This is a genomic window from Bacillus sp. SRL543, assembly GCF_984799205.1.
In genome coordinates this window covers 375,001-432,671 of the sequence record NZ_OZ481794.1, presented here as the reverse complement: position 1 = coordinate 432,671, position 57,671 = coordinate 375,001, and the positions used below count along the sequence as shown (strand labels likewise).

The following is a 57,671-nucleotide window of genomic DNA, read 5'->3' as shown; positions in this document are numbered from 1 at the left end:
CTTTTTTGCCTGTCATCGCCCTGTAAGTACCAAACATAGAAATATCTTTTCCTGATGCCCCTTCTATAGTGATCGGGGAATTGCCTGTCTGTACAACAATTCTCTTGATGCTTCCATCCAGTTTCTCAGTGAACTCAGGCAAATCAATAGTCCGCTCTTCGCGGTTAACCACTTCGTCCAGTTTATCCAGTATCCCGGTCGAGCTGACTGCCGCGAACCCGATGCCGGCTGTGCCGAGAATGCCGACAAAGAGGATACTGAGGAAATCGTATTTCAGATAAGGCTTTTCTTGTTTGGAAAAAAGTAAAAACAGCAGTATTTCGGCTCCTAAGATCACAAGGATGATCGGCCACCACGACATCATGGCATAGCCGAAGTCCATATCAAGCAGCCTCGAAAGCAGCAGGAAAACCCCAAGGAAAAGCAGTGCCGCCCCCATGGAAAATGTACCAACACGCCATGTTCTCATCCCATTATTCCGCCCTTCGTTTCTCTCTTCAGTCCCCATCTATCATTCAACCGCCTTTTCTTTTACAGATTTGCTGCCAAGAAGGAGGCGCAGACCTCCGCCGATCAGCAGGATGCATACAATCCCCGTCTGGAAGTAGCGGTCAAACCAGTAGCGGATATCTATATCAATCATGTCGTACAGCATCGGGGAGATGGCGGGAAGGACAATGCTTGTTGTCAAATAGTAAAGCCCCACAAGAACGAGCCCTATCCCTACCCATTTCTGGTGATTGATGAAATAAGAAATGATCGGCGTATCATCCAGCGGCTCCTTCCCGTACCTGGAAGATTTCTGCAGTCCGTCGAAGAAGCTGTAGAACCAAATGATCGGAATCAGGAACAGGAAGATTCCCAGTCTGAGCACATCCAGTATATAAATGGAAAACAGGAAGGCAGCCATCAGCTGGACGCCTCTCCGCTGCAGCCCCAGGTAGAGATGGCCTGCTCCCGGAAAGATGGAAAGGAAGGTGGCAATAGACTTACTTTTCTTGCCCTCATCACGTTTTGATTCAAAATCCTCCATGATCGTACGGTCCACCAGCTCTTCTCCCCGATGCTTCCGGTTCAGCTGCTGTATTGCGTCAAAGAAGCCGTATACCCAAATCACCGGCAGAATTGCCCAGAATACCAGGAACTCATTGCGGTGGGTCAGCACCGACACAAACAGCACCATCACACCCAGCCCAAGAAAAGCGGTAAGGAGCGTAAGACCCCGGTTCATGAGGCCAAGCTGGAAATGCCCAAGGCCAGGTACAAAGGACAGGATGATGGTAAAAAAGCGCTCCGACTCCTGGCTGGCTGCCGGCTTAGCTGATCCTGAAGCCCCGCTGCCATCCGTGTAGGCTGTGCTGCCCTGCTGGTAGAGCTTTGATGCGGTGATTGCCGTATCAATAAAATTCACGAAATATAACAGCAGCCCGAACAGCGCAAAAATGATTGCCCCGTCCCCAAAATAGAACATGCTGATCAGTGCAAAGGTAAAGATCGGCAGCCCGAACACGGCCGCTGTATAAAATAAACCTCTAAGGGTCTTTCCCAGATAAAGAAGGCCTCCTCCAGGGAAAAAAGCTAAAAGAAAAGCGATAATCGGATTTTTCTTCATTATTTATTTGCCTCCTTGTTCTTCTTCTCGATCGTATCCATCCAGGCAAAGGTTTTATCCACAAGCCCTTCTGTCACAGATGTCTTCTTTTCCTGAAAATCCGGATCCTGGACAGCTCCCGCGTACTGGGTGATCGACTGGAAAACACCGGTCGTCATCAGCAGGATGGTCATGGCCGCTGCAAGGGAATAGTGGAATAGCGGCGACTGATAGAATGGCCTGCGCTTCTTTTCTTCGGAACTCTGCGGCTGGGCAGTTTTTTTTGCTTCTTCCGATATTTGCGCCATCACCAGATCGGTAAAGGATGAGCCGTTTTCCATTGGCGGCAGCTCCGTTTCGGCCACAGCCTCCAGATAAACCTCTAGGCACTCATCACAGCTGTACAGATGATTTTCATACATCTCCCTGTCCGCTTCTGCCAGTTCATCATTTGCATACCGCTTCCACTCTTCATACCTAAAGTGCTTCATGAGAAATCATCCTCCTTCCAGTGCTTCCTCATCCAAAGACGCGCCCTGTAGAGCTTAGTCTCCACAGTCTTCACCTGGACGTTCTGTTCATCCGCTATTTGCTGATAGCTTTTTTCAGCTATATAAAAGTCATAAATTACATCGCGGTAATTATCAGGCAGCTGGTGAAGCTTTTCCCTCACCCGCTTCCGCCTTTCCTTACTCATAATTTCGGTCTCCACAGCCTCTTTATGGGTGCCATGGAGCTCATATCCGGCATATTCAAGGGAATCCTCCCTGCGCCGGTCCCTCTTTCTTTTTACATCAATAGCATGATTGACTGCAATTCTGGTGATCCAGGTTTTAAAGCCCTGGTCCTCGTATTGGGGGAGAGAGGAATAGATTTTAATAAACACTTCCTGTGCGGCATCTTCCGCTTCCTTCTGGTCCCTTAATACTGCAACGATTGTCCGGAACAAATCATTGCGGTATTTTTCAACCAGGAGCCTGAAGGCATGCTCATTGCCGCTCTTTGCTTGCTGGATAAGAACTTGGTCGCTAATCTCTCTCTCCCCCTTTCTGGCAGCTTCCACCGTAATAGACGATACCAGGATAAAAGAACCCTACAGATATTCAAAAAAAATTTTTTCAGACCTTTTTCATTCTATCATGCCCCATCCCGCCCCCCCTCTGAAATCAAAAAAACCCGGCTTCTCAGGCCGGGAATTTCTTTAATACATTTTCAGTTGTACACACTTCAGCAAACTCTCCGTGAAGAATGGCAAGTTCAGTTTGATGAATCTGCCAGGCAGAAAAGATGGTCCCGTCAGGTCCTGTCTGTTCAAAGGCTGCGCAGGCATCCTCCGGCAGCCAAACCTTAAAGCCAAGATTTCCAGCCATCCGGACAGTGGTAGAAACACAATGGGGGGTGGTCAGCCCGGCAATAATCAGTTCAGTGCTTTGCAGATCTTTAAGCACCGCTTCAAGGGGCGTGCCGATAAATGCACTGTTTACGCTTTTCTGGAGGATCCTTTCCCCAGCTGCAGGCTTCACTTCTTCCTTGAATTGATGTCCCGTGCTTCCTTTGAAGAACAGGGACTCCCTGTTTTGGGATGTATGCTGGATATGGATCACCGGAAGACCGCGGTTTCGCCAATGCTCCAAAAGCCTTGCAGCCTCTTTTTCAGCACCTGGATGATTCCTCTCCCCCCAGGAAGGATCATCGAAGGCCCTCTGGATATCAATCAATAGCAGGACAGCCATCAGGCATCCTCCTTCCTGATAGAGCAAAAGTCATATAAATCAAGGCTGACAATCATTTTATGATAGCCATCAAAAAGATTGATGAGAGCCAGCAGCTTCATGATTTCCTTTTCTTCATAGAGAATTTTCAGCCACTCTAAATCAGAGTCTTTTAAGAGCCGCGGATTTGACCTGTAGGTTTCCAGAAAAGCAAACAGCTGCCGGTCCCAATCAGTGAACGCTGAGAAATCATTCTGCTCCACTGCGCATGCAATGGCCTCATTCTGCTCCAATGCCCCGGTATAGGAAAGGCTCATGCATGTGGCACAACCATTTTTATTAGCCAGATAAAGGCGCACCGACTCCTTCACATCCTGCCTGATACCCTCCTCATTCCACAGCTGCTCATACAGGGCATCATATAGGGAGGCCACTTCAGGCACATACGCCAGCGCTTTTTGAAAATTGGTCTCCCCCTGTTTTTCCTTCAATTTAATTCTTGGCATTTCCAACTCCTCCTTCTCCTTTTATAATAGAAGGAATCGAAAGAAAGTTGAATTGAATTTGAAACCAGTTTAGACAGTTTAGCTTTTCAAATGAAACGCATTTAAGATAGGGAGGTTTACAAATGATGATAGACGATTTAGACAGGCGCATACTGCAGGAGCTGGAGAGAAATGGGCGGCAGTCGATGAGGGAGCTGGCGAAGAGGGTAAACCTTTCAGCCCCTTCAGTCACAGAGCGTGTCAGGCGCCTGGAAAGCGAGGGAGTCATCAAAGGGTATACCATCTCCATTGACTATAAGAAGCTCGGATATGTGATTGAATGTTTCGTAGAAGTCACATTGCGGCAAGGAGATTATCAGAGGTTCAGGGAAAAAATCGCTGCAGTCCCTAACGCGGAATTCTGCTCCCGGATAGCCGGCCAGGCCTGCTATCTTGTTAAGCTGCGGTTGAAAAAGCTGGGGGATATCGAAGAGTTCATCAATGAAATCACGCCCTACGCAGGTACAGTCACCCATATAGCTCTGTCGGAAGTGCCCGTTAACGGCTCTTTTCTGGAATAGGCGCATATTCTGCGGACAGCATCAAATCCTATAAAAATAGGAGGTGCTTTTGATGGAAAACCAAAAGAAGGACAAAAAGATCGGAGAAAAAAGTGAATCGATGAATGCGATGGACCAGGGGCTCAATATTATCTCGCAGGCATTTAATCGCGCAACGGGCGTTGATGAGGGGAATGACGGGAGAGAGGATAAGTAGGATTACAAATATCTGCAGGTTTTTTTATAATAAAGCAAATAAAATAGAGCCAGAAGAAATTCCTGGCTCTTATCTTCATCCCTGGCTATTCCCGCCGGAATCCCCGGATTTCCCTTGATTTTTCGTACCTTTACTTTTATACGGCTTGGCGCTTTTTGCTTTATTGGCACCCGCCTGCCAACGGTTCCAGCCTTTCTTTCCAGTTCCGCTGCCAATACCGCTTTTTCCTTTTTTTGCTTTGGTCATCTACAATCAGCTCCCATGTTTCTGTGCTGAGATCTCCTGCTCATTATCCGTCTGAATCACAGCAGGCTTGCACATAAACACTAGCATACCATATCAGGAGCCTGCTAAGCGAACTACTTCAGCATCTCGTTCGCCATTTCAGTCAGCTCTTTTTTATGCTGATCTTCCGGAATCGCTTTGTTATTGTACATAATGGTGTACTGAACTTTATCCTGCAGAAAGGACAAGGTATTTCCCTGATACATACCCTCTGCCCCTCCTTCAAGGTCTACTGGTTCGGAATTGGGCTGCTCGAAGGTTTCAACCGGGTAATCAGCAAAAACCATCAGCACGTAACCCTCTTCTTTGCTTTTTGGAAAGGCTCTGAATTCCGCCTTGATCTGTTTTCCGGTATGGTTCATATCCATAATGGCCGGCGGCTGGAACCCCTCCCCGTCAAATGGCAGCTTTTCCGGCAGCTTCATTTCAAACGGAAGTGCATCGAGTCCCTCTTCAACAGTCTGCGCTTCATATGTAACAGGGATTTTTTTGGATTGTTCTTTATTCACGTCGGCCATTTCTACTTTTTCCAGATTATCTGTATCCAATTTTCCGCTCTGCATATTCTGGCAGCCTGCAAGAAGGCTTGCGGCAAGCCCGATCGTCAGAATTTTTTTCATCAATAGTCACTGCTTTCGTGTAAGGATGCTTTTATTATATCATATAAAATTACATATTTTGTAAGGGGATTCAGAAAGCTGCACGGCTTCCCCGGCTTAGGAATTTTTACAACTGGAGTACCACGACGTTATACTATAACTAAAATTCCATTAACAAAGGATGCAGCTATGAAAACTTATATCGTGATTGGTGCAGGCATATTAGGCGCATCAGCTGCCTACCACCTGGCCAAATCGGGCAGCCGGGTGATCTTGGCGGACCGGAATGAAGAAGGCCAGGCTACTGCAGCGGCCGCAGGCATTGTCTGCCCATGGGTATCGCAGAGGCGGAATAAGGATTGGTACCGGCTGGCCAAAGCGGGGGCACGCTATTATCCCGAGCTGGTGAAGGAGCTCGAGGAACGCGGTGAGTCGGATACAGGCTACAGCAGGGTCGGTGCCCTTATCCTGCACAAAGAAACCAATAAGCTCGACAAAGCGGAAGAGCGGACCTTGAAGCGGAGGGAAGAAGCACCGGAAATCGGGGAAGTCACACGTCTTACCCGGGAACAGACAGCTGAGGCTTTCCCTCCTGCTGATAAAGAATTTGAAGCAGTACAGGTCAGCGGTGCCGCCAGGGTAGACGGACGGGCACTGAGGGATTCTCTTATCCGTGCGGCAGAAAAGGAAGGGGCAGTCTTTCTCGAGAAGGATGCTTCACTGATCTATGAAGGAAACCGGGTGACAGGCATCCTTGCCGGTGAAGAACAATGGGAGGCAGATGCTGTAATCGTCTGTGCCGGCGCATGGGCAGCGGAAATATTCAGGCCGCTCGGCATTGAAATGGATGTCAGCTATCAGAAGGCCCAGATTGCCCACCTAAAGCTTCAGGATGAAGCAACTGGCAGCTGGCCTGTCCTTATGCCCCCCGGTGACCAGTATCTGCTTGCCTTCACCGGCGGAAGGATTGTCGCAGGGGCAACCCATGAAAATGATGTTTCCGGTTTTGATACAAGAATTACAGCCGGAGGCATGCATGAGGTCCTTGCAAAAGCCCTTTCTACAGCTCCCGGCCTGGCCGATGCCAGTCTGATAGAAGCCAGGGTCGGTTTCCGCCCCTTCACTCCCGGCTTCCTTCCAGTCATCGGATCAGTTCCCGGCTGGGAGGGCCTTCTAACTGCCAACGGGCTTGGTGCCTCCGGCCTGACGATGGGGCCGCTTCTTGGACAGCAGCTTGCGAAGCTTGCATTGGGGCATGATACGGATATTGATCTGAGCCCTTATCAAGTTGAAGGAGCTTTAAAGGATCAAAAAAGCGAGTGACAGGAAAAGAGCCCGGCTAATTAGCCGCCGGGCTCTTTCTTTTATGGTTTCTCAGGATTTCCTATCCGATTGAGCGGGAAATAACGGAATTTGGCTTCCCCTACGACAGATTCATCCGAAATGAAGCCAAAGCTTCTGCTGTCATTGCTGTTCAAACGATTGTCGCCCATCACAAAATATTGATGCTCCGGCACGACTAGCGGGCCGAAATTTTCTGTCAGATGTTCAATGCCGAACTCTGCCGCTTCTTTGCGGTTTTCAGCAAGATACGGTTCGTCCACTTTTTTTCCATTAACAAAAAGCTGGTCATCCTTCACAGAAATTTCATCCCCAGGCAGACCGATCACCCTTTTTATATAATCATCCTCGGAATCAGGCGAATGAAATACAACTACATCCAAACGCTCAATTTTGCTGAGCTTGGTCACGATCACTTTATTCTGGTCCTGGAAGGTCGGCATCATGGATTCGCCCTGTACAGTCACCGGCGCAAATATAAACTGCCGGCAAATAAACGCAATGGCGAGCGCCAGGGCAATCGACTTTGCCCACGAAATCCATTCAGACTTTTTGCTGTTCCCTGCCATTGTCATTCTCCTCTCAATCACTATATGAATCTATTATAAGCGAAAAGAGGGGCTTATGCACATTTCGGCTTGAAAAAGCAATGCAAGGAAGAAGCCCTGCTGCATGCCTTCGAGCATCAATAAATCACATTAAATTCTCCTGCTTTTGGATCCATCCCCTCTTCAGCGGTTTCCATCCTGCAGAATTGCTATAGTGCAGAAATGGGCGACCTCATGTGAGGAATTGTTCCCAAAGTGTGCCGCAAGCTCTTCTTTCAGGCCCTGCAGCAATCTATCACCTTCCTCTCTAGAAAGATCCTCCAAACTGGAAAGAGAAGCGACTCTGTCCAGCCATTCATCATTCGTGAAATGGACACCGTATGGAAGCGCATACAAATCCTTCAGCCCGAACCCTGCTTCTTCCCACTCCCGGAACCACTGAACTGGAAATCCATTGATTTCTTGCCCCGAATCTGCTTTAGGTTTCAGCTCGATTCCTTCTCTCTTCAAAAAATCAAAAGTGATTCCCACAAGCCTTTGGTCTTTCTTGAACCCTGTATCTGCCACAATCAGATGTCCCTTCGGCTTAAGAATACGGCTGATTTCCCTGAGGGCTTCTTCCCTGTCAAACCAGTGCCAGGCACGGAGGACCGTTGCCATATCATATTCTGCCCCATCCAGGCCTGTACTTTCTGCAGTCCCTTTTCTGTAGGGGATTTCCAGATACTTATCCCGGCTGATCACAGCAGCTTCCTGAAGGAGCTTTTCTGAAGGATCGACTCCGACTGCGTCTGCCTTGCGGAAAACCAGCCTCCTTGTCAGCGCTCCTGTCCCGCAGCCCAGATCAGCCACTTTTTTGCCGGTAAAATTTATATTTCTTAGATGAAGGCTATCAAACAGACTATTTGGAACATCGTTCCGGGAACGTGCATATTCATTTGCCCTGTTTCCAAAATCAACAATACCCATTCTGCCACATCCTTTTTCAAAATATTAGGAATTTAAATCTGGGTATGCTCATTATATGGTAGAATGAAAGCAATTACAATTTATCTACAATTTATTTTTGCACCAGCAGAAAGGAGGATTTATGAATTTTGCTATCCTTGCAGCCGCCTATTTAATCGGCTCGATTCCAACCGCCCTTCTGATCGGCAGGTGGCTGTTCCAAATCGATATACGCGAGCATGGAAGCAATAATCCAGGGGCGACCAATACCGTCCGTGTGCTCGGAAAGCGGGCCGGGATTGCCGTTCTCCTCATTGATGCCGGCAAGGGGGCACTTGCAGCAGGTCTGCCCATCTTCCTTCATGCTGATCTGAATCCGCTCTGCACCGGTCTGATTGCAGTTATTGGCCACTGTTTCCCCATTTTCGCAGGCTTCCGGGGAGGCAAAGCCATTGCAACAACAGCAGGAGTGCTGCTGGTTGCCAATGCCTGGATGTTCCTGGCCGCCTATGCAGCTTTTGTCGGAGTAATCTATATAACAAAATATGTATTTTTCGGTTCTATATCTGTCGGAATCGCCCTTTTCATTTTCTCTTTATTTCAGCCAGGATGGACTCATGAACTTATATTTTTCTTTTTTACAATCTTTCTGATCATCCTGCACCGTTCCAACATCTCAAACTTCCGCCAAAATAAAGAGCCGAAAATCAATGACAAGAATTTAAAGAATGACAGAATACCTGCAAAAAAAGGGCCGAAGCAGGCTTGAGAGCTGTGATGGCTCTCTTTTTTTTGGTGTATAAACAAGCCGGGTCCGCCTTCTGAATGGCAGATCCTTTGAATGAAAAAAATACCTGTTCTTTTCCCAATCTGTCATATCCATTCCATTTCGGGTAGAATGGTAGAGGTTCACCCATATCCTGTGGGCATCATCTCAATTTTTTTGCAGAAGGAGTTACCTAAATGAAGGAAAAATTAAAAGCATACCGCTTTCCCATTATCCTGTTTGCTTCAATTATCATTGGAAGCATCATCGGGTTTGTTTTCGGGGAAAAAGCGGAAGTTATCAAACCGCTTGGGGACTTATTCTTAAATCTCTTATTCATGCTAGTAGTACCGCTCGTCTTTTTCACAATCTCATCGGCTATTGCCAATATGAACAGCATGAAGCGGCTCGGAAAAATCATGGGCAGCATGATGGTTGTATTCATTGCTACAGGCATTATTGCCTCCATTGTAATGCTGGTTGCGGTAACAGCCTTCCCGCCGGCCCAGGGGACTGACATCCCTCTGACACAGCCGGAAAATACAGAAGAGCTGAGCCTGCCCGATCAGTTGGTCAAAACCTTTACTGTGCCTGACTTTATCGAGCTCTTCTCCCGCAAGAATATGCTCGCTTTAATAGTCTTTTCGGTCCTGGTTGGGGTGGCTTCAGGGCTTACTGGTGAAAAAGGACGCCCTTTCACAAAGTTTCTGGTCAGCGGTTCAGAAGTCTTTATGAGGCTGATCAATCTTGTCATGTATTATGCACCCATCGGGCTTGGTGCTTACTTCGCGTCATTGATAGGCGTATTCGGACCCGAACTGCTTGGCGATTATGCCCGGGCTGTCATCGTCTATTACCCTGCTGCCATTCTTTATTTCCTGATCGGCTTTACGCTTTATGCCTTTATTGCCGGGGGACGCAGAGGAGTGGCCCGCTTTTGGAAAAATATCTTTTCCCCTGCTGCCACCGCTCTTGCCACTGGAAGCAGCGTTGGCTCATTGCCTGTTAACCTGCAGGCTGCCAAACGAATCGGCGTGCCTAAAGATATTAGGGAAACCGTTCTTCCGCTCGGCGCAACCATTCATATGGATGGCTCCTGCCTGGCGGCCATATTGAAGATATCTTTTGTATTCGGCATTTTCAATATGGATTTCACCGGCCTGGACACCTTTTTAACGGCGATCGGCATCTCGCTGCTTGCAGGGACAGTCATGAGCGGTGTGCCAGGAGGAGGCTTTATTGGCGAAATGATGATCATCACACTTTACGGCCTGCCAATTGAGGCGCTTCCGATCATTTCAGCAATCGGCGTAGTGGTCGATCCGCCTGCCACTGCAGTCAATGTCACCGGAGATACTGTTTCCAGCATGCTTGTCACCAAACAGCTGGAGGGGAAAGACTGGATGGATAAACACTTTGAAAAAGAAGAGGAAGCTATCATTTAACACCATGCCCCCTGAATGAAGGGGGCATTTCTCAGGTTATAATGAACCAAAAAGTTATACAGGAGGTACTCAATGAATTCTATCTTGATTGCAAGCACTGCCGTCCTGACGGAAGGCCGTGTGCTCATGATAAAGGAACATAAAAATGAAGCAGGACCCACTTGGAACTTTCCCTCCGGCCATGTGGAGCCCGGGGAAGATATAATTGCGGCCGCCCGGCGTGAAACAAAAGAAGAAACAGGGCTGGATGTTAAGGTCCTGGAATCTGCAGGATTGTTCCAATTCATCAGCAGGACGGGACATCCTATCATCCTTTTTCAATTTCTTGCTGAATTTGCCGGCGGCTCTATCAAATTAGAAAATGGGATTACAGAATATAAATGGATGACAGCTCAGGAGATTCTCAGCATGGACGATAACGGGCTGCGGGAGCCCGGTGTAATCAAGCAAATAACCCGCTCTATACTGACACAAAGTTCAATCCCTCTCTCTTTCTTTCATACTATCTCTTGAGTTTTACTTTTTTTGGAACTTTTTCTTTCTTCAATCGTAAAAATAGAAACACGGGGGGCAAGCCGGCCAACTTTGAAACACACATCCTTCCATACGCCGCTTCCTCTAATAATGGAAAGGAGATAAATTCATGAAACGTTTTGCCATCATCCTTGCTGCTTCCTTCACCATCCAGGCCCTGCTGCTTTTCTCCATCTGGCACTTTTTCTTTTCAGGTTATGGCCTGATTGATTTCTCATTCTTATTTTCCGCTCTGTGGTTTGCGTTCATCTTTTTTTTTCCAGCACGGGCGATGCTTGGACCAACAGAGTCATCGCCAGTTCATTCATGAACCACCGGGACACCGGGCACAGGGAAGCCAGGGAAATGTTCCACATCAGAGTCAATCCCCTGCTCGCATCCTCTCTGCTTATGCTCGCTGCTTCCCTTGGAATTTCGTTTTTGTTCTCTTGAAAAGAATACAAATAAAGCTGCCGCTGAGATGCGGAAGCTTTATTTGTAATTGAGAAGCCAGCCGGGCTGCCTGCTATACTTTTAATATGCGTGGCTGCTGGCTTCTCCATATTCTTTGCTGCCTTTATTGAAGTTTTGCTATAATGCTTGCTGCCACATCATGCCAGACTTGTTCATCTCCCTGGTAAGCTGCTTTCATCTTTTTAAACATGATGCCTTGTTTTTCTTTGAAATCTTCACTGTCGGCTGGCGGAAGCTGAGCCCTCTCATTATCCACAAAGGCCTGCACGGTTTCTGCCCGCGGCCCCCATACGGCCTTTTCCTGTCCGTCTCCATCAATAAAGATGAAAATAGGGATCGAACGGGCCGTCCCGTTTGTTAAATACTGATCCATCAGCTCAAGGTTTTCATCGCGCAGAATGAATTTTGCCTCCATCCCTGTCTCTTTTGCTATATGCATAAGGATCGGAATATTAAGCATCGCATCCCCGCACCAGTCCTCTGTCAGGACAATCACTTTCAATTCTTTTTCCTTCACAGTCACCAGCTTGTCCTTTTCCTCTTCTGTGAGAGAAAACTTGCTTTCTATGCTTTCCATCTCCTGCTTATTAACACTCATGCCTTCCACATATTCAGAGAAGGTCAGCCCCTTAGCAAACCAGTCCTTCAATTCCATACAAGCACTTCCTTTTCTTTCAATATCGATTATGGGCCATCCCATCTCTTATTTATTCTCGATGACTGCAGTACATTCCTTTTTTTGCCGGACTTTGACGCATTTCATCCTTTCCTGGGAAATAACGCAGAAGATTGTCTAAACAAACAGCAAAATTCCCCATAATAAATTGAAGCCGATGGATTTCCCAACGGCTTCAATCTCTATCGCTTTGTTATTTCCTGCATCAGCAGCTTGTTGATCATCTGCGGATTGGCCTGTCCCTTGGACGCCTTCATGATCTGCCCGACCAGGAATCCGACCGCCTTTTGCTTTCCTGCCTTGAAGTCTTCAATCGATTGCGGATTGGCATCAAGAGCATCTGTTACAAATTGCAGCAGCGCCCCTTCATCAGAGATTTGGACAAGGCCCTTCTCTTTGACGATGGCTTCGGCAGTGCCGCCGTTTTCAACGAGCTCCTTGAACACCTTTTTGGCGATTTTGCTGGAAATCGTCCCGTTTTCGATCAGCTTGATCATCCCGGCCAGATTTTCCGGTGTCAGCTTCACATCGGCCAGTTCTTTCTGCTCAGCATTCAAGTAGGCAGACACTTCACCCATCAGCCAGTTTGATGCCTGCTTAGCATCCGCACCCGCTTCCACCGCTGCCTCGAAGAAATCGGCTGTCTCCTTCGTTACCGTCAGGACGGCAGCATCATAAGCAGGGAGGCCAAGCTCTTCTACATAACGCTTCTGCCTCGCGTCCGGCAGCTCCGGAATCTCAGCAGCAATCCGGTCCTTCCATTCCTGATCAATATAAATATCCGTCAAATCAGGCTCCGGGAAATAGCGGTAATCATCAGAACCCTCCTTTACGCGCATAAGCAGGGTCGTATTAGTAGATTCATCATAGCGGCGGGTTTCCTGCTGGATTTCACCCCCCGCGAGAAGCACTTCCTCCTGCCGTTTCTCTTCATATTCAATGCCTTTTCTGACAAAGTTGAAAGAGTTCAGGTTCTTCAGCTCCGTCTTGGTGCCGAATTCCTCCTGGCCAACTGGCCTGATGGAGATATTCGCATCGCATCTGAGCGATCCTTCTTCCATTTTACAATCAGAAACACCCGTATATTGGATGATGCTTTTCAGTTTCTCCAGGTAAGCGTACGCCTCATTGGCTGTCCTGATATCCGGCTCAGAAACGATTTCGATCAGCGGGGTTCCCTGGCGGTTGTAATCGCAGAGGGAATAGCCTTTTTCATGATTCAGCTTGCCGGCATCCTCCTCCAGGTGAATCCTGGTGATTCCGATTTTTTTCTTATAACCATCCACTTCGATTTCGATCCAGCCGTGTTCGCCGATCGGCTTATCAAATTGTGAGATCTGATAGGCCTTTGGGTTATCAGGGTAAAAATAGTTTTTGCGGTCGAATTTGGTTACGTCGGCAATCTGGCAATTCAGCGCCATGCTCGCTTTCATTCCATAATCGACCACTTTGCGGTTGAGCACCGGCAGCACGCCGGGATAGCCAAGTTCAACAACACTTGTGTTTGTATTCGGTTCCGCCCCGAAATGGTTCGGGCTCGCGGAAAAAATTTTCGAATCTGTTTTTAATTCAACGTGGACCTCAAGTCCAATCACCGTTTCATAGTTCATGTCTGTTCCCCCCTTACAGTCCCGGTTTTTGCTTGTGGAAGTCAGTGGCCTGCTCAAAGGCATGGGCTGTTCTGTAGATCGTGCTTTCGTCGAAATACTTGCCGATGATCTGCAGCCCGAGCGGCATTCCATTCGACAATCCGCACGGCACAGAAATGGCCGGCACTCCCGCCAGGTTGACTGGTATTGTAAGAATATCATTCGCATACATAGTCAGAGGATCGTCCAGATTTTCCCCGATTTTAAAAGCAGGAGTCGGTGCTGTCGGTCCGATGATGACATCATAAGATTGGAATACCTCTTCAAAATCCTTTTTGATCAGCGTACGGACCTTTTGCGCTTTTTTATAATAGGCATCATAATAGCCGGAGCTCAAGGCAAAGGTTCCGAGCATGATCCTTCGCTTGACTTCATCGCCGAAGCCCTGGGCGCGCGACTTTTTGTAGAGTTCCATGAGTGTTTCGGCATCCGGGGCGCGGTAGCCGTACCTGACACCGTCAAAGCGGGCAAGGTTGGCGGACGCTTCTGATGATGAAAGCAAATAATAAGCAGCCAGAGCATACTTGGAATGCGGCAGGGATACTTCCTCCCAAACAGCCCCAAGCTTCTCCAGAACCTTGAGTGCATCAAGGACAGACTGCCGGACTTCCTCATCCACACCTTCAGCAAGGTACTCTTTGGGCACAGCGATTCGTAGGCCCTTCACATCTCCAGTCAAGGCGCTGGCATAATGATCGACAGGAACATCTGCTGAGGTAGAATCATTCTGATCCAGCCCCGAAATCGCCTGAAGCAGATAAGCATTGTCTTCAACATTCCTTGTTACGGGGCCGATTTGATCAAGTGACGAAGCGAACGCAACAAGCCCGAACCGGGAAACACGCCCATATGTCGGCTTTAACCCAACCACACCGCAGTAGGAAGCGGGCTGCCTGATTGATCCACCTGTGTCCGATCCCAGGGAAAACGGCACTTCTCCTGCAGCGACTGCTGCTGCCGAACCGCCTGAAGAACCGCCAGGCACTTTATCCAGATTCCATGGATTGCGCACATTCCCGAAAGCTGAGTTCTCATTTGAAGAGCCCATCGCAAATTCATCCATATTCAGTTTCCCTATTGTGATAGTCTCAGCATTATGTAAATGATCCATAACCGTGGCATTATAGATCGGGTCGAAATTCTCCAGGATCTTGCTGGCACTGGTGGTTCTCAGCCCCTTTGTGACAATATTGTCTTTAATCCCGATCGGCATGCCAAAAAGGAGGCCCTTTGACTCTTCTGTGCCCAGCTTTTCATCTAATTTCATTGCCTGCCTGCGTGCTTCTTCTTCGTTCAAAGTCAGGAATGCCCCTACCTGGCTGTCCACTTCCCCAATCCTTTTAAAGGACTGCTCAACCAGATCAGATACGGAAATTTCTTTTTTATGTAAAAGTTCGTGGAGCTCTGAAACTTTATGATCAAACAAACTCATTAGTCTTTCCCCCTATTCCAGTATGGATGGCACCTTGATCTGTCCATCCTGGTGGTCCGGCGCGTTTTTCAGCACTTCCTCCTGCGGAAGCCCTTTTTTCGCTGCATCTTCCCTGAATACATTCTTGATATCCAGTACATGGGATGTGGGCTCAACCTTTTCTGTATCCAGCTCGTTAAGCTGCTCCGCAAAGGTAATCATTTTATCCAGCTCTTTTTGCATCCGCCCTGCTTCCTCATCTGTCATTTCCAGACGTGCCAGGTGGGCTACATGCCTGACCTGCTCTTCTGATATCCTAGACACTTCATTCACCTCCAAATAAATTAAAAACATGCTGATAAGTATAGATAGAATCATATCAGACTCCAGCGCTTTAAAGCAATTGCCGGAAGCAATAGTATCCCGCGTTTTCTCCTATTGAATTATGCCGGCATGGTATAGCGGAAAGGCGCCTGGGAGATTCCAGACGCCTTTTCCATTTTTCAGTGTTCTTCTTTCATTCATGGTCCTGGTCTTATACGGAATGATCCTTTCCGATTGACCGGGGCACCCTGCTGCTTGCGTATCGTCCGGCTAGCCACAGGAACAACAGGACAGGCACTGTAAGCAGGCCTGTCGCAAACAGTCCGGCCGAGATGGAAAAGGAAAAAGCGATCCAGCCGACAAGCGGCCCTCCTGCAATCTGTCCGATTGCATCAAGCTGGCCGAACAGAGAAAGCATGGTGGACCTCCCCTTTGACTCCAGCTTCTGATTAAGCCAGATGCTGTAAAGCGGGCTGTTAAGGCCTCTCAGTGTAAAACTGATCCAATAAGAGGCAAGGGCAAGCCAAAGTTCCCCGCTAAGCGCAAATATTAGTGTGCTGGCCGCAAGAGCTCCGTTTACGAAGAGCAGCAGGCGGACATATCTCTGCTCCCCTTCTCCATTCAGCCTCCTGCTGACCCACTCGACCACACCGATATTCAAAAGCAGCGCTACTCCATTGATTAAACCGAACCAGAGAACTGCAGAGCTTTCGGCAAGCTGGATATCTTCAAGGAAATGAGCAGCCCATAACCGGTCAAAGCCTTCGCTTGCGAGCCCCCACATAAGGGCAATGCCAGCCATGCCGGCAAGAACCGGATGGCCCTTCACTGTCCTGTATCCTTTGTGGACGGCCCCGGCAAGCTGGCGAAGCTGGGAGGATTCTTCAAGCTCCAGCTTTTCAAACCGGTGTTCAGGCATCCTGAACCAGAGCCAGACAGCCAATATAATGAAAGAACCGCCGGCAATCAGAATCGCTGCCTGAACAGAAAAGAGCATGGATATCATCACACTTGCCATGATGCCTGCAATTTTTCCAAAGGAGGCAATCTGCGAGCCTTTCAAAAAAAGCTTATCCAAACCCTTTCCTTCCATTTCGTCTGCAATCCAGGCTTCTTCAGCGCCGCTGAGAAACGTGTAGCCTAGGCCCCAGACAGCATAAGCTGCTGCGATTCCCCAGAATGCAGGAACCGCCCCCTCCAGAAGATGTGCCAGGCCAAGGAGCGCCGTTCCAATGATGACGGATTTTTTTCTGCTGACAAGATCAGCTATGACTCCGGTCGGCACCTCAAACAGTACAATAGACAGTTCCATGATTGTGCCGATCAGGACGAGCTGGAGCGGATTAAGCCCGGCCTCCACTACAAAATAAATCGCATTTACGGTAAATATGACTTGAAATAAAAACGCCCGGATTCCTGTTAGCCTATAATATACTTTTTTTGCATCCATTGTCCTTCCTCCGCTTCTTCTTTCTTAATGGAAACTAAGAAAGTCTGAAACGGAGATCTCGTGACAAGCTCCCCGTCCCAGACTAGGAAACAAGCACCTCGATTGTCATAATGAATTCCTCCTTGTATGGCGGAATATGCCGCCTGATAAAGCTATTATAAGCCCTGAATCCAGAAAATTACATCGGTTTTTATATAATTCGTTCTATTCTATCTTTTTGGTTATAATGGATTTGAATAGATTAAAGGAGAGGTTTAGATGAAGCTTTTTCGATTAGGCTCTGGCGGAAAAGAGGTTTCAAAATTCGGCAGCATGAACAGTTATTACACACTTTTATCAATGGAGAAGCCGGCCACGATTGGCTGCATGCACCTGAAGGAAGACAGCGTCCTTGGGATGCATCCTGCTGTTTGCCCGCAGCTTTTCCTGATTGTCTCCGGCGAGGGCTGGGTAAGGGACGCAGAAGGCGAACGAATAGCTGTGGAGCCTGGAACAGCCGTTTTCTGGGAAGAAGGGGAAAACCATGAATCAGGATCCTCCCTCGGCATTACCGCCATCATTATAGAAGGCCATGGCCTTGAGCCTTCTTCCCAGCTTCAGCCCCTTTGAATAAGACAGCCTGCTCTGTTAGTTAGAGCGGGCTGTTCCTTCAAGCAAAGGCTCGTACATCATGATGGCATGGTTCTCTGTTACATATTCATCGTCATACAGCTTCCCCTGCCGGTTATAGGCCCGGCGGAATATTTCATTATGGCGTACATATCCGCCCCAGTATGCAGGGGTGATGGTATGGCTCCGTTCATACACCTCATACGTATATAGAGGCTCTGAAACCGACCTCCACTCTCCGCACAAATCGGCATCCGTCAGATAAAGGATCAGCTGATAAGGCTCTTCTGTATGATTGGTTATCTGCAGGTCCAGATAATTATATGCACAGGTGGCACCGCTCCCAAACGGCTGGGTGCGGTTTGAGTCCGGGAACACATCATAGCTGTGGCGGTGCCTTTCCGTCACTGTAAGCGGGGTGTGCAGGGCCATCCAGTAAATCAAATTGGAAAGCTGGCAGAGACCGCCCCCTGTTCCCATCTTAAAGCTTCCATAGTGAAGAATCATGCCGGGCTGGTATCCTTTTCTTGCAGCCGGCCTGCCTATAAGCTTCCAGTAGCTGAATGTTTCCCCAGGATAAATAACGATAGCGTTCAGCCTCTCAACGGCAATTTCCAGGTTTTTAATTTTATTATATTGATAGGCCATGTCTACGTCCTTCAGCTTTCTTAGAAGGGGGGTCTGATGCCTGAACACCGGATATGGCAAAGCAGCTTCTTCTTTTCTGCTGCTGTATGTACGGGCGTCCGCCAGCCAGCGGCCATATCTTTTCCAGGTGTAATACCACGTGCCGGCTCTGATTCTTAATTCTGACCTTTTTTTAGGGCGCAAATCGGCAATATTCATTTTTCCTGCACCTCGCTTAGTAAAATAAATAGGGGGAAATGGCTTGGTTCGTCAAAAGGAAATGCATCCTTGAGTCTATTTCATGGAATGGAGACATTCAGACTCTATTTTTTGTTAAAAGTAAGTAAAAGTACAGGAGCCTCTGTTTATTGGAGTGGAAGGCACGTAGACTCCTGCGGGAAAGCAGCGGCAATGCTGAGACCCCGCAGCGCGCAGCGTGAGGAGGCTCAGCGTCGCCCCTCGGAAAGCGAAGTGCCTAGAACGGAAATGAACAGACCCCATATGAATGCTATCCCAAGGAGGATATAAAGTGATCAGAACAGCTTCAAAAGCAATCATTATAAAAATTGGCTGCCTGCTTGCCATCAAGATGCATGACAGCGGGGGGCAGACTGCCCTTTATTTCCTGCCCCCATCAGGGAGCTGATCATCAGGCATGCAGACGGAGAGGGAGAGCTGCCTGTGTATATGGGGGATATCAACTGACTGAAGATATATATATGGAAAATATTACTTAATTTTAACACAAAATGCTGAGGACCATTGCCCTCAGCATTCCCTATTCCTAAATTACTTTTGAAAAAGCTTCTGGAAAAATCCAGCCACTCCCTTTTTTGTCTTTTTCTCAGGAGCTTTCTTTGCAGCCTTGTCATCGCTAATATAAATTTCTTCCTTATCTATCGCATGATCATAAGCAAGGACAAGTCCGATTTCCGTATTATGTTCCTTATTCGTGACAATCGTATATTCCACTCCATAGTGTGACGCAAGCTTTATATACTTCGACAAATAAGAGTAATTCATGTTCCCGTTTAAGTATAGATGGGCCGATGGATTTTCCTTCAGCGCAGCTTCAGCCTCCCGGATCGTCCCTTCCCTTCTTACCTGGGGCTGGGTGAGTGCAACCACAATCCGCTCCCTGATCGTTCCGAGGAATTTTCTCCGTTCATCCGGCTTTGTCTGCTTCTGCCCATACATCCCCTGCTTCACATAATCATCCACATTCTGTGGCATTTCCGCACCTCCTCTAGTAACAGGCTACTATTATGTATGTAAATTTGTCTAAGAATGTGATGTTCCTCTTTTTACTATTCCTTTTCCCCCATAAAAAAAACCCTCCTTTGGCCAAGGAGGGAGAGCAGAACGTTATTGGGACACTGTAAACTGATCTTCTTCAGTCGACCCCTTTAAGGCTGTCGTGGAAGACGTCCCTCCTGAAACAACCATGGAAACCTGGTCAAAATAACCGGTGCCCACCTCGCGCTGATGGCGGGTCGCCGTATAGCCGAATTCCTCGCTCGCAAATTCCCTTTGCTGCAGCTCGGAATAAGCGGCCATTCCTCTGTCCCTATAGCCCCGTGCCAGTTCAAACATGCTGTGGTTCAGCGCATGGAATCCTGCCAGCGTGACAAACTGGAACTTATACCCCATCCTGCCGAGCTCTTTCTGGAATTTTGCAATGGTTTCATCGTCCAGCTTTTTCTTCCAGTTGAATGAAGGCGAGCAGTTGTAGGCAAGCAATTTTCCAGGGAACTTTTCATGGATGGCCTCCGCAAATCTTCTCGCCTCATCCAAATCCGGTTCAGAAGTTTCACACCAGATCAAATCCGCGTAAGGTGCATAGGCAAGCCCGCGGGAAATAGCCTGATCAAGTCCTGCCCTGGCCCTGAAAAAACCTTCAGGCGTTCTCTCTCCCATAATGAACGGGTGATCATAAGGATCGACATCACTGGTGATCAAATCAGCTGCATTGGCATCTGTACGCGCTACCAGCACAGTCGGGACATCCATCACATCTGCCGCCAGTCTGGCAGCAATCAGATTTTTCACCGCTGTTTGAGTCGGCAGCAGCACCTTCCCGCCAAGATGGCCGCATTTCTTTTCTGAAGAAAGCTGATCTTCAAAATGGACACCAGCGGCACCTGCCTCAATCATTCCCTTCATCAGCTCAAACACATTCAGCTGCCCCCCGAACCCGGCTTCTGCGTCGGCAACAATCGGGGCAAACCAGTCAATGGAATGGTCGCCTTCGCTGTGAGTGATCTGATCAGCCCGCTGCAGCGCCTGATTGATCCGTTTGACTACCTGTGGAACACTGTTGGCAGGATAAAGGCTTTGGTCAGGGTACATATGGCCGGAAAGATTCGCATCTGCCGCAACCTGCCAGCCGCTCAAATAAATCGCCTTCAGCCCGGCTTTCACCTGCTGGACAGCCTGGTTTCCTGTTAGTGCCCCAAGCGCATTCACAAAATCTTCCTCATGGATCAGCTTCCACAACTTATCGGCGCCCCTTCTTGCCAATGTATGTTCAATCCGGACCGAACCTTGCAGCTTTAAAACATCCTCAGCAGAATATGGGCGTTCAATCCCCTTCCACCGATCCTCCATTTCCCACTTCTCCTGAATCGCTGCAGCTGTGTTAGTAACCATTCCATTTCCTCCTTTATGTTATAATACAGATTATTATTTACATTTTGTATTATATAACAGAAACTGACAGAAAGAAAAGTGTTTTAATCAAATTTTCTGAAATTAGTTACAGAAAAAAAGCTGATGAGAAATCTCACCAGCTTTTTCACATTTATTCTCGATCGCTTTCCACTGCTTCTTCAAATTCTTCCCTGATCACCTTGTCCGGCTGCCTGCCGATAAGGCTGAAGATCACGATTGCCAGAAGGGCAAGGACGAAGCCTGGTACGATTTCATACAGCTCAAACGGAATGATTTCTTTATCTGTAAGCTGCTTCCAGACGACCACCGTAATGGCGCCGGTAAGTATACCTGCAAGCGCCCCATTGCGGGTCATCCGTTTCCAGTATAAAGACAAAAGTACAACCGGGCCGAATGCGGCGCCGAATCCGCCCCATGCATAACTCACCAGGTCAAGAATCGAAGCTCCCCCGTTTTTCGGATTGCCTGTATACGCTAAAAGGATTGCAATCAGCGCAATGACGATAACACCGATGCGCCCAACCCAGACAAGTTCTTTATCACTCGCATTTTTGCGGATGATGCCTTTATAAAAGTCTTCCGCCAATGCGCTCGATGATACAAGCAGCTGGGAATCGATCGTACTCATGATTGCTGACAATATTGCAGCCAGCAGGATGCCTGATACCCATGGGTTAAACAGGATATCCGCAAAGAAAATAAATACCTTTTCGCTATTATCCACATCTCCCTGGATCAGCGGGTTATCCGCAAATGACGGTATTCCTACAAGGCCGACCAAAATGGCGCCGATAATAGAAATGGTCATCCAGGACATCCCATAAAAACGGGCTTTAGGAATTTCTTTTGTAGACCTGATGGCCATAAATCGGGTAATGATATGCGGCTGGCCGAAATAGCCGAGCCCCCAGGCCATAAGAGACACGATTCCCAGGCCTGACATCGTATCAATCGGATCCAGATAAGACGGATCGATAGACCGGACTGTATCAATCGTTTCTCCCCATCCGCCAAGCTTTGCGAAAGCTACAATCGGAACGATTACAAGAGCCAGGAACATCAGAAGCCCCTGGAAAAAGTCAGTCCAGCTGACAGCCAAAAAGCCGCCAAGGAAGGTATACGATATAATGACGACCGCCCCTATCAGCAGGGCCGAATTATACGTCATCCCAAAAGTTTCCTGAAAAAGCAGGGCTCCCCCTACCAAACCGGATGAAGCATAAAAAGTGAAGAATATTAAAATGACGAGAGCGGATATAACACGAAGAAGCCGTGATCCGTCCTTAAAGCGGTTTTCGAAAAAGTCGGGGACTGTGATGGAGTCATTCGCAACTTCCGTATAGGCGCGCAGCCTGGAAGCAACAAATTTCCAGTTCAGATAGGCACCAATAATCAAGCCGATGCACATCCAGATGGAATCAAGTCCTGTCGCATAAGCAAGGCCCGGCAATCCCAGCAGCAGCCAGGAGCTCATATCAGAAGCGCCGGCGCTAAGGGCCGTCACTCCAGGACCAAGGCTTCTCCCTCCGAGGACATAGTCAGACAGATTGCTTGTCAGTTTATATGAAATAAGTCCAATTGCAAGCATTCCGATTAAATACACAATAAAAGTAATTAACGTAGCAGTTTCCATTGTTTTAAAGCATTCTCCTTTCTGGATTAAATATAATTTTAATTAAGAGCACTCTTTTCTATGCAATTTTTCTGCAACCTTATGCAATCCCGGTTTCAAGAAAAAAACCAATCAGAAAACAGCCCTCACTCCCGCCGTTCAACAGCCGTAAATAAGCGTAACACAGATACATAGTCAGAACAGGGATAATATTCAGTTTTTATAGTTGTCATTTATATTTATTCATGAATATTGCATATATAATTAAGAAAACGGTTCTATGCGAGTATCTATTCATATAAATTTATAAAATTAAGTCGCAGTTTTCTCTGAAATATAAAAGCAGGCCATAATAGCCTGCTTTATGATAGATATATATTTTTTAATTAAAAGATGATTTTCTGGCCTTCTCAAACTCTTCCTCGATTTCCTTATCCGGTGAAGAAGATGCCAGACTGAAAATAATAATCGCTGCAGTACATACCAGAAAGCCAGGAACAATTTCATATAAGTCAAAGATGCCGCCCTTTAATTTTTCCCAAATGACAACCGTTGCAGCCCCGGAGATAAGCCCTGCAAGCGCACCATTCCTTGTCATCCGCTTCCAGAATAGCGACAGGATGATCACCGGACCGAATGCAGCGCCAAATCCGCCCCAAGCATAGCTCACAAGATCAAGGACAGAGCTTTCCGGGTTCATGGCAAGAATGATGGCAATCAGGGCAATCACGATGACTGAGATCCTGCCGACCCATACAAGCTCCTTTTCCCCGGCTCCCTTCCTGAAGACTGCCTTATAGAAGTCCTCCGCCACCGCACTTGAGGACACAAGAAGCTGGGAGTCGATTGTACTCATAATCGCCGAAAGGATTGCAGCAAGCAGAATCCCGGAAATCCAAGGATTAAACAGCAGGGAGCTGAAATCCATAAATACCGTTTCTGAATCCTTTAACGGAGCATCTGCAAAATAAGCAATGCCGGCGAACCCGGTAAAAATGGCGCCAAACAGCCCCGCAATCATCCATACCATTCCGATCAGCCTTGCCATCGGCACATCCCTGGTTGATCTCAATGCCATAAAACGGGTGATGATATGCGGCTGCCCAAAATAACCGAGGCCCCAGGCCATGGAAGATATGATCCCGATTGCCGTGGTCCCTGCAAACACATCAAGGCCGTCCGGCTTGATGCTTCCCACCTTATCAACTGCCTCGCTCCAGCCGCCGACCTCGCTGATTGCCGCAATCGGAACAATCAACAGGGCGATGAACATCAATATCCCTTGAACAAAGTCAGTCCAGCTAACCGCGAGGAAGCCGCCAAGGAAGGTATAGGAAATGATGACGATGGCACCGATCCACAAGGCCGCTTCATACTGCAGCCCAAAAGAATTTTCAAACAGCTTGCCGCCTGCCACCATTCCTGATGAAGCATAAAAGGTAAAAAATAATAAAATAACAAATGCAGAAATAACCCTCAGCACTTTCGAATCGTCCCTGAAGCGGTTTTCAAGGTAATCAGGAATCGTAATGGAATTCCTGGAAACCTCTGTATAAGCCCTCAGCCTCCGTGCAACAAACTGCCAGTTCAGATAAGCGCCAGCCGCCAGGCCGATGCAGATCCAGACAGCAGAAAAACCGGAAACATATGCAGCGCCCGGCAGTCCCAGAAGAAGCCAGCCGCTCATATCAGATGCCCCGGCGCTCAATGCTGCCACTCCAGGACCCAGGCTCCTTCCGCCTAATACATAATCGGACAGATTACTGGTCATCCGGTAAAAAAACAGGCCAATTGCCAGCATCCCGGCCAGATAGACGATAAATGTAACGAGTGTAGCCGTAGACATCATCCTTCCATTCTCCTCTCAGTAAAATACGTGATGATAGAAAGCAAAACCAATGCCGGCATTGGCACAAACAGCCAGAAAATCGTCATCCCGCTCAATCCCATCTCCCGCCACCTCCATTTTTTTAGTAAAAACCTATTAATCAAACGTTTGATTAAATTCTGTTCTTCCCTCCTATCATGCGGCTTTAAGTGGGTAAAACTAATAAGATTATACACAATAAATTTAATAGTATAAATATTTCGATAAAAATATGACTATCCTACTAGAAGTGCGCAGCACAAAAGCTCAAGCGCCTTGATCACCTTAAGGAACGCAGACTAAGAACGCCACGTCCTGTGGCAACGTCTGCATGACCAGCTTCCTGGGGGCCTCAAGACGAACCTCCCGGAAAGGCGTACTTTGCCTTTTTGGGAAGTTCGTCTTGTGACCTCGGCGCAGCTGCTGGACGTTAATCAAGAATTGATAATAATCCACAAGAATTACAATTTATAAATTCCTTAACAAGCACAAAAAGCCCGCATCCCATAATGGGATGCGGGCCTGTCCGGCAGTACGGATTTAGTACATTTCAGAAGTTGTCTTCGCCTGCATATGCAGAAGGATATAATCAGGTCCTCCAGCTTTTGAATCTGTACCTGACATATTGAATCCGCCGAATGGCTGGTATCCAACGATTGCTCCTGTACAGCCGCGGTTGAAATACAGATTCCCGACATGGAAATCTTCGCGCGCTTTCTGGATGTTTTCACGGTTCGTAGTGATGACCGCACCTGTTAAGCCGTACTCTGTATTATTGGCAATCTCCAATGCATGGTCAAAGTCTTTAGCCTTTGTGAAGCCTACAACCGGCCCAAAGATTTCTTCCTGCATCAAACGTGCATCAGGAGCAAGGTCTGCGAACACAGTCGGTTTAATGAAGTAGCCTGTAGAGCTGTCCCCTTCTCCGCCTGTCATCAGCTTGCCTTCTTCTTTGCCGATTTCAACATAGCTCATGATCTTATCAAATGCATTCTGGTCGATAACAGGACCCATGAAATTGCTGTTATCTTCAGGATTGCCCTGTGTCAGATCATTGGTCAGCTCAACCACACGGTTAAGCACCTGATCATACACATCCTCTACCACCACTGCACGTGAGCAGGCAGAGCATTTCTGTCCGGAGAAACCGAATGCGGAAGCAACGATTGACTGTGCAGCAAGCTCAAGGTCTGCCTCTTTGTCAACGACAATCGTATCCTTCCCGCCCATTTCTGCAATAACACGCTTAAGCCAGATCTGGCCATCATTCAATTTAGAAGCACGCTCATTGATGCGCAGACCCACATCACGGGATCCAGTGAATGAAATGAAGCGGGTGTCCTTATGGTCAACCAGATAGTCGCCTACCTCTGCTCCGCTTCCAGGTACAAAGTTCAGAACGCCCTTCGGAAGGCCGGCCTGTTCCATGACCTCAACAAACTTCGCTGCTACCACAGGAGTAGTTGAAGCCGGCTTGAGCAATACAGTGTTTCCGGCAACAATGGCAGCTACAGTCGTACCAGCCATGATTGCAAGCGGGAAATTCCAAGGAGAAATAACGATGCCAACGCCCAATGGAATATAATCATAGCGGTTATATTCATTCGGACGGCTGTTCACTGGCATGCCGTCTTTCACTTTCAGAGCCTGGCGTGCATAGTACTCAAGGAAGTCGATTGCTTCCGCAGTATCTGCATCAGCCTCATTCCAAGGCTTGCCCGCTTCCTTCGTCAGCAAAGCAGAGAACTCATGCTTGCGGCGGCGGATAATCGCAGCTGCCTTGAAAAGCACATCAGCGCGCGTTTCAGGCTTCACCTTTCTCCACGTCTTGAAAGCCTCGACAGCCGCCTGCATTGCCTGCTCGGCATGCTCCTGCGTCGCCTTTGATACACGGCCGATCACTTCTTCTTTATTAGAAGGATTATAGGAAACTATTTTATCTTCAGTCGAAACGCGCTCTCCGCCAATCAGCAGATCATAATCCTGGCCAAGATAGCCCTCGACAGTCTTTAAGCCCTGCAGATAGCCATCGCGTTCTTTATCAACAGAAAAGTTAGTAAAAGGTTCATGCTTGTAAGGTTGTACCATTTATAACGCCTCCTATGTACTAAAACGTTTACATCCAGGTTCCATTTTAACATGACTTTCTATTTATCTCCAACATTCTGAGAAATGTTTATTTTTCCAAAAGTGCTGCAGGTTGTTATTTTAATATATAAATCCTTCCCTTTGTTTTTCCATCTGGCTGTACATGAGATAGCAGGCGTCCTGCCAGCTGCAATGACGATATCTGCAAAAAATATCTCGCCTCGCTGTTTGTGATTGTCTCTCCTATTAATAAACGATAATCTGCCAGAGCAGGCAAGTGGCAATCTGCAGCCTTGAAATGGCATTGCGGACACGACCATGTCCCATGTGACCTTCCCATCGGGAGAGCATGGCAGGATTGGCAGAATACACCCGCAATGAGCTCATTTTTCCGAATATCATATTGTTCAAGGATATCTGCATTCAGAGGGGTATCTTTCTTCAGAATCAGGCGGCTGAGCTTTTTCCACTGTTTATCATCCATGCAGCTCTTTATATGGTCCAATTCAAGCTTCTTAATTTTAGCTGGAAGTGCTTCGCTATGAAGAATGATTCGGGAGATCGATTCATTTTTAGGGGGTGTTTTCAATAGGGTGTATGGGCTGCTTATTACGATGAGGGACTCAATTGGGATGGGAGGATAGTTATGCGTTTTAAGCCAGCTGGCCATGAGGGTTTTATGGCGCTGAATTTGGATAAGCGGGTCAGGAAACGCCTCTTCCTTCTCATTTTGCGTCCGGATCAGCTGCTGGAAAACGGGATCGAAATACAAGGTGCCCGCCATATTCTTCACTTCAAGCGTTATCAGGAACTCTTTGGACAAAAGAAGGAAATCCATTTGAAAAAAATGCTCCCCTTCCTGCAGGCGGATATTGTGAAAAATTAAATACCTGTCTTTTGGAAGAAAACCGAGCTGGTACCCTACCGCAAGCTCACCCTTATAACCGGCAAGCCCCTTCGCCATTTTTTCCTGGATAAGCTGGTATTTGGGGTGGTTCTGCGGCAGCCTCCGGTTAAGGGCCTGCAGCTTTTGCAGTGTTAAAGGCATTTCTATTTTTTTTATAATCATAGAAAGCTCCTTTCTTGTTTTCTAGTGTTTATATACTTGGTCCGGGTATGGAAATCCTGTTTTTGTGGGGAAATTTTGTTTGTCCCTTTCGAGAGGGTGGGTGGTGGCCGGGACGCGGGAGCAGTATATTAGTCATTTTGGGCAGTCATTGGGCGGCTGGCGGGGGTCGTTTGGTAAAATGGGGGCTGTTTTGTAACACACATGAGTATTTTTTGTTAAAATTGCCCACTTTTCTGGCGAACATCACATAAAGGGACCTTCGCTGACCTGCAAAGCTCTCTATTTTAGCTTAAAAGCTCATTTCGAAAGATGGAGCGGAGGGGCTATTTCAGCATTATGCGGCTTTTCTACCGATTGGCGGCTGTTTTCTAGCGATTCGCGTAATAATTTCATTAATTCAGCTTGTTTTTTAATTCATTCACGCTTTTTTCTACCAACTCCCTCACAACGTCCATCTGAGCGGGCTGAATCCTCCAAAATAAGGCACTTCTCCCCATAAAAGGCTCTCTCCACAGCTCACATAATACACTTCAAAAAGAGATCGGACGCATTTTCCATCAATCTGCAGCTTTTTCTACCGATTGGCGCCTGTTTTCTACCGAACCGCCCAACCATTTTACCAATACACCCAACTTTTCTATCATCTTACGCTTTTTTCTACCAACTCCCTCCCAACGCTCAACTGAGCGGGCTGAATCCTCCAAAATAAGGCACTTCCCCCCATGAAAGGCTATCTCCACAGCTCACATAGTACACTTCGAAAAGAGATCGGACGCATTTTCCATCAATCTGCAGCTTTTTCTACCGACTGGCGCCTGTTTTCTACCGAACCGCGCAATCATTTTACCAATCCACCCAGCTTTTCTACCAATTCACGCTTTTTTCTACCAACTGACTCCCTCCCACACCTGCACCTTCACACAAAAAAAACAAGCAGCCCCCCAAAGCGGCTGCTTGTCTCTTCTACTGCTGATAAATATGCACAAACGGTTCCTGGTCCCCGGCTTTCCGGACGATGAGTGCTTCCGGGCCGTTGACGGAGGTGACGCTGACCTGGACGGATATATAGTCAGGGAAATGCTTCATGACGAGTCCGGTCACATATTGGGTAAAGCCGATGCCTTCTGCTTTCCCGTAGAATTGAATCGGGATTTCGATGTTCAGCTCCTGGAGCTGTTCCTGGGCATAGAAGGCTTTCCCGATGACTCCGTTGAAGTTCGGGAAGTATTTTTCGACGTCCTGCTTGAAGTTAAGGAATGAGGTGACGTCTTCCCTGTGATCTTCGGTGGCTTCAGGTGAAGGGAATAGCACGTATTCTTCATCTACACCTTCCCAGCCGCCGAGCTTGCCGCTTCCTTTGTCGGCCTGGGCATAGGCAAAGAAGCTGCCAGGCACGACTGATTTATTGCTTTCCTGCTCGAACAGGGCGATCGTGATCGGTACATTTTTCAGCTCGTCCATGCTGCGGAGCCTGCTTAATACCTGATCGGCAATCTGCTTCCCTTCTTTTTCAAGGGTGGCATGGTCGATTTTTTTCTCGAATACGTCTCCGTACTCCACCGTCCTGTAATAGTGGACAGAGTTCAGTGCAAGACCGATGACGACTCCTCCGAGATAGGCTTTGCCATCCTCGTTTTTCAGGAGATAGTTATGCTCAAGGATATGGGCCAGGTAAATCGGGTTTCTTTCCTCGCGCGACTTGATATCCCCTTTTCCGTCATCCACCGGATTCAGGCCAAGATTGTCTTCTTCATCGAGATTCTTTTCCTTCAGCTGTGCGGCCGTATACTTGCGGCTCAGCCATTTGCTGACTGTATCTCTTTTCAGATACTGTCCTTCCTGGAAAAAGTATTTATCCGGATCAAAGGAGTTCTGGGCCACCCTCATGAGGCCGGTCTCAAATTCATTCAGGTCATATCTGGTATTGATATTATTGACGACCAATCCGCGTGCTTCCCCGGGCTTAAAAGGCAGGATCGTACGGTAGTACTGATCCGAGATCTTATAGTTTGGAATAATCGCATTTTCCTTTGAGTCATCCTGCTCCTGCACCACTTCCTCCTGCTTCTGGAAGTTAGGGGCGCAGCCTGTCAGCAAAAGGACAAGGGACAAGGCGATTATTGATGTTCTTCTCACTGCTTTTACACCTCTTAATTATTTAATTCTTCAACCAGCTGCTCCTCATTCCAAATATCAATTCCCAGGTCCTGGGCTTTCGCCAGCTTGGAGCCGGCATCCTCTCCTGCAATCAGGAGGTCTGTTTTCTTGCTGACGCTTCCTGACACATTTCCGCCCAGTGCTTCGATCTTTTCTTTTGCTTCATTTCGGCTCAATATGGAAAGTTTGCCTGTCAACACGATTGTCTTTCCTGCAAAGAACGAGTCAGAGTCCTCTGCCGCAACTGGCTTCGGCCCTTTGTATTCCAAATTGACGCCGGATTCCTTCAGTTCGCGGATAAGCTCCTTCGCTTCTTCCTGCTCAAAGAATGCGACAATCGCTCCAGCCATTTTGCCGCCGATTTCATTGATCGCCGTCAGGTCCTCTTCCGATGCTATCATCAGGTTATCCATGGTGCTGAAATGCTGTGCGAGCGTTTTGGCTGCCTTTGCGCCGACATGCCTGATTCCCAATCCAAACAGCAGCTTTTCAAGGGAGTTCTGCTTGGATGCCTCTATGGCCTGCAGCAGATTATTGACCGATTTTTCGCCCATGCGCTCCATTCCGATCAAAGCTTCATGAGTGAGCTTATAAAGGTCAGCCACATCCTTGATCAGCTCTTTGGCGAACAGCTGGCTGACCACCTTTTCGCCAAGTCCGTCAATATTCATTGCATTCCGGGAGACAAAATGGATCAGCCCCTCGCGGATCTGGGCCGGGCATTTCGGATTGATGCAGCGCAGGGCCACTTCACCCTCAAGGCGGACCAGCTCGCTTCCGCATTCCGGACAGTGTGTCGGCATCAGGAATTCGCGTTCTTCGCCTGTCCTCTGTTCGGCCAGCACATTGACAACCTCGGGGATGATGTCCCCGGCTTTCTTGACGACGACCTTGTCACCGATCTTGATGTCTTTTTCGCGGATCAGGTCTTCATTATGAAGTGATGCACGCTGAACAGTTGTCCCGGCGACACGGACCGGCTCCAGCAGGGCTGTAGGCGTGACAACGCCGGTACGGCCGACGCTCAGCTCGATATCCCTTAAAGTGGTGACCACTTCTTCAGCAGGGAATTTATAAGCAATCGCCCAGCGCGGGCTTTTCGCTGTGGCACCCAGCTCCTCCTGAAGGGCAAGCGAATCGACCTTAATGACGATTCCGTCTATATCGTAATCCAGGTTAGGGCGCTTCTCGCTCCAGCTGCTGACATATTCGATGACTTCTTCTATATTGGCACATCTTCTGCGCTCTTTGTTCGTCTTGAATCCGAGCGTTTCCAAATAATCCAGCCCGGCACTGTGTGATTCCACACCTGTTTCGCCGGTGTTTGATATCCCGTATAGGAAGATATCAAGGTTCCTGGAAGCAGCAATGCGGGGATCAAGCTGGCGGAGGGAGCCTGCAGCCGCATTGCGCGGATTCGCAAACGGCTCCTCGCCCCGCTCTTCTTTTCCTTTATTCAATGCTTCAAAAGATCGCCCCGGCATGAATGCTTCCCCGCGCACCTCAATTGATACAGGCTCTGAAAGGCGGAGGGGGATGGAGCGGATTGTCCGCAGGTTTACGGTGATATCTTCCCCAATCGTACCGTCTCCCCTTGTCGCCCCCTGGATGAACAGGCCATCCTCATATTTCAGGGCGACGGCCAGGCCATCAATTTTCAGCTCGCACACATAAGAAAGATTTTCTCCTGCCGTCTGCCGCACCCGGCGGTCAAAGCTGCGCAGGTCTTCTTCGTTGAAGGCATTGCCAAGGCTCAGCATAGGTGTTTGATGCTCGACCTTTTCAAACATATCGAGTATTTCGCCGCCGACCCGCTGGGAAGGTGAATCAGCGGTTTTCAGCTGCGGATGTTCATTTTCAAGCTCAATCAGCTCTTTCAGGAGCCGGTCATACTCAGCGTCCGGCACTGACGGCTGATCAAGGACATAATATTCATAGCCATATTGATTCAGCAGATTATGCAGTTCTTTCACTTTCGCTTCGGCATTTTGAAGGTCCATATTTTCCAGCCCTTTCATTAGAAAAGCGCAAGCGCCTTATACTGGGGGCCTCAAGCGAGACCTCGAGGAGGCAGGCGCAGCTGCTAGACAGTTTTCGGGGTTATATTTTCATATCAACTAATAAAATCCGGCAGCTGCCAGCCTTCAGAAAGGCCCGGCAGCTCCGGGTAATTATGCTTTCTTTTCTGTTCAGCCTTTTGTAATCGGCGCGAATTTTGCCAGCAGGCGTTTGATGCCGGTCGGGCTCGGGAAGGCGATATCCAGCTCTGTCCCTTCTCCTTGGCCTTTTACGCTGACAACCGTTCCGGTGCCCCATTTTCCATGGACGGCTTTGTCTCCGACCTGCCAGCCGAGCGCGTCGCCGCCGGTCGAAGCGGCAGCCGGCTTGACCACAGCCTTGCGCATAGCCTGCCGCGGAGCAGAGGATGATAGTGACCGCCCTCCTGCCGCGCTGCCAAATGGAGAAGGTGATGCTTTCTCTGGCTCAATCCCCTCAATAAGGTCTGCTGGGATTTCCTGGATGAACCGGGATGGAGGATTCATATTCGTCCGGCCGAATAATGTCCGCATTTGCGCATTTGTGATGTACAATTCTTCCTCTGCACGGGTGATCCCCACATAAGCGAGGCGGCGTTCTTCTTCCATTTCCGCCTCCTCCATCAGGGAGCGGCTGTGAGGGAAGACACCTTCCTCAAGCCCGATCAGGAACACGACTGGGAATTCCAGCCCCTTCGCGGAGTGAAGTGTCATCAGGACGACGGAATCAGTTTTTGTTCCATCGTCTTCAAGCTTGTCGATATCTGCGACAAGGGCCAGGTCTGTCAGGAAGGCGACAAGGGTTTTATCCTCGCTCCCATCCTCAAAGTTTTTCGTAACAGACAGGAACTCGTCGATGTTTTCCAGGCGGCTTTGGGCTTCAATTGACTTCTCTGCCTTCAGCATGTCCCTGTAGCCTGACTTCTCCAGCACTTCTTCAACAAGCTCTGTCACAGACAAATATTCCTGCATCTGTTCATAGCTTCTGATCAGATCGCGGAACTCGGTTGCCGCCTTAGTGATTTTCGGGCTCAAGCCGATCAGGTCAAGGGCATCGAGTGCCTGGTACATCGTCATATCATGCATCTGTGCAAAATTGGCGATTTTGTCCACGGACCCTGAACCTATGCCGCGTTTTGGCACGTTGATTACACGCTGCAGGCTGATATCATCATCAGGGTTGGCAATCAGCCTCAGATAGGCAAGGATATCCTTGATTTCTTTTCTGTCATAGAACTTGATGCCGCCGACAATGGAGTACTCGATGTTCGATTTGAGGAGCACTTCCTCCATTACACGGGACTGGGCATTTGTCCGGTAAAGGATGGCAATTTCAGAATACTTCCGCTTGCCGCTGTCGACCATTTCTTTAATTTTTCCGGCGACAAACTGCCCTTCCCCCTGCTCGCTGTCGGCACGGTAATGGAACAGTTTATTGCCTTCTGCATTTTCTGTCCAGAGATTCTTGGCCTTCCTGTTGAGGTTCTTGGCAATCACCTCATTGGCTGCGAGCAGGATCCGCTTTGTTGAACGGTAATTCTGCTCCAGGAGGATCGTCCGCGCATTTTTGTAGTCTTTTTCAAATGACATGATATTGGCAATATCCGCTCCGCGCCAGCGATAGATCGACTGGTCGGAGTCTCCGACGACGCAAAGGTTCTTGAATCTGTCTGCCATCAGCTTTACAAGCATATATTGTGCTCTGTTTGTATCCTGATACTCATCGACATGGATATATTGGAATTTGCGCTGATAATATTCCAGCACCTCAGGCACCCGCTGGAAGAGCTGGATTGTTGTCATGATCAGGTCATCAAAGTCCAGCGCCTGATTTTTGCGGAGGCGCCTTTGATATTCTGTGTATACGTCGCTTGCGATCTGCTCAAAGAAACCGCCGGCAGCCTTTGCATATTCCTCCGGGTCGATCAGTTCATTTTTCGCTGAGCTGATGCTGCCAAGAATCGCACGCGGGTCGTATTTCTTCGGATCAAGATTCTTTTCCTTGAGGATCGCCTTGATGACAGACTGCTGGTCTGTTGTATCAAGGATTGTGAAATTCCGGCTAAAGCCGATTCTGTCTATATCTCTCCTGAGGATGCGCACACACATCGAGTGGAATGTCGAAATCCAAATATCATCGGCTGCTCCGCCCATCATGTTCTGGATCCTCTCGCGCATTTCCCTTGCCGCCTTGTTGGTAAAGGTGATGGCCAGGATGTTATAAGGGTTTACCCCTTTTTCCACCATAAGATATCCGATCCTGTGGGTCAGCACCCTCGTCTTGCCGCTTCCCGCACCGGCCATGATGAGCAGCGGCCCGTCCGTTGCCTTTACAGCATTCTGCTGCTGGGCATTCAATCCGTTTAATAGTTTATCCGTTAAATATTGCATTTCATTTTCACCGCCCAAACAAACATATGTTCTTTATAGTAAGTGTATCCTTAAGTCCTTCTGCAATCAACTTTATTTAGGCAAAACTGTCTTTAAAGCTTCATCAAGATTTTCATATATTATATTGCCGACAACAATGACGTCCGCGGCCTCAGCCATTTCCTCTGCTTCTGCCTGTGAGGAAATTCCGCCGCCATAGAAAAACGCTGTTTCCCCGAGCGTCCGTTTTACTTCTGCAGCCAGCTTGGGATCGCCATATGTCCCGCTGTATTCGAGATAGAAGATTGGGAGATGGAACATCTTTTCTGCCATCATTGCGTAAGCAACTACATCCTCGGCATCCAGATCAGTCTTTGCTCCTGTCAGCTTTGCAGCCTTGCATTCGCTGTTCATGATGCAATAGCCCTGGACAAGGATTTCCTCCCAGCTCATGATTTCGCCGTATTCCTTGACCGCCTGATGATGAAGCCCGGTGATCCATCTGCTGTCCCCGCTGTTCAGGACAGACGGAATAAAATACAAATCAAAGCCGGGGGTTACTGACTCGATCGTTGAAACCTCGAGTACGCAGGGCACCGTGTAGCGGCGTATCCTTGCCATCAGGTCCAGCACCTTTTCAAGCGTAATGCCGTCTGTACCGCCGACGATTACAGCATCTGTCCCGGATTCGCAGATCCGTTCGAGGTCCTGGTCAGAAATTTCTTTATCTGGATCGAGTTTAAACGCGTGGCGCCACTCGCGAACATCATACATGCATACTTGCCTCCATTCTATCATTCCATTACAACATTATAGCATTAGACACTGGAATCAAAAAGGAAAGCGGGAAGGACATTTCCTGCATATTGATGGAAGAAGAAAAGTCATAGCGGGAGGTTGCGGGGGCGGCAGTGCAAACAAAGAACACATGGGCCGGGATGCTTGCTTCTCCTAATAAAAAAGCCGCGGGATTTTTCATCCTGCGGCTTTTCATCAATTATTCTGCAGCGGCCTGTGTTTCTTCGTCCTTGATGCGCTCAAGGGCCATTTCATAAGCGTCATTGCCATAATTCAGGCAGCGTTTAACACGGGAAATCGTTGCCGTGCTAGCTCCTGTTTCTGTTTCAATTTTATGATAGGTCTTTCCTTCACGCAGCATCCGGGCAACCTCCAGGCGCTGGGCAAGAGATTGAATTTCATTTACCGTGCAGAGATCGTCGAAGAATCGATAGCATTCTTCCAGGTCGTTTAGGGACAGAACCGATTTAAATAATTGATCCAGCTCTTTGCCTCTTAGTTTTTCAATTTGCATATAGGGTCTCCTTTATTTAGGACAAATTTGTAAGATTTATTAGCTTAATTAAAGCTGACTGCCTGGCCGAGGCCTGGGTCTGATGGGACTACATTGATCCACGTTTTACCGCGGACAAGCGGTGCTTCCCGGCCACCGATAAACGGAAGCAGCCTTCCATTTTCATTCTTCCATTCAACTTCTCTGAGGAAGCCTTTCTGAAGCAGGTAGCCTCGTCCCCCGGATGTTAAGTTAATCTCACGCCTGCCTGCACTGTCAACAATTTTGTGTGCAGCTTCAACGATGAATATATTGTCAATCAGGACCGGGGCGCCGCTGTCATAATCTGCAGTCAGTTCGGCATTGGAGTATCTTTTGTATTTTTCAAGATCCCTGTCATATTCATAGGTGCTTGTAAATGTTTCATTTGAGAGATACGAAACCTTTGCACTCTCTGCTGCTTCGCCAGTAAGCTGTCCCGCTTCCTCAGGCGTCATGAAGCTTAGCGGACCAGGGGCTTCTTCCATTCCGTAGTCCTTTTCCGCGGCACCCTTCAAAATATTTTCATAAGAAATATATGAATTATGCGGCGCTATGCGGAAGCCCGCCCTTTGAAAAAGGGTTCCGTCATAATAAAGCCCGTTGAGGCTGTCGATATAGCCGCTGTCCATAAGCGCCTTGGCGTCCGGGCTGTTTCCGTGGCAGATATAGAGCCCATCATACGCTTTGGCAAGCTCGATGTAATAATCGCGGGCACTCCTGACCGGGCCGGCTTTTTCCGGCTGTTCACTTTGGTAGATGGCCAGGAACCTGGTCACATCCCCCTCTGCCAGCAGCTCATAGACAATATCAGCCTCCGGCAGCCCTGACTGGGGCCTTGCTGCCGGATGGTTATTGATCATCACTGCTACAGCACGGCCCTCGGCTTCCTTCTCCGTGCCGATACCTGTCAGCGGAAAGGCGTACGGAGATTCTGCCTCTGTTTCCTGTCTTTCATTTTCATTGGAAGTTTGTTCGGCCGGAGCCTGATTATTCCCTTTCTTCGGCTCTGCACCATCATTTGACTTGCTGCACCCTGAAACAAGCATCAGCACCGCTGCTGACAGCATCATTACTTTTTTTATTTTTTTCACCCCAGTTGATACCTGATTATCTTTATAGTCTATTCTTTTATATTTTAACGCATTATCGTTGGAAAGAGTACCGTTTTATTCATGACATCATACATCCCATGCTGTGTAATCCGGATGTACGGAAGGTGGGTCGATGAGAAAAAGAGGAGAGAATAGATTGGATCCTCAAATTTATACCCTTTATCCTGAAGGAGCCTCAGCAGCTTCTTTTCATCTTCAATCAATTCCGGGACCGCCTTTCTAGACATTCCTCCGTTCAGGGGAAGCTCAACCTCGCATTCAATCAATCCATTGCCGGCAACCGCAATCCCGCCGCCGAGCATTTTGATGCGTTCAAAGGCTGCTATCATATCACTTTTGTTCTTTCCGATCAGGATGATATCCCCTGTGTTGGAGAAGGAACTCGCCATGCCCCCAATCCGGCTGGCAAAGCCCTTCAGCATGGTATTGATCCTCCATTTGCCCTTCCTGTCGACAAGCATGAAGAAGCATTCATCATGTTCTTCTGACAGCTCTTCATAGGAAACATCAATCGAGATGGAATATGGCTTTGTAATGACGGCGTTTTCCATCTTAATGCCAAACGGCATGGAAAATTGCATATCATCACTCGTCAGGGTCCAGTCAATATCCAGCTTTTCAAAGCCGTGTTCTTCCCAAGTATTCCACCCGTAAGCACCTTCGACTTCCCTGCCGTCCTTTTTGACCCATTTGCCTTTTGCAAGGACAGAAACCGGTGTAGGATTTCTTTCATCTCCAAGGAAATTGATGTTGGCAATCCTGCCTGTCGTGATATTGCCGTGCAGATAGTCGATATTATAATGACGGGCCGGATTAATCGTCCCCATATTATAAGCATCTATCACAGGGACCCCTTTTTCGATGGCAATCCTGATCATATGGTCGATCATGCCCTGCTCGTAAAAGGAAGCAGACGAGCCGTCCGTTGTAAAAATGAACCGGTCATACACATTGATTCCCAGCTCATGCATCTCTTCCAGCAGCTTAGGCAGGTCCGGCCTGATGGAAGAATGGCGAAGGGAAACCGTATATCCATGCATCAGCCGGTCAAATACCTCTTTTCCGGTCATCGCTTCATGGTCGCAGTCTGCCCCAAAGAGCATCATCTTCGCTAATGTTTTTTCCGACGCCCCCGGAAAATGCCCTTCGATCTGCTTTCGCATCCGCTTGGCTTCCTGGATCCAGTGAAGCATCATGTCATCGCCATCCAGCAGCCGCGGCCATCCCGTGAGTTCCCCGCCCTGCAGGACAGCATCATGCTCAAGCCATGATTTGATGCTTCCATGAGAAAAGGCCTGCTCTTCGTTATGGATTTCTGTTTGTGCATCAAACCGGCACCACCAATACATCGTAGAAGGAATATTGCGCATTTCCCTCAAAAAAGAAAACGCTTTCTTTTTATCCATCTGCAAAACAAGCGACATATTATCATTGATGAGTGTCGTCGTGCCGAATTGTGATGCATAGGCGGCTAAAGAATGGGGATTATATAGTTGAAATGGATGGGCATGGGGCTCTATATAGCCCGGAACGAGCCATTCACCGCCGCAGTCCCTGATTTCGCAGCCGTCTGTCCGTGCCGGAAGCTTCTCTCCGACATAGACAATCCGGTCGTCGTGGATCCAGATATTGGCGGTAATCCATTTATTCAGCACTTGATTCAAATACGTGGCATTTTGCAAAAGCATGGTCGGGGCAAGCTTTCCATCCAGAACGGAGACCTGTTCCCTTATTTGTTTGTTTTTCCACCGATACCGCTGTTCGAGCAACAATGTCCCCTCCGTTTACTATGCCGCTGAAGCGGCTTTGATATATTTTATAAGATCCTAAGAGATCATTTCGCAAAAAAGAAAGCCCTTTCAGAGCTGTTCTATCTATACTAACATATTTCACTGTTTAACGCATTAAAGAATTGTAAAGAAATTGAAAATTTTGTGAAGGAGTGATGAGTCATGAAAATCAAGCAGAATATCGGCATATTGAATGCCCTCATCCGCATCACCATTGGACTTACCGTCCTATCCTGGAGCACAGCCAAGCTGGTCAAAATGCCTTGGCGCGATTCCTATCTGGTCATGGCGATGCTTGGGGCCATGAAGGTGGCAGAAGGGATTGTCCGCTACTGCCCGGTGACAGCCATGCTGGACCGCGGGCAGGATATGATGAATGGAGGCGGCAGCGGCAGCCGGAAAGACCATTCTGAACAAAAGCATAATGAACACCATGCTGGCGGAGATAAACAGGACCTGAACGATCAGGACCTGGCGATGCTAGAAAAGACCCTGATGCAGAATAACACGCTTAAATGAGAAAAAGAAAGCGGCGGACACCATATAAAGGTGCCTGCCGCTTTTGACCCTAAGGAGATGAAAGTGAATGTTTCTTGAATATGTTACCGATATGTCGTTTGTACTGATCATCCTGATCGGCAGCATCATCGCAATTCTTTATGCTTTTATAAGGAAGTCCGGGAGGAAAGGCGCTTGATAGCCCTGCCGCCAATATCCCTGCGGTAGAAAACCCCTTCGCACTCTAGCTTTTCAAGCTCGGCATATACCTTTGCCTGGGCATCCGCAAGGCTCCCGGCACTGGCGCCGGCAAGAAGCACCCGTCCTCCATCTGTGATGAACTCACCGTCTGCATTTTGTTTTGTTCCTGCATGGAACAAGTACAAGGAAGGATCCAGCCCGCTGAGCCCTTTCAGCACGGCTCCCTTTCCGTACGAACCGGGATAGCCTTTGGAAGCAGCTACAACACCGAGCACAAATTTGCAATCCCACTCTATTTCCGGCTTTCCGCCATCTATGACAGCCAGCATGGTTTCAGCCAGGTCCGACTTCATCCTGGGAAGCACTGCCTGGGTTTCCGGATCACCGAAGCGCGCGTTGAATTCGATGACCTTTGGGCCCTGCTCCGTGTTGATCAGGCCGGCATACAGCACGCCGCAAAAGCTTCTGCCTTCAAGCTCCATCGCCTTTGCCGCCGGCTCAAGGATTGTCCGTACGGCCTCTTGGACCACAGCATCGCCGATGTGAGGAACCGGTGAATAGGCACCCATCCCGCCTGTGTTTGGGCCAAGGTCCCCATCATATGCCCGCTTATGATCCTGGGCAATTTCAAGCGGCACCACCGTGCTTCCGTTGACAAAAGCCATCAGGGAGAACTCCTCCCCTTCAAGGAATTCTTCAATAACTACCTTGGCGGAGGCTTCCCCGAACCGGGCACCTACCATCATTTCCTCCAGCGCCTGCTGGGCTTCATCGATGGTCATGGCGACCGTGACCCCTTTGCCTGCTGCAAGCCCGTCCGCTTTAATGACGATGGGAGCTCCTTTTTCGTCCAGATAATCCCTGGCTTTTTCATAATCAGTGAAAGCCGCATATCCTGCAGTAGGAATCTTGTATTTTTCCATCAGTTCTTTGGCAAAGGACTTGCTTCCTTCAATCACAGCTGCATCCTTCTTCGGGCCGAATACCTTCATTCCCAGACTGCCCAGAAAATCCGCCAGTCCGCTCTGAAGCGGCGCCTCAGGGCCAATGACTGTAAGCCCGACTTCATTTTCCTTTGCGAAGGCTGCAAGCTCCGGAAAATTCATTTCCTCAATTGGAACCAGGACTGCACAGTCAGCCATCCCATGATTCCCTGGTGCAGCATATACTTTATCCACAGACGGGCTTTCGCTCATTTTCCGGCAGATGCTGTGCTCCCTGCCGCCGCGCCCGATGACTAATACGTTCACCATCCATCAGCTCCCTGATTAATGTTTAAAATGCCTTACTCCTGTAAACACCATTGCAATTCCATATTCATCTGCCTTTTTCACAGAATCCTGGTCCTTGATGGAGCCTCCAGGCTGGATGATGGCAGTGATGCCTGCCTTGGCTGCTGCTTCGACAGTATCGTCCATCGGGAAAAACGCATCTGAAGCGAGCACTGCCCCTTCTGCACGGCCTCCTGCTTGCTCGAGGGCTATTTTGGCCGCTCCGACTCGGTTCATCTGCCCGGCTCCAACGCCTAAAGTCATCTCTGCATTATTGACGACAATCGCATTGGATTTCACATGCTTGACAACCTTCCAGCCAAGCTTAAGCGCCGCCCATTCTTCCTCTGTCGGCTCTCTCCTGGTTGCCACAGAAACCGCGGCATCCTCAAGAGTGTATCGGTCATATTCCTGAACGAGCAGTCCCCCTTCAATGCTGGTCAGCCTTGCTTCCTCTTTCTTTTCCACATCAAAAGGAATGGTTAGGAGGCGGAGGTTCTTTTTGCTTGTCAAAATTTCAAGCGCCTCTTCCGAATATGCCGGAGCAATGACGATTTCAAGGAAAATCTCATGAAGCTTCCTTGCTGTATCAGCATCCACTTCCCGGTTCAGCGCAATGATTCCCCCAAAGATGGAAACTGGATCTGCTTCAAAAGCCTTCGTGAATGCATCAAAGACATCGCTGCCGGTTCCAACGCCGCACGGATTCATATGCTTTACAGCGACAGCAGCAGGATCTTTGAACTCCTTGACGATCTGCAGGGCAGCTTCTGCGTCATTGATGTTGTTGTAGGAAAGCTCCTTCCCATGCAGCTGCTCTGCATTGGCAATCGAAAATTCAGAACCAAGTGGCTTCCGGTAAAAAGCAGCCTTCTGATGAGGATTCTCTCCATAGCGCAGCGTTTGCTTCAATTCGTATGTAACGGTCATTTTTTCCGGATTTTCTTCACCTGAAAGCTTTGTCATATATTCGGCAATCAGGCTGTCATAGGAAGCTGTATGGCGGAAAACTTTTGCAGCAAGCCTGCGGCGTGTCGCTGCCTGGGTTTCCCCGTTTTCCCTGAGTTCCGCCAGGACGGTTATATAGTCTGCGGGATCGATGACCACTGTGACATACTGGTGGTTTTTTGCTGACGCGCGCAGCATGGCAGGACCGCCGATATCAATATTTTCAATTGCGTCCTCGACTGAGGCATCGCTGTTGGCGATGGTCTGCTGGAAAGGGTACAAATTGACACAGACGATGCTGATCGGGTCAATTCCATGCTCCTCCATCTGGGCACGGTGCCCGGGCTGATCGAATTTTGCCAAAAGGCCCCCATGAATCATCGGATTCAATGTCTTTACGCGGCCTTCAAGAATTTCCGGGAAGCCGGTGACATCGGTTACCCCGATTACATCAACGCCGCTTTCCTGGAGTGCTTTCTTGGTGCCGCCCGTTGATATGATCTCATAGCCAAGACTGGCGAGCTCCTTGGCAAAATCGACGATTCCGTTTTTGTCTGACACACTGATTAACGCTCGCTTTTTCAATTTGAATTCCTCCTGTTGACTGTCCTTATTTACTGCTGACCCTTGCTGCATTTTCTGCAAATATCTTTTTCAAAGTGGCCGAATACAATTTGTGCTCGATCTGATGGATCTTCTCCTGCAGGCTCTCCCTCGTCTCGGTGCCATCAAGCTTCACCGACTGCTGGGCAATGATCGGCCCTGTGTCCATGCCGGCATCCACATAATGAACCGTCACTCCGCTGGCCGGCACCCTGGCTTCAAGAGCCTGGCCGATCGCATCTTTACCTGGAAAAGATGGCAGGAGCGAAGGATGGATATTGACGATCCTTCCCTCATATTCAGACAACAGCACCGGACCGATCAGCCTCATATAGCCCGCCAGAATGATGAACTCAGCTCCGCACTCCTTAAGCTTCCGAAGAATCTCCTGTTCATATGCCTGCTTGCTTTCAAAATCCTTTGCGCGGAAGGCAAATCCGGGAATTCCATTTGCCTCCGCCCTCTCAAGGCAATAAGCGCCGGGCTTATCAGAGACCAGAAGACGGATGTCCGCATCCAGGTCGCCGTTCTTTATTGCATCTAATATGGCTTGAAAGTTGGTTCCGCTTCCGGAAGCAAACACTGCAATCTTTTTCATGGGAACCTCCGATATCCGATTTACACGGTGATTGTAATTCCTTCTCGGCCTGTGACGGTACCGAGCCTGTATGCTTTCTCTCCTGATGCATTCAAGGTGCTGATAAGCTTGTCAGCCTGTTCCGGGCTGACAGCCGCGGCCATCCCGGTGCCCATATTGAAAATATTGTACATTTCCAAGCGGTCCAGATTTCCCAGCTTTTCCATAAGACCGAATACCGGCGGGACTTCCCTTCCGCTCTCATCGATGTCAGCCCCAAGCCCTTCTGGAAGCATTCTTGGAAGATTTTCAATGAATCCGCCGCCAGTGATATGGGCCAATCCCTTGATGTCAAACTTCTTCATCGCATCAAGCACCGGCTTCACATAAATCCTCGTCGGCTTCAGAAGCTCCTCGCCCAATGTGCATCCAAGCTCCTCTTGGTATCCGTCCAGCTCCAGACGGGCCTCCTCGAGCAGGATCTTCCTGACAAGAGAATAGCCATTGCTGTGGATTCCGTTTGAGGCAAGGCCGACAAGCACGTCGCCTTCCTTGATCCTGCTGCCGTCAATCAGCGCGGATTTCTCACAGGCCCCTGCTGCAAATCCGGCCAGGTCATATTCTTCCTCTTTGTACATGCCGGGCATTTCAGCTGTTTCTCCGCCGACAAGCGCACATCCGGCCTGCTCGCAGCCGTCTGCGATTCCTTTGACGATTGCTTCAATCCTTGCCGGGTCCGCTTTTCCGCATGCAATATAGTCAAGGAAATACAGCGGTTCAGCGCCCTGTACGACAATATCATTCACGCACATAGCAACAGCATCCACTCCGATTGTATCATGACGGTCCATCATAAATGCGAGCATAAGCTTTGTGCCGACCCCGTCTGTCCCTGATACAAGCACCGGCTCCTTCAGGTTCAGGACTGACAGATCAAACATGCCGCCAAATCCCCCCAGGCCGCCCATTACGCCAGCCCTCTGCGTCCTCTGCACATGCTTTTTCATCCTGGATACCGCCTCATATCCTGCTTCTATATCCACGCCAGCCTGCTTATAAGCATTAGCCATTACAGTTCCCCCTCGATCATGTATTTTTTTGAAAAGAAAAGCAGCATTGCTGAATGCCGCTTTTTTAGACTTTTTCGTAAGGATGAATGGTAGAAGGATAGATTTCGGTCGGATAATTACCTGTAAAGCATGCCAGGCACTGGCCTTTCAATGCTCCCTGCTCTGTCCTGCCGATCGCTTCGATCATGCCTTCCGCGCTTAAAAAGGAAAGGGTGTCTGCCCCGATGATTTCCCGAATCTCTTCCACAGAATGCTCGGAGGCGATCAGTTCTTCCTTTGTCGATGTATCGATTCCGTAGAAGCAAGGGTTTTTAATCGGCGGTGAGCTGATCACGACATGAACCTCAGTCGCGCCTGCCTCACGGAGCATAGTGACAATCCTTCTGCTTGTTGTGCCCCGGACGATGGAATCATCGACCATGATGACCCTTTTGCCCTCGACAACACCGCGTACAGGGGAGAGCTTCATCTTGACGCCCTGCTCTCTCAGTGACTGGGATGGCTGGATGAATGTCCTGCCGACATATCTATTCTTGATCAGCCCCATCTCATAAGGAATTCCGGAGGCTTCCGCATAGCCGATGGCAGCCGAAATGCTGGAGTCAGGCACGCCCGTGACCACATCTCCTTCAAAAGGAAACTCTTCAGCCAGCTTCTTCCCAAGACTTTTCCGGGCCGTATGGACATTGATGCCGTTGATATTGCTGTCAGGCCTTGAAAAATAAACATATTCCATTGTGCACATGGCTGTTGTTGAGGCAACCGCAAACATCTCGGAACGGAAGCCTTCATCATCAATGATCAGCAGCTCGCCAGGGAGCACATCCCTGATGAACTCTGCCCCGACCACATCAAATGCACAGGTCTCTGAAGCTACCACATAAGCATCGCCAAGCTTCGCGAGCGATAGCGGCCGCATGCCATTCGGGTCAAGCGCCACCATCAATTCGGTTTCTGTCATGATCAGAAAAGCATACGCGCCCTTTACCATGGAAAGGGCCGTTTTAACCCGGTCCTTCAAGGCCGAAAATCCGCCGCGCTTGATCAGATGGGCCAGCACCTCTGTATCTGAGCTGGTCTGGAAGATGCTTCCCTGTCCCTCAAGCTGATTTTTCAATGCAGTGGCATTTACCAGATTGCCATTATGCGCAAGTGCCAGGCCGCCGTTTTGCGAGTTGAACAGCAGGGGCTGGACATTTTCATATCCTCCTCCGCCTGCTGTTGCATAGCGGACATGGCCGATGGCCGACTTTCCGTCCATCGCCTCCATTGCTTCCTGGGTGAAAATTTCAGCTACTAAACCTTCGCCTTTCAGCCCTTTCAGCTTTTTGCCGTCCGTGACGACCATTCCTGTTCCTTCCTGGCCGCGGTGCTGCAGGCTGTGAAGGCCGTAATAGGTAATCTGGGCGGCATTTTCATGCCCCCAGACGCCAAAGATGCCGCATTCTTCGTTAAGGCCTCTTATTTCAGCAAGCATGGGATTGCTCCTTTCCAGGCTGATTTCAGAACTTCTGTTTGTTCTTTCATAACCAGGCCGCTGTCAGAGTGGATTTCAAGGACAGGCTCTCCTGTCACCTCGCCGATCAGAACCGCATCAGTCATCTGTTCAAATGCCTGCTGATCTTCCTTTTTAACACTGAGGAGGAAGCGGGACTGCGATTCACTGAATAAGGCCGCAGTTTCATTTCCAGAGATGCGGATGGCGGCTCCAAGTTCCTCTGAGCCAAACAGACTTTCAGCAGCAGCCACTGCAAGGCCGCCTTCTGCCAGGTCATGGGCGGAAGAGACAAGTCCGGCACGGATGGCTGAGAGCACCTGCATCTGATTTCTTGCTTCTGTTTCCAGATCAAGCTCCGGCGCTTTCCCGAAAATTTCGCCGTGAACAAGCTTTTGCAGTTCACTGCCGCCAAATTCGGCCTTTGTTTCTCCTAGAAGATAAATCAAATCGCCGGCCTGCTTGAAGCTTTGGGTTGTAATATGGTCAACATCCTCTACAAGCCCGACCATCCCGACTACTGGTGTAGGATAGACAGCTGTGCCGTTGGTTTCGTTGTATAGTGAAACATTGCCGCCGATGACCGGCGTATTCAGGGCAAGGCAGGCACTGCTCATGCCGTCTGCCGCTTTTTCCAGCTGCCAGAAGATTTCAGGCTTTTCCGGATTGCCGAAGTTCAGGCAGTCTGTAATGGCAAGCGGCTCGGCACCTGATGCAATGATATTCCTTGCTGCCTCAGCAACGGCAATCTTCCCGCCTGTTTCAGGATCCAGATACAGATAGCGCGAATTGCAGTCGGTTGTCATCGCAAGCGCCTTGCGCGTTCCGCGGATCCTCACGACAGCCGCATCAGAGCCTGGAGCCACAACTGTGCTCGTGCGAACCATATAGTCATATTGGTCATAGACCCATTCCTTGCTTGCGATCGTAGGCTGCTGCAGCAGGCGCAGTAAAGTATCCCTTGCGTCACCCGCTGCCGGGACTTCCGTGTCCATGGCCTGGAATTCACGGAAATACTCAGGCTCGCGTGAAGGCTTGTGGTATACAGGCGCTTCCTCGGCAAGAGCATCAGCCGGTACATCCGCCACCACTTCTCCTTTATGGAGGAGGCGCAGCATTTTATCATCTGTCACCCGGCCGATCGCCACAGCTTCGAGTTCATATTTTGAAAAAAGATCAACGATTTCCTGCTCACGCCCTTTTTGGACGACAATCAGCATACGCTCCTGTGATTCAGACAGCATCATTTCATAAGCAGTCATGCCCGTTTCCCTCTGCGGGACAAGATCGAGATTCATCTCAATGCCGGAGCCTGCTTTACTTGCCATTTCGGCAGAAGAGCTTGTCAGCCCGGCTGCCCCCATGTCTTGTATGCCGACAAGCGCATCACACTTGACCAGCTCAAGGCACGCCTCAAGCAGCAGTTTTTCCATGAACGGATCGCCGACCTGGACAGCAGGGCGCTTTTCTTCAGATTGCTCTGTCAGCTCCTCAGATGCAAAGGTCGCGCCATGGATGCCGTCTCGGCCTGTTTTCGCACCAACATACATAACCGTATTGCCGACGCCGTGCGCCTGTCCTTTTTTAATATCTTTATGATCGATCAGCCCGACGCACATCGCATTGACGAGCGGGTTGCCTTCATAAGAAGCATCGAACTGCACTTCGCCCCCGACAGTCGGAATGCCGATGCAGTTTCCGTATCCGGCAATGCCAGCGACTACTTCTTTAAAAAGGTACCGAACGCGAGGAGAATCCAGCTCTCCAAAGCGAAGAGAGTTAAGGAGAGCGACCGGTCTTGCTCCCATTGAAAATACATCCCGGATAATGCCGCCCACACCCGTTGCCGCTCCCTGGTAAGGCTCGATCGCAGATGGATGGTTATGGCTTTCGATTTTAAATACAACTGCCTGGCCGTCTCCGATGTCAACGATGCCAGCTCCTTCCCCCGGACCCTGCAGGACGCGTTCACCTTTGACCGGGAATTTTTTCAGGACCGGCTTGGAATTTTTATAGCTGCAATGCTCTGACCACATGACGGAAAACAGTCCGAGCTCTGTGTAATTCGGCAATCTGCCAAGGATATCCTCAACCATCGCAAATTCCTGGTCCGTCAACCCCATCTCTTTGTAGACTTTTTCTGTTACAATCTGCTCCGGGCTTGGCTCAAGCATTAACGGCATAAGATTCCCTCCATTGTTTGACGATTGATTGGAAAAGCTTCAGTCCATCGGCACCGCCCAATAGCTGGTCGACTGCCCTTTCAGGGTGAGGCATCATGCCAAGGACATTTCCTTTTTCATTGATGATCCCGGCGATGTCGCTGAGGCTTCCATTCGGGTTATCGCCGCTGTATGTGAATACGATTCTATTATTTTCTTTAAGTGATTTCAGTGTAGCTTCATCGCAGTAATAATTGCCTTCTCCATGCGCGATCGGGATGGTGATCACTTCGCCCTGTTCATAGGAGGAAGAAAAGATCGTGTTATTGTTGGCTACCTGGAGCTTTACAGGCCTGCACATGAATTTCAGGCTTTCATTCCTTCGCATCGCTCCTGGCAGCAGACCGGATTCAAGGAGGATCTGGAAGCCATTGCAGACACCAAGGACCGGCTTTCCTTCCTCTGCTGCTTTAATCACGGCCTTCATCACCTTGCTGAAGCGGGCAATCGCGCCGGAACGGAGATAATCTCCATAAGAGAAGCCGCCCGGCAGAAGGATCGCATCATAGTCATCAAGGCTTTCTGTATCATGCCATACATATTCTGCCTGCTCCCCAAGCTCATCCTGGATCGCATGGAACATATCAATATCACAATTGGAGCCCGGAAAAACGATGACTGCAAACCTCACAGTGCAACACACTCCTCAATTTCATAACGGTAATCCTCAATCACTACATTGGCCAGCAGGCGCTCACACATTTCTTTTACAGCATCATCGATATCGCGATCTGTCTTATCGATTGTCAGCTCCATATATTTCCCAATCCGGACGTCCTGAACTTCATTGAAGTTTAAGGAGTGCAGCGACCCTTTCACAACCGTTCCCTGCGGATCCAATACACTTTCTCTTAATGTGATATACACCTTTACTTTATACATGCTGGCGTCCTCCCAATCTTGTTAAAATATTTTCATAGGCGTCTGTTAAGCTTCCCAGATCACGGCGGAATACATCTTTATCAAGCTTCGCATTTGTCTCCATATCCCAAAGGCGGCAAGTATCAGGAGAGATTTCATCTGCCAGCAGAATGTCGCCGGCAGCATTTTTTCCGAACTCAAGCTTAAAGTCAATGAGACGAATGCCCATTTCCTTAAAGAAGCTTGATAAAAATGCATTAACCTCAAGCGCTTTGCTCTTCAGCAGGGCAGCTTCATCAGGAGAAGCAAGCTCAAGCTCAAAGACATGGTCATCAGTAATGATTGGATCGCCCAGGCTGTCATCTTTCAAGTAAAATTCCACAAGCGTTTTTTTCAGCGGAGCCCCTTCTTCCATTCCAAGCCTTTTTGCCATGCTTCCTGCAGCCACATTCCTTACAACCACTTCAATCGGAATAATCTCTACTTTTTGTACAAGCTGCTCTGTTTCTGATAGTTTCTCAATAAAGTGGGAGCTGATGCCCTTTTTATGAAGCTCTGAAAACAGCAGACTTGTAATCTCGTTATTCAAACGGCCTTTACCGGCAATCTCTGCTTTTTTCTCTCCGTTGAATGCAGTTGCAGAGTCTTTATATTCAAGCCAGACAATATTTTCATCATCGGTCAGATATACCTTTTTCGCCTTGCCTTCATATAATTGCGCTCTCTTTTCCATGGCAGAGCCTCCTTGGTAAGAATATTGGGAATCTTCCTGATAAAAGGGGACCGAAGCCCCCGAATTTTATAAGCCTAAGCGGTCAAAAATGGTATCCACATGCTTGATGTGATAGTTATAATCGAAGCAATCTTCAATTTCCTTTGCTGACAGCCTGGAAGAAATCGTTTCATCAGCTTCCACCAGCGATTTGAACGCTACCTGCTTCTCCCATGCCTCCATCGCCCTCGGCTGGACAACGTCATATGCCTCTTCACGGGCCATGCCTTTATCGATCAAGGCAAGCAGCACACGCTGGGAATAGATGAGGCCAAGGGTACGGTCCATATTTCTCTTCATGTTCTCCGGGAACACGGTGAGATTCTTAACGATATTTCCAAATCGGTTCAGCATATAATTCAGGGCAATCGTTGCATCCGGAAGAATGATCCGCTCTGCTGAAGAGTGTGAGATATCTCTCTCATGCCATAATGGCACATTTTCGTACGCTGTCAGCATATGGCCGCGGATCACCCGTGCAAGGCCTGTCATATTTTCAGATCCGATTGGATTGCGCTTATGAGGCATCGCAGAAGAGCCTTTCTGGCCTTTTGCAAAGAATTCCTCCACCTCACGGGTTTCACTCTTTTGCAGTCCGCGGATTTCAACGGCAAACTTCTCAACGGAAGTTGCAATCAGCGAAATGGCAGCCATATAGTGGGCATGGCGGTCGCGCTGCAGTGTCTGTGTCGAAATAGGGGCAGGCTGCAGTCCCAGCTTCTCGCATACGTAGCTTTCGACAAATGGATTGATATTGGCATAAGTTCCTACAGCACCGGACATCTTACCGAATTCAACACCGGCAGCGGCCTGCTTAAAGCGCTCCAGGTTCCGCTTCATTTCCTCATACCATAAAGCCAGCTTCAGCCCGAAGGTTGTCGGCTCCGCATGGACACCGTGCGTGCGTCCCATCATGACTGTGTATTTATGTTCTTTTGCTTTATTCTTTAAAATTTCAACGAAGTTCTCCAGGTCCTGAAGAAGGATGCTGTTAGCCTGCTTAATCAGGTAGGAAAGAGCCGTATCCACTACATCAGTGGAAGTGAGGCCGTAATGGACCCATTTCCGCTCTTCGCCGAGAGTTTCCGAAACCGCGCGGGTGAATGCCACCACATCATGGCGCGTTTCCTGCTCGATTTCATTGATGCGTTCGATATCGAATGAAGCATTCTCACGGATTTTCTGCACATCTTCTTTTGGGATGTCCCCGAGCTCTGCCCATGCTTCACAAGCAAGGATTTCTACTTCCAGCCAGGCCTTAAAGCGATTTTCCTCTGTCCATATCGCTCCCATTTCCGGTCTTGTATAACGTCCAATCATCGTAAAACCTCCATACCTTCTTTTGCTTTGCTCCATATTCCGCTGCGGTCTATCTCAGCAAGCGCTTCTGCCGCTGTAGCCCTTAAAAGGGTTGCATGCCCCATCTTCCGCTTATGCTTCGGTTCATCTTTCCCATACAGATGGATTTTCCAATCCTTCAGGGCCGGAATCGCCCTGATCACATCTGACTGGTGCTCTCCTAATATGTTGACCATAACTGCCGGATTTAATAGCTTTGTGCTTGCAAGCGGCCAATTGCACACTGCCCTGATATGCTGCTCAAACTGCGACGTTTCACAGGCCTCGATCGTATAATGGCCTGAGTTATGCGGCCTTGGGGCCAATTCATTTATGTAAATCTCATCGCCGTCAGAGAGAAACATCTCCACTGCAAGCGTCCCTACCAGCCCAAGTGCTTCACCAATCTTTATGGCCAATTCCTCAGCCTTGCGGGCAGCATTCTCACTGATTTCTGCCGGTACAATGGTTTCATGCAGAATATTTTCCTTATGAATATTCTCTCCCACTGGAAAAACAGCAGTCTCCCCATCCGGATTTCTTGCAATGATAACCGAGATCTCCTTTTGAAAAGAAATCCACTTTTCCAGGACACAGATGCCTTTTTCAAGCAGCTCTGCAGCAGCAGGAATATCATCCTTTGAACGGATCACATATTGGCCTTTGCCATCATAGCCGCCGCGCGCCGTCTTTAGTACCGCAGGAAAATCAAGCTTCTCTATATTATCATAAATATCGGCCGTCTTTTCGATGCGGGCGTAAGGCGCCACCTTTGCCCCTGCCCGTTCGATCGCTTCCTTTTCCGTCAGGCGGTCCTGCGTTGTGCGGAGCAGTTCAGACCCCTGGGGAACATAGGCATGGCTGGTCAGCCAGTCAAGCGCCTCGGCATTGATATTTTCAAATTCGTAAGTGATCACATCGCTTGCCTCTGCAAGTTCCTTTATACATAGCAGGTTATCGTAACCGCCGACAATCTGCCGGTCGGCTACCTGGCCGCAAGGAGAATCAGGTGCCGGATCAAGGACTGCAATCCTGAACCCCTGTGCCTTGGCTGCCAATGCCATCATTCTTCCCAGCTGTCCGCCCCCGATGATTCCGATCGTCTGTCCAGGCAAAATTGTTTGTTTAGACAAGTTCATCACTGCTCTCCATTACTTCCTGTTCTGTCTGCAGCCTCAAGTTCTCAATCCTGTCCGCAATATCCGCATCAAAAGCTCCCAGCATCTGTGCAGCAAGAAGGGCCGCATTGACTGCGCCGGCCTTTCCTATAGCTACGGTGGCGACAGGAACACCTCCTGGCATCTGAACAATGGACAGCAGCGAGTCAAGTCCGTTAAGAGCCCTGGATTGGACAGGAACGCCAATGACCGGCAATGTCGTCTTGGCTGCGACCATTCCTGGCAGATGGGCTGCACCCCCGGCTCCGGCAATGATCACTTTTATCCCGCGCTTCCTTGCTTCTTCTGCAAACCGGAACATCAAGTCCGGTGTGCGGTGGGCAGAAACAACCTGCTTCTCATACGGAACTTCAAGCTTTTCCAGCATATCGCATGTATGCTTCATCGTATCCCAGTCAGACTTGCTGCCCATAATAACAGCTACTTTCATGTGCCTCTCCCCCAACAGAAAATTGATCTTTCCCCAAAATAAAAAGCCCGGACAGATATCTTTCACTAATAGAGAAAGTAATCTGTCCGGGCTCGGATATAAAGGACTCCTCCTAATACACGCAAGGAAGCAGACCCCTGAACCGGTCATATCATCTTTCCCTTATAGTCCGGCCATTTACGGCAGCCAGGTAGAAACTTATGGGCCATATCCCCATTATTATATAAGGGTAAATCTTTATATGAGTATAACTTTAATTGTAATCTTATCTAACAACATCTTACCAACTATCCTATGGAAGTGTCAACCACTATTCGAACAATAAGAGTTGATAATAGGATAATGTTCGTGTTTTACTCTGCCTTCTTCGCTTCAAAGACAATCTGCCGTCCCGCCGGCTCATAAGTGACCGAACCGCCGGCCTTCACTTCTTTAAATATCGGCTTTTCTGTCCTTCTCACCGGCACATAGCCTTCTTTTGCTATGCGGTCAAGGCATTGGCTGATCGTTTCATTTTCAAGGACTTCAAACTGCTTCTTCTTCATTTCCTTGCTCATGAATACAATTTTCCTTTCCTAACAGACTTCACCCAGAACCCGCCATGAATGGTCTTAGGCTCATAGGCAATGATGAAGGCTTTAGGATCAAGCTCCTTAATCGTCTGGTAAAGCTTCAGTTCGTATTTTCTGGGCGTCAGGATCTGCATAGCCATCCGGTCGCCCTCAAGCCCATTGGCAGCCCAGTTCGTTACGCCATACCCTTTTTCCCTCAGAACCCTGGGAACATCTTTATCATATTCTTTTGTTATTACATTAACCGTTATATATCCAAGAGCAAGTTTCTCCTCAATCTTCATCCCGACGACTACACCGATTCCGTAACCGACAGCATAAGCGACCAAATTCTGGATCTGATCAAGATTATCAAGGACAAGCCCCAGTCCTATTACATAAATGACCACTTCGATCATGCTGATAAAAGCTGCCAAATAGCGCTGCCCTTTCAGTGTCAGAATCATCCTGATCGTGAAAAAGGAGACGTATACAATATTAATGACAAGTATGATGGCAACCATCACTAAACTATTTTCAAGCAAAAATAAACCTCCTCCAAGCTTCTGCCTAAAATCAACGTAAAGCCCTATTGTACAAGAGAAATCTCCTTTTGCGAACCATTTAGAAAAAAATAAAATGATCTTTTTGTTATGTTAACCTATTTGGCTCATGATAAAACCGCTGCAGCGGATAGTGTGGCAGGGAAATGGAGGGAAGTTGAAAGAAAGACGCAGAGTTTTTTCTGGGAGGGTTTTGGAGGAGTCAGGGGAGTGCAGGACGGTTTCGGTTTATGTAAGATGTAAGCGGCTGCTTAGGTGGCGGAACTTGGGCTGAGTTGGGCGGGTTAAGTGCAGCTGGTAAAATATATGGGGAGGATGAATCGATGTTTTTAGGCAAATGGTAAGATACGATGGGGGTTCGGTAAATTAAATGAGCAATTCGGTAAATTAATTGGAGAATTGATTAAATTAATCGTAAAGTTGGTAGATTATCATGCCTGGTGATTAAATTCATGGTATAGTCAGCTGCTCTACCCATTATTGTAGCCAAAAATACTGCTCTTTTGTCCACCCGGCGTTCTTTTTCCAGCAATATTAGGAATTTAGCAGTTGGGCTATAGTTGTTTTAGGGCAAATGGTAAATTAACTGGGGTATTCGGTAAATTAAATGAGCAATTCGGTAAATTAATCAGCCCATTTGGTGAATTAATCGCAAAGTTGGTAGATTATCATGCCTGGTGATTAAATTCGCAATTAAAGCGCCTATTCTCCCCTTCAAAAATCCTGCTCATTCGCCCACCCGACCGCTAATTTCCGCTCAAGAGCACTTTTCTTATTAAAAATCTCTCCATTTCCCTAAAAAAGCATAAAAAAAAGAACAGTCACGCAGACTGTTCTTCGTTTCGCCCGGCAGCGTCCTACTCTCACAGGGGGAGAACCCCCAACTACCATCGGCGCTGAGAAGCTTAACTTCCGTGTTCGGTATGGGAACGGGTGTGACCTTCTCGCTATCGCCACCAGACTATTTAGATGAGGTTTTGTTCCCTCAAAACTAGATAATGCAGAAGAAGAAGAATGACAGAGTAATCAATTGTGGTTAAGTCCTCGATCTATTAGTATCTGTCAGCTCCACGTGTCACCACGCTTCCACCTCAGACCTATCAACCTGATCATCTTTCAGGGATCTTACTAGCTTGACGCTATGGGAAATCTCATCTCGAGGGGGGCTTCATGCTTAGATGCTTTCAGCACTTATCCCTTCCGCACATAGCTACCCAGCGATGCCTTTGGCAAGACAACTGGTACACCAGCGGTGCGTCCATCCCGGTCCTCTCGTACTAAGGACAGCTCCTCTCAAATTTCCTGCGCCCACGACGGATAGGGACCGAACTGTCTCACGACGTTCTGAACCCAGCTCGCGTACCGCTTTAATGGGCGAACAGCCCAACCCTTGGGACCGACTACAGCCCCAGGATGCGATGAGCCGACATCGAGGTGCCAAACCTCCCCGTCGATGTGGACTCTTGGGGGAGATAAGCCTGTTATCCCCGGGGTAGCTTTTATCCGTTGAGCGATGGCCCTTCCATGCGGAACCACCGGATCACTAAGCCCGACTTTCGTCCCTGCTCGACTTGTAGGTCTCGCAGTCAAGCTCCCTTGTGCCTTTACACTCTGCGAATGATTTCCAACCATTCTGAGGGAACCTTTGGGCGCCTCCGTTACTTTTTAGGAGGCGACCGCCCCAGTCAAACTGCCCGCCTGACACTGTCTCCCGCCCCGATCAGGGGCGCGGGTTAGAATTTCAATACAGCCAGGGTAGTATCCCACCAATGCCTCCACCGAAGCTGGCGCTCCGGCTTCAAAGGCTCCTACCTATCCTGTACAAGCTGTACCAAAATTCAATATCAGGCTGCAGTAAAGCTCCACGGGGTCTTTCCGTCCTGTCGCGGGTAACCTGCATCTTCACAGGTACTATAATTTCACCGAGTCTCTCGTTGAGACAGTGCCCAGATCGTTACGCCTTTCGTGCGGGTCGGAACTTACCCGACAAGGAATTTCGCTACCTTAGGACCGTTATAGTTACGGCCGCCGTTTACTGGGGCTTCGATTCAGAGCTTCGCTTGCGCTAACCCCTCCTCTTAACCTTCCAGCACCGGGCAGGCGTCAGCCCCTATACTTCGCCTTGCGGCTTCGCAGAGACCTGTGTTTTTGCTAAACAGTCGCCTGGGCCTATTCACTGCGGCTTTTCCGGGCTATTCACCCTAAAAAGCACCCCTTCTCCCGAAGTTACGGGGTCATTTTGCCGAGTTCCTTAACGAGAGTTCTCTCGCTCACCTTAGGATTCTCTCCTCGCCTACCTGTGTCGGTTTGCGGTACGGGCACCTTTTCCCTCGCTAGAGGCTTTTCTTGGCAGTGTGGAATCAGGAACTTCGGTACTAAATTTCCCTCGCCATCACAGCTCAGCCTTATGCAAACGGGATTTGCCTCGTTTGCAGCCTAACTGCTTGGACGCGCATATCCAACAGCGCGCTTGCCCTATCCTCCTGCGTCCCCCCATTGCTCAAACGGTAAAGAGGTGGTACAGGAATATCAACCTGTTGTCCATCGCCTACGCCTTTCGGCCTCGGCTTAGGTCCCGACTAACCCTGAGCGGACGAGCCTTCCTCAGGAAACCTTAGGCATTCGGTGGATGGGATTCTCACCCATCTTTCGCTACTCATACCGGCATTCTCACTTCTAAGCGCTCCACCAGTCCTTGCGGTCTGACTTCGATGCACTTAGAACGCTCTCCTACCGCGGACACCAGATGGTGTCCACCCACAGCTTCGGTGATACGTTTAGCCCCGGTACATTTTCGGCGCGGAGTCACTCGACCAGTGAGCTATTACGCACTCTTTAAATGGTGGCTGCTTCTAAGCCAACATCCTGGTTGTCTAAGCAACTCCACATCCTTTTCCACTTAACGTATACTTTGGGACCTTAGCTGGTGGTCTGGGCTGTTTCCCTTTTGACTACGGATCTTATCACTCGCAGTCTGACTCCCATGGATAAGTCTTTGGCATTCGGAGTTTGTCTGAATTCGGTAACCCGATGGGGGCCCCTAGTCCAAACAGTGCTCTACCTCCAAGACTCTTACAACATGAGGCTAGCCCTAAAGCTATTTCGGAGAGAACCAGCTATCTCCAGGTTCGATTGGAATTTCTCCGCTACCCACACCTCATCCCCGCACTTTTCAACGTGCGTGGGTTCGGGCCTCCATCCAGTGTTACCTGGACTTCACCCTGGACATGGGTAGATCACCTGGTTTCGGGTCTACGACCACATACTCATTCGCCCTATTCAGACTCGCTTTCGCTGCGGCTCCGTCTGTTCAACTTAACCTCGCATGTAATCGTAACTCGCCGGTTCATTCTACAAAAGGCACGCCATTACCCTGACCCGAAGGTCATAGGGCTTTGACTACTTGTAGGCACACGGTTTCAGGATCTGTTTCACTCCCCTTCCGGGGTGCTTTTCACCTTTCCCTCACGGTACTGGTTCACTATCGGTCACTAGGGAGTATTTAGCCTTGGGAGATGGTCCTCCCTGCTTCCGACGGGATTTCTCGTGTCCCGCCGTACTCAGGATCCACTCTGGAGGGAACGAAGTTTCAACTACGGGGCTGTTACCCTCTATGGCCGGCCTTTCCATGCCTGTTCATTTACTCCGTTCCTTTGTAACTCCGTGTAGAGTGTCCTACAACCCCAGGAGGCAAGCCTCCTGGTTTGGGCTAATCCCGTTTCGCTCGCCGCTACTCAGGGAATCGCGTTTGCTTTCTCTTCCTCCGGGTACTTAGATGTTTCAGTTCCCCGGGTCTGCCTCCAATGCCCTATGTATTCAGGCAAGGGTTCCATCCCATTACGGATAGAGGGTTTCCCCATTCGGAAATCTCCGGATCAAAGCTTACTTACAGCTCCCCGAAGCATATCGGTGTTAGTACCGTCCTTCATCGGCTCCTAGTGCCAAGGCATCCACCGTGCGCCCTTTCTAACTTAACCTAAAAATAAGCGAAGCTTATTCTTGGTATCACTCTCAAAATGAGAGAAAACCTAAAATGGCGATTACTCGGTAATGTCTTCTTCATTACATTATCTAGTTTTCAAAGAACAAAATTGAGAGATCATACTCTCAAAACTGAACGAACAAAGACCGTCACGTCTTGTATATATTCCTTAGAAAGGAGGTGATCCAGCCGCACCTTCCGATACGGCTACCTTGTTACGACTTCACCCCAATCATCTGTCCCACCTTAGGCGGCTGGCTCCAAAAGGTTACCCCACCGACTTCGGGTGTTACAAACTCTCGTGGTGTGACGGGCGGTGTGTACAAGGCCCGGGAACGTATTCACCGCGGCATGCTGATCCGCGATTACTAGCGATTCCAGCTTCATGCAGGCGAGTTGCAGCCTGCAATCCGAACTGAGAATGGTTTTATGGGATTCGCTTAACCTCGCGGTCTCGCAGCCCTTTGTACCATCCATTGTAGCACGTGTGTAGCCCAGGTCATAAGGGGCATGATGATTTGACGTCATCCCCACCTTCCTCCGGTTTGTCACCGGCAGTCACCTTAGAGTGCCCAACTGAATGCTGGCAACTAAGATCAAGGGTTGCGCTCGTTGCGGGACTTAACCCAACATCTCACGACACGAGCTGACGACAACCATGCACCACCTGTCATCCTGTCCCCCGAAGGGGAACGCCCTATCTCTAGGGTTGTCAGGAGATGTCAAGACCTGGTAAGGTTCTTCGCGTTGCTTCGAATTAAACCACATGCTCCACCG

At 48.9% G+C, this 57,671-nt stretch carries 53 protein-coding genes, 3 rRNA genes and 1 riboswitch (2 of these 57 only partly in view); of the genes, 10 read left to right on the top strand and 46 right to left on the bottom strand.

From position 1 onward, the window contains the following. The 6 genes from AC4E8B_RS02330 to AC4E8B_RS02305 form a co-directional block, all read right to left on the bottom strand. Positions 1 to 508, bottom strand: partial view of a LiaI-LiaF-like domain-containing protein gene (locus tag AC4E8B_RS02330; protein ID WP_490216760.1) — the 5' portion only. It extends 476 nt beyond the left edge of the window; only the first 508 of its 984 coding nucleotides appear in the window; it begins with the start codon at positions 506 to 508; the stop codon falls past the left edge of the window. Positions 509 to 511: 3 nt separating this feature from the next. Then, entirely contained in the window at positions 512 to 1,612 is a 1,101-nt protein-coding gene (locus AC4E8B_RS02325) for a hypothetical protein (RefSeq protein ID WP_490216759.1), read from the bottom strand. Next, on the bottom strand, positions 1,612 to 2,082 hold the full coding sequence (locus AC4E8B_RS02320) for a hypothetical protein (protein WP_490216758.1): 471 nt from the start codon (positions 2,080 to 2,082) through the stop codon (positions 1,612 to 1,614). The genes AC4E8B_RS02325 and AC4E8B_RS02320 overlap by 1 nt, the downstream gene beginning before the upstream one ends. After that, positions 2,079 to 2,654, bottom strand: a complete 576-nt coding sequence (locus AC4E8B_RS02315) for an RNA polymerase sigma factor (protein ID WP_490216757.1) — start codon at positions 2,652 to 2,654, stop codon at positions 2,079 to 2,081. The genes AC4E8B_RS02320 and AC4E8B_RS02315 overlap by 4 nt, the downstream gene beginning before the upstream one ends. Before the next feature lie 121 nt (positions 2,655 to 2,775). After that, positions 2,776 to 3,324, bottom strand: coding sequence for a cysteine hydrolase family protein (locus AC4E8B_RS02310; RefSeq protein WP_490216756.1), 549 nt, complete (start codon positions 3,322 to 3,324; stop codon positions 2,776 to 2,778). Further along, a complete protein-coding gene (locus AC4E8B_RS02305; RefSeq protein WP_490216755.1) occupies positions 3,324 to 3,809 on the bottom strand; it encodes a carboxymuconolactone decarboxylase family protein in 486 nt (161 codons plus the stop codon). Before AC4E8B_RS02305 ends, AC4E8B_RS02310 begins: the two co-directional genes overlap by 1 nt. A 122-nt stretch (positions 3,810 to 3,931) precedes the next feature. Here AC4E8B_RS02305 and AC4E8B_RS02300 point away from each other — a divergent pair, with 122 nt between their 5' ends. After that, positions 3,932 to 4,369, top strand: a complete 438-nt coding sequence (locus AC4E8B_RS02300) for an Lrp/AsnC family transcriptional regulator (protein WP_490216754.1) — start codon at positions 3,932 to 3,934, stop codon at positions 4,367 to 4,369. Between the two features lie 52 nt (positions 4,370 to 4,421). Beyond that, complete coding sequence (locus AC4E8B_RS02295) at positions 4,422 to 4,565, top strand: hypothetical protein (protein WP_490216753.1); 144 nt, start codon at positions 4,422 to 4,424, stop codon at positions 4,563 to 4,565. 75 nt (positions 4,566 to 4,640) lie between these two features. On the opposite strand, the gene AC4E8B_RS02290 is transcribed toward AC4E8B_RS02295, so the two are convergent. Further along, complete coding sequence (locus tag AC4E8B_RS02290; RefSeq protein ID WP_490216752.1) at positions 4,641 to 4,811, bottom strand: DUF3934 domain-containing protein; 171 nt, start codon at positions 4,809 to 4,811, stop codon at positions 4,641 to 4,643. 113 nt (positions 4,812 to 4,924) lie between these two features. Then, positions 4,925 to 5,470, bottom strand: a complete 546-nt coding sequence (locus AC4E8B_RS02285; protein ID WP_490216751.1) for a hypothetical protein — start codon at positions 5,468 to 5,470, stop codon at positions 4,925 to 4,927. Between the two features lie 168 nt (positions 5,471 to 5,638). Between AC4E8B_RS02285 and AC4E8B_RS02280 the strand changes: the two genes are divergently transcribed. After that, positions 5,639 to 6,772 carry an NAD(P)/FAD-dependent oxidoreductase gene (locus AC4E8B_RS02280; protein WP_490216750.1) on the top strand — a complete coding sequence of 378 codons (1,134 nt, stop codon included), beginning with the start codon at positions 5,639 to 5,641 and terminating at the stop codon, positions 6,770 to 6,772. Positions 6,773 to 6,813: 41 nt separating this feature from the next. Here the strand turns inward: AC4E8B_RS02280 and lepB are convergent, their stop codons facing one another. Both lepB and AC4E8B_RS02270 read right to left on the bottom strand, forming a co-directional pair. Continuing rightward, a complete protein-coding gene (lepB, locus tag AC4E8B_RS02275) occupies positions 6,814 to 7,365 on the bottom strand; it encodes a signal peptidase I (protein WP_490216749.1) in 552 nt (183 codons plus the stop codon). Between the two features lie 156 nt (positions 7,366 to 7,521). Next, positions 7,522 to 8,307 carry a class I SAM-dependent methyltransferase gene (locus AC4E8B_RS02270; RefSeq protein ID WP_490216748.1) on the bottom strand — a complete coding sequence of 262 codons (786 nt, stop codon included), beginning with the start codon at positions 8,305 to 8,307 and terminating at the stop codon, positions 7,522 to 7,524. 121 nt (positions 8,308 to 8,428) lie between these two features. Here AC4E8B_RS02270 and plsY point away from each other — a divergent pair, with 121 nt between their 5' ends. From plsY to AC4E8B_RS02250, 4 genes are all read left to right on the top strand, one after another. Beyond that, complete coding sequence (gene plsY, locus AC4E8B_RS02265; protein ID WP_490216746.1) at positions 8,429 to 9,055, top strand: glycerol-3-phosphate 1-O-acyltransferase PlsY; 627 nt, start codon at positions 8,429 to 8,431, stop codon at positions 9,053 to 9,055. A 194-nt stretch (positions 9,056 to 9,249) separates the two neighbouring features. Then, a complete protein-coding gene (locus AC4E8B_RS02260; RefSeq protein WP_224905511.1) occupies positions 9,250 to 10,497 on the top strand; it encodes a dicarboxylate/amino acid:cation symporter in 1,248 nt (415 codons plus the stop codon). Positions 10,498 to 10,569: 72 nt separating this feature from the next. After that, positions 10,570 to 11,010 carry an NUDIX hydrolase gene (locus AC4E8B_RS02255; protein ID WP_490216744.1) on the top strand — a complete coding sequence of 147 codons (441 nt, stop codon included), beginning with the start codon at positions 10,570 to 10,572 and terminating at the stop codon, positions 11,008 to 11,010. 130 nt (positions 11,011 to 11,140) lie between these two features. Next, positions 11,141 to 11,341 (top strand): hypothetical protein, encoded by a 201-nt coding sequence (locus AC4E8B_RS02250; RefSeq protein ID WP_490216743.1) that lies wholly within the window; start codon positions 11,141 to 11,143, stop codon positions 11,339 to 11,341. A 246-nt stretch (positions 11,342 to 11,587) separates the two neighbouring features. Here the strand turns inward: AC4E8B_RS02250 and AC4E8B_RS02245 are convergent, their stop codons facing one another. From AC4E8B_RS02245 to AC4E8B_RS02225, 5 genes are all read right to left on the bottom strand, one after another. Then, complete coding sequence (locus tag AC4E8B_RS02245; protein WP_490219463.1) at positions 11,588 to 12,139, bottom strand: thioredoxin family protein; 552 nt, start codon at positions 12,137 to 12,139, stop codon at positions 11,588 to 11,590. A 203-nt stretch (positions 12,140 to 12,342) separates the two neighbouring features. Continuing rightward, on the bottom strand, positions 12,343 to 13,770 hold the full coding sequence (gene gatB, locus AC4E8B_RS02240) for an Asp-tRNA(Asn)/Glu-tRNA(Gln) amidotransferase subunit GatB (RefSeq protein ID WP_490216742.1): 1,428 nt from the start codon (positions 13,768 to 13,770) through the stop codon (positions 12,343 to 12,345). Positions 13,771 to 13,783: 13 nt separating this feature from the next. Then, positions 13,784 to 15,241 (bottom strand): Asp-tRNA(Asn)/Glu-tRNA(Gln) amidotransferase subunit GatA, encoded by a 1,458-nt coding sequence (gatA, locus tag AC4E8B_RS02235; RefSeq protein ID WP_490216741.1) that lies wholly within the window; start codon positions 15,239 to 15,241, stop codon positions 13,784 to 13,786. A 12-nt stretch (positions 15,242 to 15,253) separates the two neighbouring features. Beyond that, positions 15,254 to 15,544 carry an Asp-tRNA(Asn)/Glu-tRNA(Gln) amidotransferase subunit GatC gene (gene gatC, locus AC4E8B_RS02230; RefSeq protein WP_490216739.1) on the bottom strand — a complete coding sequence of 97 codons (291 nt, stop codon included), beginning with the start codon at positions 15,542 to 15,544 and terminating at the stop codon, positions 15,254 to 15,256. A gap of 211 nt (positions 15,545 to 15,755) precedes the next feature. After that, the gene (locus AC4E8B_RS02225; protein ID WP_490216737.1) at positions 15,756 to 16,994 is read right to left on the bottom strand and encodes an MFS transporter; all 1,239 of its coding nucleotides are present in this window, start codon (positions 16,992 to 16,994) and stop codon (positions 15,756 to 15,758) included. A 258-nt stretch (positions 16,995 to 17,252) separates the two neighbouring features. Here AC4E8B_RS02225 and AC4E8B_RS02220 point away from each other — a divergent pair, with 258 nt between their 5' ends. Next, a complete protein-coding gene (locus AC4E8B_RS02220) occupies positions 17,253 to 17,603 on the top strand; it encodes a cupin (RefSeq protein ID WP_490216736.1) in 351 nt (116 codons plus the stop codon). A gap of 18 nt (positions 17,604 to 17,621) precedes the next feature. Here AC4E8B_RS02220 and AC4E8B_RS02215 read toward each other — a convergent pair whose 3' ends face one another. The 14 genes from AC4E8B_RS02215 to AC4E8B_RS02150 form a co-directional block, all read right to left on the bottom strand. After that, on the bottom strand, positions 17,622 to 18,449 hold the full coding sequence (locus tag AC4E8B_RS02215) for a VanW family protein (protein WP_490216735.1): 828 nt from the start codon (positions 18,447 to 18,449) through the stop codon (positions 17,622 to 17,624). 570 nt (positions 18,450 to 19,019) lie between these two features. Then, positions 19,020 to 19,463 carry a YueI family protein gene (locus AC4E8B_RS02210; protein WP_490216734.1) on the bottom strand — a complete coding sequence of 148 codons (444 nt, stop codon included), beginning with the start codon at positions 19,461 to 19,463 and terminating at the stop codon, positions 19,020 to 19,022. 132 nt (positions 19,464 to 19,595) lie between these two features. Further along, on the bottom strand, positions 19,596 to 20,879 hold the full coding sequence (gene aceA / locus AC4E8B_RS02205) for an isocitrate lyase (RefSeq protein WP_490216733.1): 1,284 nt from the start codon (positions 20,877 to 20,879) through the stop codon (positions 19,596 to 19,598). A 151-nt stretch (positions 20,880 to 21,030) separates the two neighbouring features. Further along, a complete protein-coding gene (putP, locus tag AC4E8B_RS02200; protein WP_490216732.1) occupies positions 21,031 to 22,533 on the bottom strand; it encodes a sodium/proline symporter PutP in 1,503 nt (500 codons plus the stop codon). A 361-nt stretch (positions 22,534 to 22,894) separates the two neighbouring features. After that, positions 22,895 to 24,358 (bottom strand): sodium/proline symporter PutP, encoded by a 1,464-nt coding sequence (gene putP, locus AC4E8B_RS02195; RefSeq protein ID WP_490219461.1) that lies wholly within the window; start codon positions 24,356 to 24,358, stop codon positions 22,895 to 22,897. Between the two features lie 561 nt (positions 24,359 to 24,919). Beyond that, the gene (gene pruA / locus AC4E8B_RS02190; RefSeq protein WP_490216730.1) at positions 24,920 to 26,467 is read right to left on the bottom strand and encodes an L-glutamate gamma-semialdehyde dehydrogenase; all 1,548 of its coding nucleotides are present in this window, start codon (positions 26,465 to 26,467) and stop codon (positions 24,920 to 24,922) included. Positions 26,468 to 26,582: 115 nt separating this feature from the next. Then, positions 26,583 to 27,536 (bottom strand): nuclease-related domain-containing protein, encoded by a 954-nt coding sequence (locus AC4E8B_RS02185; RefSeq protein WP_490216729.1) that lies wholly within the window; start codon positions 27,534 to 27,536, stop codon positions 26,583 to 26,585. A gap of 963 nt (positions 27,537 to 28,499) precedes the next feature. Then, complete coding sequence (locus tag AC4E8B_RS02180) at positions 28,500 to 29,672, bottom strand: CamS family sex pheromone protein (RefSeq protein WP_490216728.1); 1,173 nt, start codon at positions 29,670 to 29,672, stop codon at positions 28,500 to 28,502. A gap of 14 nt (positions 29,673 to 29,686) precedes the next feature. Then, positions 29,687 to 31,693 (bottom strand): NAD-dependent DNA ligase LigA, encoded by a 2,007-nt coding sequence (ligA, locus tag AC4E8B_RS02175; RefSeq protein ID WP_490219460.1) that lies wholly within the window; start codon positions 31,691 to 31,693, stop codon positions 29,687 to 29,689. A 189-nt stretch (positions 31,694 to 31,882) separates the two neighbouring features. After that, positions 31,883 to 34,120 (bottom strand): DNA helicase PcrA, encoded by a 2,238-nt coding sequence (gene pcrA / locus AC4E8B_RS02170; RefSeq protein ID WP_490216727.1) that lies wholly within the window; start codon positions 34,118 to 34,120, stop codon positions 31,883 to 31,885. A 72-nt stretch (positions 34,121 to 34,192) separates the two neighbouring features. Further along, positions 34,193 to 34,873 (bottom strand): heptaprenylglyceryl phosphate synthase, encoded by a 681-nt coding sequence (pcrB, locus tag AC4E8B_RS02165; protein WP_490216726.1) that lies wholly within the window; start codon positions 34,871 to 34,873, stop codon positions 34,193 to 34,195. A 223-nt stretch (positions 34,874 to 35,096) separates the two neighbouring features. Further along, complete coding sequence (locus tag AC4E8B_RS02160; RefSeq protein WP_490216725.1) at positions 35,097 to 35,411, bottom strand: YerC/YecD family TrpR-related protein; 315 nt, start codon at positions 35,409 to 35,411, stop codon at positions 35,097 to 35,099. Between the two features lie 44 nt (positions 35,412 to 35,455). Next, a complete protein-coding gene (locus AC4E8B_RS02155; protein WP_490219458.1) occupies positions 35,456 to 36,502 on the bottom strand; it encodes a DUF3048 domain-containing protein in 1,047 nt (348 codons plus the stop codon). 65 nt (positions 36,503 to 36,567) lie between these two features. After that, complete coding sequence (locus AC4E8B_RS02150) at positions 36,568 to 38,313, bottom strand: adenine deaminase C-terminal domain-containing protein (RefSeq protein ID WP_490216724.1); 1,746 nt, start codon at positions 38,311 to 38,313, stop codon at positions 36,568 to 36,570. A 183-nt stretch (positions 38,314 to 38,496) separates the two neighbouring features. Here AC4E8B_RS02150 and AC4E8B_RS02145 point away from each other — a divergent pair, with 183 nt between their 5' ends. Both AC4E8B_RS02145 and AC4E8B_RS02140 read left to right on the top strand, forming a co-directional pair. Further along, complete coding sequence (locus AC4E8B_RS02145; RefSeq protein ID WP_490216723.1) at positions 38,497 to 38,853, top strand: YgaP family membrane protein; 357 nt, start codon at positions 38,497 to 38,499, stop codon at positions 38,851 to 38,853. Positions 38,854 to 38,920: 67 nt separating this feature from the next. Further along, positions 38,921 to 39,031, top strand: coding sequence for an EYxxD motif small membrane protein (locus tag AC4E8B_RS02140; protein ID WP_490216722.1), 111 nt, complete (start codon positions 38,921 to 38,923; stop codon positions 39,029 to 39,031). Here the strand turns inward: AC4E8B_RS02140 and purD are convergent. The 17 genes from purD to AC4E8B_RS02055 all read right to left on the bottom strand — a co-directional run. Further along, positions 39,000 to 40,283 (bottom strand): phosphoribosylamine--glycine ligase, encoded by a 1,284-nt coding sequence (gene purD / locus AC4E8B_RS02135; protein ID WP_490219456.1) that lies wholly within the window; start codon positions 40,281 to 40,283, stop codon positions 39,000 to 39,002. The two genes, AC4E8B_RS02140 and purD, sit on opposite strands and share 32 nt — an antisense overlap. Before the next feature lie 18 nt (positions 40,284 to 40,301). Continuing rightward, a complete protein-coding gene (gene purH / locus AC4E8B_RS02130; protein ID WP_490216721.1) occupies positions 40,302 to 41,837 on the bottom strand; it encodes a bifunctional phosphoribosylaminoimidazolecarboxamide formyltransferase/IMP cyclohydrolase in 1,536 nt (511 codons plus the stop codon). Between the two features lie 25 nt (positions 41,838 to 41,862). Beyond that, on the bottom strand, positions 41,863 to 42,453 hold the full coding sequence (gene purN / locus AC4E8B_RS02125) for a phosphoribosylglycinamide formyltransferase (protein ID WP_490216720.1): 591 nt from the start codon (positions 42,451 to 42,453) through the stop codon (positions 41,863 to 41,865). Between the two features lie 20 nt (positions 42,454 to 42,473). Further along, on the bottom strand, positions 42,474 to 43,502 hold the full coding sequence (gene purM / locus AC4E8B_RS02120; protein WP_490216718.1) for a phosphoribosylformylglycinamidine cyclo-ligase: 1,029 nt from the start codon (positions 43,500 to 43,502) through the stop codon (positions 42,474 to 42,476). A gap of 64 nt (positions 43,503 to 43,566) precedes the next feature. Then, the gene (purF, locus tag AC4E8B_RS02115) at positions 43,567 to 44,979 is read right to left on the bottom strand and encodes an amidophosphoribosyltransferase (protein WP_490216717.1); all 1,413 of its coding nucleotides are present in this window, start codon (positions 44,977 to 44,979) and stop codon (positions 43,567 to 43,569) included. Continuing rightward, positions 44,964 to 47,180, bottom strand: a complete 2,217-nt coding sequence (purL, locus tag AC4E8B_RS02110; protein ID WP_490216716.1) for a phosphoribosylformylglycinamidine synthase subunit PurL — start codon at positions 47,178 to 47,180, stop codon at positions 44,964 to 44,966. The genes purF and purL overlap by 16 nt, the downstream gene beginning before the upstream one ends. Beyond that, the gene (purQ, locus tag AC4E8B_RS02105) at positions 47,164 to 47,850 is read right to left on the bottom strand and encodes a phosphoribosylformylglycinamidine synthase subunit PurQ (RefSeq protein WP_490216715.1); all 687 of its coding nucleotides are present in this window, start codon (positions 47,848 to 47,850) and stop codon (positions 47,164 to 47,166) included. The genes purL and purQ overlap by 17 nt, the downstream gene beginning before the upstream one ends. Further along, positions 47,847 to 48,101, bottom strand: coding sequence for a phosphoribosylformylglycinamidine synthase subunit PurS (purS, locus tag AC4E8B_RS02100; protein WP_490216714.1), 255 nt, complete (start codon positions 48,099 to 48,101; stop codon positions 47,847 to 47,849). The genes purQ and purS overlap by 4 nt, the downstream gene beginning before the upstream one ends. Then, positions 48,094 to 48,813, bottom strand: a complete 720-nt coding sequence (gene purC / locus AC4E8B_RS02095; protein WP_490216712.1) for a phosphoribosylaminoimidazolesuccinocarboxamide synthase — start codon at positions 48,811 to 48,813, stop codon at positions 48,094 to 48,096. The genes purS and purC overlap by 8 nt, the downstream gene beginning before the upstream one ends. Before the next feature lie 66 nt (positions 48,814 to 48,879). Continuing rightward, positions 48,880 to 50,172: an adenylosuccinate lyase gene (gene purB, locus AC4E8B_RS02090; protein ID WP_490216710.1), complete on the bottom strand. Its 1,293-nt coding sequence runs from the start codon at positions 50,170 to 50,172 to the stop codon at positions 48,880 to 48,882. Next, complete coding sequence (gene purK / locus AC4E8B_RS02085) at positions 50,169 to 51,329, bottom strand: 5-(carboxyamino)imidazole ribonucleotide synthase (RefSeq protein WP_490216709.1); 1,161 nt, start codon at positions 51,327 to 51,329, stop codon at positions 50,169 to 50,171. The genes purB and purK overlap by 4 nt, the downstream gene beginning before the upstream one ends. Then, positions 51,316 to 51,798 (bottom strand): 5-(carboxyamino)imidazole ribonucleotide mutase, encoded by a 483-nt coding sequence (gene purE / locus AC4E8B_RS02080; RefSeq protein WP_490216707.1) that lies wholly within the window; start codon positions 51,796 to 51,798, stop codon positions 51,316 to 51,318. The genes purK and purE overlap by 14 nt, the downstream gene beginning before the upstream one ends. A 145-nt stretch (positions 51,799 to 51,943) precedes the next feature. Beyond that, positions 51,944 to 52,045, bottom strand: a riboswitch (purine riboswitch). Between the two features lie 106 nt (positions 52,046 to 52,151). Further along, the gene (locus AC4E8B_RS02075) at positions 52,152 to 52,355 is read right to left on the bottom strand and encodes an NETI motif-containing protein (RefSeq protein WP_490216706.1); all 204 of its coding nucleotides are present in this window, start codon (positions 52,353 to 52,355) and stop codon (positions 52,152 to 52,154) included. Continuing rightward, a complete protein-coding gene (locus tag AC4E8B_RS02070) occupies positions 52,352 to 52,873 on the bottom strand; it encodes a DUF2179 domain-containing protein (protein ID WP_187445823.1) in 522 nt (173 codons plus the stop codon). Before AC4E8B_RS02070 ends, AC4E8B_RS02075 begins: the two co-directional genes overlap by 4 nt. Positions 52,874 to 53,756: 883 nt before the next feature. Next, positions 53,757 to 53,873: ribosomal RNA gene (rrf, locus tag AC4E8B_RS02065) — 5S ribosomal RNA — on the bottom strand. Positions 53,874 to 53,944: 71 nt separating this feature from the next. Beyond that, positions 53,945 to 56,889, bottom strand: a 23S ribosomal RNA gene (locus tag AC4E8B_RS02060). A gap of 178 nt (positions 56,890 to 57,067) precedes the next feature. Next, positions 57,068 to 57,671 (bottom strand): 16S ribosomal RNA (locus AC4E8B_RS02055) (it continues 946 nt past the right edge of the window). Together the 16S, 23S and 5S rRNA genes form the textbook arrangement of a ribosomal RNA operon.

Bases quoted from the DNA above. Each gene is read 5' to 3' on its own strand.
- AC4E8B_RS02325 (WP_490216759.1), bottom strand. From the start codon at position 1,612: ATGAAGAAAAATCCGATTATCGCTTTTCTTTTAGCTTTTTTCCCTGGA.
- AC4E8B_RS02320 (WP_490216758.1), bottom strand. From the start codon at position 2,082: ATGAAGCACTTTAGGTATGAAGAGTGGAAGCGGTATGCAAATGATGAA.
- AC4E8B_RS02310 (WP_490216756.1), bottom strand. From the start codon at position 3,324: ATGGCTGTCCTGCTATTGATTGATATCCAGAGGGCCTTCGATGATCCT.
- AC4E8B_RS02305 (WP_490216755.1), bottom strand. From the start codon at position 3,809: ATGCCAAGAATTAAATTGAAGGAAAAACAGGGGGAGACCAATTTTCAA.
- AC4E8B_RS02300 (WP_490216754.1), top strand. From the start codon at position 3,932: ATGATGATAGACGATTTAGACAGGCGCATACTGCAGGAGCTGGAGAGA.
- AC4E8B_RS02295 (WP_490216753.1), top strand. From the start codon at position 4,422: ATGGAAAACCAAAAGAAGGACAAAAAGATCGGAGAAAAAAGTGAATCG.
- AC4E8B_RS02290 (WP_490216752.1), bottom strand. From the start codon at position 4,811: ATGACCAAAGCAAAAAAAGGAAAAAGCGGTATTGGCAGCGGAACTGGA.
- AC4E8B_RS02285 (WP_490216751.1), bottom strand. From the start codon at position 5,470: ATGAAAAAAATTCTGACGATCGGGCTTGCCGCAAGCCTTCTTGCAGGC.
- AC4E8B_RS02280 (WP_490216750.1), top strand. From the start codon at position 5,639: ATGAAAACTTATATCGTGATTGGTGCAGGCATATTAGGCGCATCAGCT.
- lepB (WP_490216749.1), bottom strand. From the start codon at position 7,365: ATGACAATGGCAGGGAACAGCAAAAAGTCTGAATGGATTTCGTGGGCA.
- AC4E8B_RS02270 (WP_490216748.1), bottom strand. From the start codon at position 8,307: ATGGGTATTGTTGATTTTGGAAACAGGGCAAATGAATATGCACGTTCC.
- plsY (WP_490216746.1), top strand. From the start codon at position 8,429: ATGAATTTTGCTATCCTTGCAGCCGCCTATTTAATCGGCTCGATTCCA.
- AC4E8B_RS02260 (WP_224905511.1), top strand. From the start codon at position 9,250: ATGAAGGAAAAATTAAAAGCATACCGCTTTCCCATTATCCTGTTTGCT.
- AC4E8B_RS02255 (WP_490216744.1), top strand. From the start codon at position 10,570: ATGAATTCTATCTTGATTGCAAGCACTGCCGTCCTGACGGAAGGCCGT.
- AC4E8B_RS02250 (WP_490216743.1), top strand. From the start codon at position 11,141: ATGAAACGTTTTGCCATCATCCTTGCTGCTTCCTTCACCATCCAGGCC.
- AC4E8B_RS02245 (WP_490219463.1), bottom strand. From the start codon at position 12,139: ATGGAATTGAAGGACTGGTTTGCTAAGGGGCTGACCTTCTCTGAATAT.
- gatB (WP_490216742.1), bottom strand. From the start codon at position 13,770: ATGAACTATGAAACGGTGATTGGACTTGAGGTCCACGTTGAATTAAAA.
- gatA (WP_490216741.1), bottom strand. From the start codon at position 15,241: ATGAGTTTGTTTGATCATAAAGTTTCAGAGCTCCACGAACTTTTACAT.
- AC4E8B_RS02225 (WP_490216737.1), bottom strand. From the start codon at position 16,994: ATGGATGCAAAAAAAGTATATTATAGGCTAACAGGAATCCGGGCGTTT.
- AC4E8B_RS02220 (WP_490216736.1), top strand. From the start codon at position 17,253: ATGAAGCTTTTTCGATTAGGCTCTGGCGGAAAAGAGGTTTCAAAATTC.
- AC4E8B_RS02215 (WP_490216735.1), bottom strand. From the start codon at position 18,449: ATGAATATTGCCGATTTGCGCCCTAAAAAAAGGTCAGAATTAAGAATC.
- AC4E8B_RS02210 (WP_490216734.1), bottom strand. From the start codon at position 19,463: ATGCCACAGAATGTGGATGATTATGTGAAGCAGGGGATGTATGGGCAG.
- aceA (WP_490216733.1), bottom strand. From the start codon at position 20,879: ATGGTTACTAACACAGCTGCAGCGATTCAGGAGAAGTGGGAAATGGAG.
- putP (WP_490216732.1), bottom strand. From the start codon at position 22,533: ATGGAAACTGCTACGTTAATTACTTTTATTGTGTATTTAATCGGAATG.
- putP (WP_490219461.1), bottom strand. From the start codon at position 24,358: ATGTCTACGGCTACACTCGTTACATTTATCGTCTATCTGGCCGGGATG.
- pruA (WP_490216730.1), bottom strand. From the start codon at position 26,467: ATGGTACAACCTTACAAGCATGAACCTTTTACTAACTTTTCTGTTGAT.
- AC4E8B_RS02185 (WP_490216729.1), bottom strand. From the start codon at position 27,536: ATGATTATAAAAAAAATAGAAATGCCTTTAACACTGCAAAAGCTGCAG.
- ligA (WP_490219460.1), bottom strand. From the start codon at position 31,693: ATGGACCTTCAAAATGCCGAAGCGAAAGTGAAAGAACTGCATAATCTG.
- pcrA (WP_490216727.1), bottom strand. From the start codon at position 34,120: ATGCAATATTTAACGGATAAACTATTAAACGGATTGAATGCCCAGCAG.
- pcrB (WP_490216726.1), bottom strand. From the start codon at position 34,873: ATGTATGATGTTCGCGAGTGGCGCCACGCGTTTAAACTCGATCCAGAT.
- AC4E8B_RS02160 (WP_490216725.1), bottom strand. From the start codon at position 35,411: ATGCAAATTGAAAAACTAAGAGGCAAAGAGCTGGATCAATTATTTAAA.
- AC4E8B_RS02155 (WP_490219458.1), bottom strand. From the start codon at position 36,502: ATGATGCTGTCAGCAGCGGTGCTGATGCTTGTTTCAGGGTGCAGCAAG.
- AC4E8B_RS02145 (WP_490216723.1), top strand. From the start codon at position 38,497: ATGAAAATCAAGCAGAATATCGGCATATTGAATGCCCTCATCCGCATC.
- AC4E8B_RS02140 (WP_490216722.1), top strand. From the start codon at position 38,921: ATGTTTCTTGAATATGTTACCGATATGTCGTTTGTACTGATCATCCTG.
- purN (WP_490216720.1), bottom strand. From the start codon at position 42,453: ATGAAAAAGATTGCAGTGTTTGCTTCCGGAAGCGGAACCAACTTTCAA.
- purM (WP_490216718.1), bottom strand. From the start codon at position 43,502: ATGGCTAATGCTTATAAGCAGGCTGGCGTGGATATAGAAGCAGGATAT.
- purF (WP_490216717.1), bottom strand. From the start codon at position 44,979: ATGCTTGCTGAAATAAGAGGCCTTAACGAAGAATGCGGCATCTTTGGC.
- purL (WP_490216716.1), bottom strand. From the start codon at position 47,180: ATGCCGTTAATGCTTGAGCCAAGCCCGGAGCAGATTGTAACAGAAAAA.
- purS (WP_490216714.1), bottom strand. From the start codon at position 48,101: ATGTATAAAGTAAAGGTGTATATCACATTAAGAGAAAGTGTATTGGAT.
- purC (WP_490216712.1), bottom strand. From the start codon at position 48,813: ATGGAAAAGAGAGCGCAATTATATGAAGGCAAGGCGAAAAAGGTATAT.
- purB (WP_490216710.1), bottom strand. From the start codon at position 50,172: ATGATTGGACGTTATACAAGACCGGAAATGGGAGCGATATGGACAGAG.
- purK (WP_490216709.1), bottom strand. From the start codon at position 51,329: ATGAACTTGTCTAAACAAACAATTTTGCCTGGACAGACGATCGGAATC.
- purE (WP_490216707.1), bottom strand. From the start codon at position 51,798: ATGAAAGTAGCTGTTATTATGGGCAGCAAGTCTGACTGGGATACGATG.
- AC4E8B_RS02075 (WP_490216706.1), bottom strand. From the start codon at position 52,355: ATGAGCAAGGAAATGAAGAAGAAGCAGTTTGAAGTCCTTGAAAATGAA.
- AC4E8B_RS02070 (WP_187445823.1), bottom strand. From the start codon at position 52,873: ATGGTTGCCATCATACTTGTCATTAATATTGTATACGTCTCCTTTTTC.